The organism is Laspinema palackyanum D2c (assembly GCF_025370875.1).
Classification (GTDB): domain Bacteria; phylum Cyanobacteriota; class Cyanobacteriia; order Cyanobacteriales; family Laspinemataceae; genus Laspinema; species Laspinema palackyanum.
Genome location: NZ_JAMXFD010000009.1, coordinates 57,672 through 115,342, shown reverse-complemented (window position 1 = coordinate 115,342; position 57,671 = coordinate 57,672). Strand labels below are relative to the sequence as shown.

The window sequence follows — 57,671 nt, the reverse complement described above, 5'->3', positions numbered from 1 at the left end:
GCAAATCGCATATCAGCAGGGGATAGAGGAGGGTTACAGGGCGGGGTTAAACGGAAGATTGGGAATACAAAATATTAGTAATTCATCCCACAGGTAGATGATTTGTAGGTGGGTATTAGATACAAATGATATAAGTCTTTTACAGCGACAATTCTTATTATTGCCTGCTACAAGTCGTGTCCCATCCCTTTTTCCTCTCTCTCCTTTACCCCTCTGGAAAGGGGTCATCCGGATCATCCATTAGGAGTAGATAAGCGAGGAGAGAGAATAGCAGAATTGGTCGATCGCCCATCGGAAAATTTTCACTCTTGCCGACAATCACCACTCCTAGATCGTCTGCTTCTTAACGGAAAATCCTTCCTAGGGGTAACTTTATATATTGCCCAAAGGGAACTAGACTTGCCAATCCTTACACTTCTTTGGTTAATCCGAGAAAAAGAATGAATCAGCAAACTCAACCCTTTGTTTCTACAATCATTCCCGTGTTGAATGATCCAAAACGACTTCAAATCTGTTTGGAGGCATTAGAAAACCAGACCTATCCCAAACATCTTTATGAAGTTTTGGTGATTGACAATGGGTCCGATGAAAGTATTGAGCCAATCGTTCGCCAATTTAAGCAAGCGAAAATGCTCCTAGAACCTTCTCCTGGGTCCTATACCGCTCGTAATAAGGGAATTTTACACGCTAAAGGTGAAGTTCTGGCTTTTACGGATGCCGATTGTATTCCCCAGTCCGATTGGTTATTCAAGGGAACGGCTCATTTATTATCGGTTCCCAATTGTGGTTTAGTGGGGGGTAAAGTTCTGTTTTCCTTTAAAAATCCCCACCGTCCAACCGCTGCTGAACTCTACGACCAGTTTTTCTTTTTGCAGCAAGAATATTATCTGGAATATCAACAATTTGCTGCGACGGCCAATGTTTTTACTTATAAACAAGTGTTTGAGCAAGTCGGGTTATTTAACTCGATGCTGAAATCAGGAGGCGATCGCGAATGGGGAAAGCGCGTTTTTGCGGCGGGTTACACCCAAAGTTTTGCTGCTGATGCTGCTATCTGTCATCCCGCCCGAGATTCGGTGCAAAAACTCCAGAGAAAGGTGACGAGAGTGGCTAGGGCCACCTATGATCTCAACCGCCATCGCCCCAATTTTCCGTTAGTTCTCCTCAAGTTTATCCTCGCAGACCTCAAGCCCCCATTGCGAATTTGGTTTAGAATTGGAAATAACAATAGACCCAATGATCTACCCTACAAACTAGAGTTTATGACTCTTTTAATCTGGATGAAGTGGGTTAAAGCCAGGGAAAAAGTTAAGCTATTGTTCACGGATTTCCTACCTAATCAACCGGGACTTAAATTACCGAGGCCCGTGAATGCTGAAATCAGCAAACGGAGAAAAATGGAGAAGTCCAACCGCTCAATTTAGAATGAATTTTTCCAGATATTGAGATAAGTGGCGAGTGAAATTATTTTTAAATCCGATAAAAAACTCTGCCAAAACACCAAATTTTATAAATCAGGGATACGCATCAAAATTCGGGAAAAATCTAACTGCACCATCACGGGATGAGAAACAGCGATGAGAATAGCTTTGATTGTCAGACACTTTCCAGTATTATCCCAAACTTTCATTTTGAATCAGATTACGGGCTTGATTGATCGCAATCATGAAGTAGATATTTATCCCCTAGAAGGTATCCCCGCCCAAAATTTGGAAAAAGTGCATCCGGATGTAGAGAAATATCACCTCCTCGATCGCACCTATCCCTTACCGGAAATTAGCTCAAATTATGCCATTCGTTGGCTGAATGGGTTGAAATTATTTGCCGCGAATTTCTCCAAAAATCCCGGAACGGTGTTGCGATCGCTCAACGTTTTTAAATATGGTACCCCAGCGGCAACCTTCTGGTTACTCCATGTCGCCATCCCCACCCTGGACAAAAAACCTTATGACATCATTCATTGTCAATTTGGGGACCTGGGATTAAGAGGAATTTCTTTTCGGGATATCTGTTTCCCTTCTGCAAAATTAGTTACAACCTTTCGCGGCTTTGATATTAGCCTGTACCTGAGGGAACAGGGCGATCGCGTTTACGAACCCCTATTTGAACAGGGCGACTTTTTCATGACCAACTGCGACTATTTCAAGCGCGAACTGATCCGCATTGGCTGTGACCCCAATCGCCTCGCTGTGGTCCGTTCCGGACTAGAACCTCGGGACTTCACTTTCTCCCCCCCTCGTCCTCCTGCCGATGGAAAAATCCGCATTACCACTACGGGACGACTCAGTGAAAAAAAGGGAATTGAATACGCAATTCGCGCCGTGGCTCAACTGGTCCCCGAATATCCTAATTTAACCTATCAAATTATTGGCGATGGTCCTTTAAAACCGGAATTAGAACAATTAATTGACGAACTGGGCGTCAAAGATTCAGTCCAGTTACTCGGCTGGAAAACTCAGCCAGAAATTCAAGAGATTTTAGCGAACTCTCATCTGTTTATGGCTCCGAGTGTCACCGCTGCCGATGGCGACTGCGATGCGCCGATTAATGTTTTAAAAGAAGCAATGGCGATGGGGTTGCCCGTAATTAGTACCTATCATGGAGGAATTCCAGAATTAGTCCGAGATGGGATTTCCGGCGTTCTCGTTCCGGAACGAGATGCTCAGGGATTAGCTGAGAAAATCAAGGTTCTAATTGAGCATCCGGAACAGTGGGCGCAACTGGGTCAATCTGGGCGCATGGAAGTAGAAACCCATTACAATATTAACCCCCTCAACGATCGCCTCGTGGATATTTATCAGCAGGCACTCAACGCTCCCCCAAAAGCCCAGTCACCCCAACCCTCTCCCTGGATTCCCGTTCAAAATGAATAATCTGCGGGACTTGATTTTTAGCGAATTTACCGAATTTTTAACCAACAGACAGTTTAAGGAGATATTAACCATGCCTGAACCTCAAGTTACTCTTGTTGTTGTTCCTCGGGAACGGTTTAGTTGTACCCGTGAATCCTTAGAAAGCATTTATCAATATACGGATATTCCGTTTAAATTAGTCTATGTAGATGGCAACTCTCCCGATGGAGTGCGCCAATATTTAGAAGAACAAGCCCGCTTGCACGAGTTTAACCTAATTCGAGTTAATCGTTATTTATCCCCGAATAAAAGTCGCAATATTGGCTTGAGTCAGGTTAAAACAAAATATGTCGCGTTCCTAGATAACGATGTCGTTGTCAGTGCCGGATGGTTGGAACGATTGATTGACTGTGCGGAAGAAACCAATGCCACCGTTGTTGGTCCTCTGATGTGCCAAGATAAACCCGTTCATGAAATCGTCCATTTTGCTGGAGGAGAGTCCCATATTTGGACGGACAACAATGGAGAACATCCCCGACGCCGACTGCGGGAAAAAATGTATAAGCAAGGGAAACGGGTGGCTGAAGTGCGCGACGAACTTCAGCGACATGAAACGGAATTGGCTGAGTTTCATTGCGTTTTGGTGCGTCGTTCGATATTTGATCGCCTCGGACCCCTGGATGAAGCGATGCTGAATACAAAAGAACATCTCGACTTCTGTATGAGTGTCCGAGAAGCGGGGGAAACCGTCTATTTTGAGCCTGCATCCCTGGTGACTTATGTTCCCGGTCCTCCCCTAGAATTGACCGATTTACCCTTCTATATGCTGCGATGGAGTGATGCATGGCAGTTGAATAGTTTGCACCGCTTACGGGATAAATGGAATCTGGACGAAGATGCTTATTTTCAAGTGAAGTATAAACGGATGGGATGGCGGCGCAGAAAGTCAATTTTGATGCCGTTAAGTGAACGGTTGACTTTTGGGATTAAAAGTGGCTTTTTTGAACGGCGGATTCTCTGTCCTTTGGACAAGTTGCTCAACCGTTACTTGAGCGATCGCTACGTCAAACAGCAATCTGAACCCATCGAAATTAAACCCGTGATGCCAACAGAAACTCAACCCAAGGAACAGAACAAACCCACTCCCTCACTATCTCAATCTTAAGCTTTCTGCGTAGGGTGGGCAATGCCCACCCTACAATTGCTACAATTGCTGTACTTTCTTAATCTCCAGTCGGTAAACGAAATATGCGACCCGAATACATTTATACTCCCCAGAGCGAACTCCGACATCCGAAACGAATGTTCCGACAAATGTGGCGGGATTTGCTGGCAGCGCGATCGCTCGCATGGCGGCTGATGGTTAGGGATATCAGCGCTCAATATCGCCAGTCCTTTCTAGGAATTGCTTGGGCATTTATTCCCCCGATCGCAATGGCAGTGGGATTTACTCTAGCCGGAAATGCTAGAGCCATTTCCATTGGGGAAACCGACATTCCCTATCCCGCTTATGTCATGTTTAGCACCGCACTTTGGCAAACCTTTGTGGAATCCTTACAAGGTCCCGTTCAAGCCTCAACCGATGCTAAACCCATGTTAGCCCGAGTTAAATTTCCCCGCGAAGCTTTAATTTTAGCAAAATTAGGGGAAGTGGGGTTTAATTTTGGCATCAAAATGATTTTAATTTGCGCCTTATTTCTGATATTTCGAGTCCCCGTCAGTTGGACCATCATTTTAGCGCCAGTTGCCTTAATTCATTTAATTTTACTCGGGACATTTTTCGGTATTTTATTAGCCCCCCTCGGTCTTTTATATAAAGATGTTTCCAAAGGATTAACCATGCTTACGGGATTGTGGTTATTTATCACCCCAGTGGTTTATCCCGTTCCGGAGGAGGGAACCTTTGCAACAATCGTTAAACTAAATCCCGTGACCCCCTTACTCGTCACCACCCGAGAGTTAGCCACCACAGGAATTCTGACCCAGCAGACTGGGTTTTGGGTTGCCAGCTTGTTCACTTTACTGGGATTAGTGGTAACTTGGGTAGGATTCCGAATTGCCTTGCCATTTGCGATCGAAAGAGTGAGTTCCTGATGATAGTCGAAGAATTGAAACAACAAGATTTTACCCCTCCCACTTCCGATGATTCTGATTTGTTGGTTTCGGTGGAAAACCTGTCTAAGAAATTTTGCCGAAATTTAAAGAAATCTTTGCTCTATGGGGTGCGAGATATTGCGGCTGAATTAATTGGAGGGGGGAGAAAAAGCGATGTGCTGCGAGAGGGAGAATTTTGGGCGCTCCGTGATATTGAGTTTGAACTTAGACGGGGGGAGGCCCTGGGATTAGTAGGAGCGAATGGAGCCGGAAAAAGTACCCTTTTAAGGATTATTAGTGGGTTAATCCATCCAGATACTGGCTCGGTGAAAATCCGAGGCCGCGTTGCCCCTTTAATTGCCTTGGGAGCGGGATTTAATCCCATTTTAACCGGGCGAGAAAATATTTATGCCAATATGTCAATTTTGGGGTTACCCACCCGAGAAATTGAGGAACGCTTTGATGAAGTGGTGGAGTTTGCGGAGATTGCCGATGCCATTGATGCGCCGGTTCAAACCTATAGTTCAGGGATGGCGGCGCGATTAGGATTTGCTTGTGCGGCTCATATTAATCCAGATATTCTGTTGATTGATGAGGTGTTAGCTGTCGGAGATGTCAAGTTCAAAATTAAGTGTCATCGCCGCTTGGCTGAATTGCGGGAAACGGGGACCGCTTTTATTCTGGTGTCCCATAATTCCCACAGTTTGCTGAATGTTTGCGATCGCTCGATTTATTTGAAGAAAGGACAACTGATTACCTCCGGGGAAACTGAGTCAGTGATTCGCCACTATGAGGAAGACCTCTGTTTGAGTGGTACCGATAAAGCAACCGGCGCAATGGTCCTCCCGCCAAAATCCCCCGAGGAAAGCATGGGGTTAGATATTACCCAGGTTTGTTTTAAAGATGAAGCAGGAAATATTTTAGAATATGTCAATTCTGGAGAACCGGCTTGTTTATCCGTTGAATGTAAGTCGTCGGGCTATTTTGAGAATGCCAATTTAGGGTTTTTGCTCACGGGATTAGGAGGCGATCGCGAGTATGTGTTATATCTCACGACAGCCAGTGATAATGAGTTATTGGAAATCTCCCCAGGACGAGTGGAAATTCAGATGCACTTGCCGCAGTGCGGTTTAGTTCCCGGTGCATATAGTGCCAAGATTTATATCAGAACCGGGGTGAAATCCTTGGATATTGTAGAATCCTTTAGATTTACTGTGAAATCTAATAAAGTAACCAGCCGCTGTCTGTTTTATCAACCCCGGAGTTGGAAAGTGCTTCATCATCAGGATTAGGGATGATAGAGTGCGTCTGGCGTTTTCTCGTGACGGGGCTTAAGCGCGTCACGCACTCTTGGCGGCTCTGCCGCCGGTACCTTTAATGAGGATTTGAAGCCGTGATAGGTACAATAATAGGCCGCTTAAACCCTTGCTTGCGGACTGGAGGCAGAGCCTCCAGATTGCGTGACGCGGCAGAAGCCCCCTCACGAGGAAGCGAGGAAACACTCTACCTCTAGGTAGAAATCCGGGTTAAAAGTTATCCCGATTGGGGGGTTGACATCAGGTTTGAGCTTTGTTAGGTTTAGTCTATCTAGGACTACATTCAATTGACTCATTAATTCTCATCATCATGTTAAACCGCAGCCCCTTCTTTTATTTTTGGTTTATCTTGGTTCACCGGCAGTGAATCCATTTTGACATGGAAACCGCTGGTGAACCGCAGAAGCAACGCTGCGGTTTTTTGTTGGTTTGAAACACTCTCTCGCAAAGGAAAAAGGCGATCGCCATGACATCCCATCTCCCTAACTGGTTTTTTGGTTTTTATTTTTGGCTCAGAAAGAGTTCTGGGTAGGTTTTGTCATGATGCCAAATCGCCTGAGCCCGGAACTTTAAAAAGGTTCCGGGCTTTTTTATCGTCCATCTTGATTATTTGTACAAAAGGAGTAATTCCATGAAAAATGCCAAACTCGTCAACAAATCTCATCCCACGGAACAAACCGCCATTTCTATCGGCGATCGCACCACGATCGGGGGCCAAGACTTATTAATTATCGGCGGTCCCTGTGCCGTGGAAAGTCTCGAACAAATGGAAACCGTCGCCCGTCACCTCGCCCATGCACCCGTGCAAATGTTACGCGGTGGCGTCTTCAAACCCCGCACCTCCCCTTACTCGTTTCAAGGCATGGGAGATGCGGGGTTAACTATTTTATCTGGGGTGCGTCAGCGCTATGGGATTCCCGTGGTGACGGAGGTAATGTCCGTTCATCAAATTGAAAGCATTGTTGCCCACGCGGATATGTTACAAGTGGGCAGTCGGAATATGCAAAATTTCGACTTGCTCAAAGCATTAGGGGAAGCGGGTAAACCCGTGTTGTTGAAGCGGGGACTGGCAGCGACCCTGGAAGAATTTGTGTTTGCTGCTGAATATATCCTCAGTCATGGGAATCCGGATGTGATTCTCTGTGAACGGGGGATCCGTAGTTTCGATTCCTTCACGCGGAATATTCTGGATTTGGGGGCAGTGGTGGCCCTGAAACAGATTACCCATTTGCCGGTGATGGTGGACCCGTCTCATGCCGCCGGTAAGCGAGAATTAGTGGCAGGATTGGCAAGGGCGGCAGTGGCAGCAGGGGCCGATGGGTTGATTATTGAGTGTCACCCGGAACCGGAACAGTCGGTTTCTGATGCGAGACAGGCTCTTTCGCTTCCCGAGATGGTAGAGTTGGTGCAGAGTTTGGGTCCGGTGGCAGCAGCAGTCGGGCGTCGGGTGCGTGGGGTGGAACCTGTGCGGGAATTATCAGCAGCTTAATAGGTGGGGGAGACTCCGATCAGTTCCGGGTTGTCTGGAAAATTTGAGTCTCCCACTTCTACAGGAAAACGCCAGTTAGAGGGGGTATCTTGTCGCGCTGGATGAGTTGTGGGTACAATAAAAGTATCTGGGTGAATTACAAGGCCGGGGTATCTTCACCCTAAAGGTGGATGATCCCGATGGGTGTCATGGGTCATGGGTCATTGGTCATTTGTTCTTAATCACAAATGCCTTTACCCGAAAGGTTTATGATAGGGATGAGTGAGCGATCGCCCAGGTCCTCCAACCTCCGGAAACTCTCAAACGAACAATCCCTGGATTGAGGAATGGTCCGACTGCAACACCTCACCCATTTGACATCTACAATCTGGCTGATTCCGAGAGAGTAGGGTAATTGTTCAAGAGTCAACAGTTCCGAGTTAGACTGCGATCGCCCCGATTCTGGTGAAAAAATCGTTCCCTGATCTGATCCGTTTCCCGAGTAGATCTGCTGAAAAATCTCCCGGTTGTATGTTTTTGTTGTATTTCAACTGAGTTGCCCATTATAAATTACTGATCTAGCCACTAAAACCCACTTATGACCGAAATATTTGGAGACTTCATTGAGGATTTGCCCTCGGGAACGGAATATTTGATTTTGGGATTTTCTCCCGCTTCGATTCCCCTCAAACAGCGATGGCGAAACAATGGATTATCGGCGGATTTTCTGGCAGACTATTTAACAACGTTTTTTCCAAATAGTGAGGAAACCGCTTCACCTCCGGATAAAAAAGCCGAAATCCAATGTGCAGTCAGCTACATTGCCAATGAACTCCTAGAAAATGCCATGAAGTTTAGTGCACAGGCTCCGGGAGCTCCGATTAGTATTCAACTCCACTTAAATCCTGAAAGAATTGTTTTTGTTACCACTAATAGTATTTGCCGTGAGAAAGTGCGGGAATTTAAGGGATTTTTAAAACTGTTAAGCACTGAGGATCCCCTAGAACTCTACATTAAGCAAGTGGAAAAAAATGCCCAAGAGGGTGGCAGCAGCACCTCGGGAGTGGGTTTTCTGACCATGATCAACGACTATGACGCTAAGATAGGGTGGAAATTTCAAGATATGAACGCGGAGCAAAAAGCGATCGCCGTAACCACAATGGTACAACTCTTATTATAGACTCATTAATATCACGCTCCTCGGACCCCTATCCGTTTCTATCCTGTTGCCGGTGGGACAGGTGCTCCAACAGAGCGCGGCGCAAGTGATCAGAGGTGCTCACGGCTCCCAGGGTCAGTGTTATCAATGAACTGGAGGGGTAATTCTACTGAACACTATCCCGGCATTGTCCCGTACCATGAACTAGGGAGTGATTCGGCGAGCATCGGTCCGAGTGGGTGAGTGCATCGACTAGAACCGGAGAAAAACGAGAGAGGAGGCAATCCAATCTGGGCAAACTACGGTTAGGAGCGGCAATCTGACCCTCTTACTCCTTATAACCTTAACCCGAGATCCCTTATTAACGATTGACTACTGATGATGGAAATTAAGACTGACGATTATCGCCTGTGGTATGAGAATGAAACCTCGACACTAAACTGCCTGGGTTCCCTGCGGTTGAATGGTATGGATGAATATGACCCAATTATCCAACTCCTCGAAAGCGCGATCGACCAAGAACCGGAGACGATGATTCTCAATCTCAAGGGCCTAGAATTTTTAAATAGCTCGGGGATCAACGTGCTTTCCAAGTTTGTGATTAAAGTACGGCAGAAAAAGAATGTGAATCTGATTGTCAAAGGTTCTAAAAAGCTACTGTGGCAGGGAAAATCATTGAAGAACTTACAGCGACTGATGCCGTCTTTAGAACTCGAATGGGAATAGGGAGAGACCCCAGGGGAGGGGGTGGTCATAAGGGGCATAACACCCGTCGCTATCCCGTAGGCGACAGGGGACTGCTTTAACAAGGGTAGCTCAAGGGTCAAAGCGGCTGATTGCCCTCAGTTGAATCCCTGGTCCTCTTTCAAGTCTTCAAAACTACTTTAAAGCGACCTCAACCGGAGCTTTACCGCTAGAACTTTTATAAGGCTTGAACCAGGCGAGTACAACGGGGTAAATGCGGCAAACGTCACGCGATCGCCAAAGGAAGAAATTAAGTCTATGTGGGAAGAGACAGTAACAAGAGAACAGCTCCTTTTGGAGGTCCAGACCCTGCGCCGTGAAGTGGAAATGCTCAAGCAGGAAAAAAATGACCTGGAGATCCTACTGGAGAATACCACGGAACACTGCGATAATATCGAAGCGGAACTGTTAAAAGCCAAAGAGGTGGCAGAAGTGGCCAGCCGTGCTAAAAGCGAATTTTTAGCGAATATGAGCCACGAATTGCGAACCCCTTTAAATGGGATTTTAGGCTATGCCCAACTGATGTTGGAAGAAGAAGAAGACCTCACGGAACAACAACAACTCGACCTGACTAAAATTTATCAATGCGGCGAACATCTCTTAACTTTAATTGCCGATATTCTGGATATTGCTAAAATCGAAGCTTGCCGATTAGAAATCGATGCCCAAGAATTTCATTTTCCCCTCTTCCTTAAGGGAATTTGCGATTTATTTGATATGAGATCTAAACAAAAGGGGATCACGTTTACTTGTGAGCGGGTTACTCCTTTACCCAGTGGCATTTACACGGATCAGAAACGATTACGGCAAATTTTGATTAATTTATTAGGAAATGCGATTAAGTTTACGGATTCCGGTTTAGTTGCTTTTAAAGTGGGCTATGCGGTGAATGGACAGTGGTGCAAGAGCGATCGCCCCCCAGGTTGTTGTTCCCTCCCCAGTAGTAACGGGACCACCGAGGAACTTAAGCCAGAACCGCAAAACATGGGACATCTGTCCCCCCGAAAAATTCGCTTTGAAATTCAAGATACAGGCATCGGCATTCCCGAGGAAATGCTCAACGAAATTTTTCTTCCTTTCCATCAAGTGGGTGATAAAAGCCGCATGGCAGAAGGAACCGGACTGGGACTCGCTATTAGTAAAAAATTAGTAGAAATGATGGGAGGAGAACTCCATGTTATCAGTCGTGTCGGCGAAGGGAGCATCTTTTGGATGGAGTTGGAGTTGCAAGAAATTCCCGAATGGGTAGATAGCAACTCCTTACCCTTAAGAATCGGAAATTAACCCTCAAAACACCGAAGGAAAGGGGAAACCTGATTCCTTTTTTTTAGGCATTTTTTTACCCAAAAACGGCGGGACGACTGCTGGATAAAATGGAATGTAAATTGACCACCTGGCCAATCACGGCGATCGCAGGGGCCTCAAATCCACTCTCTTCAACCCGCTGGACAATGGTTTCTAAGGTGCCAATCAGTTCTTCTTGATCCGGGCGGGTCCCCCATCTAATTAAGGCGATCGGGGTCTCAGGACTCAGCCCTGCATTCAGCAATTCCCGGGTAATATAGGGTAAATTATGCACCCCCATATAGACGGCGATGGTTTCTGAACCTTGGGCGATCGCCTGCCAATTCACCTGGGGTCGATATTTCCCCACCGTCTCATGTCCCGTGACAAACGTCACCGAAGAACTATATCCCCGATGGGTTAGGGGAATTCCCGCATAAGCAGGGGCCGCAATTCCTGAAGTCACTCCCGGGACCACCTCCACCGCCACCCCAGCGGCAATTAAATCCTCCATCTCTTCCCCACCGCGCCCAAATACAAAGGGATCCCCGCCTTTTAACCGCACCACAACGGCATGAACCTGCGCCTGTTCAATTAAAATTTGAGTCGTCTCATCTTGCTTCAACGAATGCCGTCCCCGGCGTTTTCCGGCATTAATTTGTTCAGCATGAGGATTAATCAGGGCGAGAATTTGCGGACTGACTAAGGCATCATAAATCACCACATCCGCACATTCTAAGAGGGTTTTGCCCTTAATCGTCAGCAAACCCGGGTCTCCTGGTCCTGCGCCGACTAAATACACTTTGCCCAATGTCTTGGCCTTTGGTCCGCTTGAGTTTGAAGATTGTACTACCATATTGACTCAACTTTAATCCTTGACTTTAGTTGCTCTGAATCGGTCCGATTGACCTGGGTTTATCGCGTTAAAATGTATCAATAATATCGAAAAAAGATTTGGATCAGGGAATTCCCGACCGCTCTGTTATTTATAGTTTAGGCTATTTGTAATCTGGATGACAATTCGTATCATTGATTACCAGAATCGGTTATCCATGAAAGGATTGCATTTAGATTATCCGATTTTTGCATGGGTGGGAAGGGAACCACGGATTTCACGGATTTTCACGGAGTTGGAGGGGGGGAAGGAATGGATTTTGAGGCATTGTTTACGGTGCACTGCAATCTGCCGAGAGAGGGGCCCGGAAGTGATGAGGCGACGCGGGAGGCACTTCGCCGGTTGCCTCCGTTGCCGCGATCGCATCACGATTCGGCAAGCAGATCTGGGGGCCTTAGAGGACCCTCCAGGTAGTTTTGACCTGATTGGGTCAGAAGGGGCCATCTATCTCTTGGGGTTTGCTAACGGATTGCGCTTGTGGCATCCCCTCTTGCCGGAACGTTTGTAGTAACCCCTTTAGGGGTTAAATCAAGATGACTCAATCAAGGAGTCACTACGAACGTTCCCTAATCATCGAACTTGTAAAGTTCGCAACCGATTCAGGGCCGCCGCGAGTTCCAGAGGACGAAACCGCACTAAATCCCCTTCCGGAAACCGAGTTAACACATCTAATCCTTGTTCATCAATATCCGCCATCACCCGATCGAGAATCTCCCGTAGCGATCGCCTGCCATCCATGTAGCGGTCCTTCCCATACACCATTGCCGCCGCGATCGCCCGTAATTGTCCCGGGTCCACAATTTGCTCAACGGCAGTTAAATCAATGTCTTCTACGCCAAACCGCACTTCATCCACATCTCGCACTTTCAGACGCACATCCCGTTTCCCAGAACTGGGATCAAGACTGTTGGGAATGGGGATGCGGTTGGGAATACTCCCGAACTCTTGTCCCCCTTCCGATTGCCGACCCGTGGCATATTCTGCGGCAACTGCTTTGGCGCGATCGGTGACATCATAAGCTACAAAATTATCCATTGCCACGGCGCGATCGGCCACATCAAAATAATCACCGCTGCCTCCCATGACTAAAATGGTCGAAACGCCTAGAGTAGTCAGGGATTTAATTTTATCAATAAACGGTGTAATGGGTTCTTTTTCTTTCGCAATTAACGCTTGCATTCGGCGATCGCGAATCATAAAATTAGTCGCTGCCGTATCTTCATCCACCAATAATACTGTTGTGCCTGCTTCCAATGCTTCCATAATATTAGCAGATTGTGAGGTGCTGCCGCTGGCATTTGCCGTGGAAAACTGTTGGGTAGAACGACCTTGGGGTAAATGATTGATAAAGGGTGAAATATCCACTCCGACGACGCTACGACCATCTTCTGCCCGGATTTTCATCGCCCCTGGATCGGTGATGACAAATTCTCGACCATCGCCGGGAATGTGATTATAAACCCCGACTTCGATCGCCCGGAGTAAGGTAGATTTGCCATGATAACCGCCTCCGACAATGAGGGTAATTCCCGAGGGAATTCCCATGCCGATAATGTTGCCGCGATTGGGACAGTTAAATTCTACTTGGAATGACTCCGGAGAGACGAAGGGAATTGCTTCCGTGGCAATTAATGGGCGATCGTCTACGCCACTGCGGCGAGGTAGAATGGCACCATTGGCAATAAAGGCGATTAGATTCTGTTCTGGGAGGCGATCGCGCAACCAGTCGGCATCTTCAATGGTTTCCACCTGAGTGCGAATTTTCGACTGATTCAGATTGCGGTAAAACAGCGCCTTTTCTACAATTTTGGGGATATCATCGCAGAGCATTTCCCCGGCGAGATGGCCCAAAATTCGCCGTCCTTGGGCGGGAAGTCCGACGTTGAAGCGAATTTCCACCCAATCGGAATTGATGGTAGCACAACTGCGTTCTAGGACCTCTTGAGTTACCTTGGCGATCGCAATTTGACCACTTTTCCCCGTTCCCCGTCGGGTGGAAACCTGCCTCGCCGCCTGAGAAAATTCCCGCGTGAGATAATCTCCCAACGCAATATTTCGACTCCGAGACTGATATAATTCCTCGGGAAAACCCGCTACCGATTGAGGTACTCGCACGGAAAGTTTACTCGGTGATGCAAACGGGTCTCCCTGAACATAATCGATAGACAGGGTAAAATCCGAGAATTTGTAGCGACCCTGGATATCTTTATACGCCTTATAACTTCGGCCATCCAATTGATTTAATTGCTGTCGTAACTGTTGATATTGCATGAGTGTCTACAGAAAGATAACCCCGAGTTAGAACGATGAATTTCGGCTATCCCGAAGTTCAGTCCTCAGTCCCAATTATCCCACACTATGAACCATTAATTCAAAATCCAGCTCAACCTCACGACTTGAGTCGTTTTCTCCAATGTTCGTAGTAACGACTTCAGTCGTTCTCTCCAATGTTCGTAGTAACGACTTCAGTCGTTCTCTCCAATGTTCGTAGTAACGACTTCAGTCGTTCCCCCAGTCATTACCAAATCGAAAGGGCGCATAACTTGCGCCCCCAATCATTCAAGAATTTATGATTCGTAATATCCTCAAAAACGTCGAACTGATGTGACCCTATCCTGAGTTGAGAAAAACCGATCGCTTACCCTCTCAGTCGGGTCATGATGGGGGGATAAATAACAAAATCCGATGAATTACGCCACCTCTTGATGACCGATCGCCCGGTCGATAAAACGCTTCCCCGCAGCGATCGCCACCTCGGGAGTGGGATAGGGTTTCGTATCGCTGAGGACCTCCGTTTCTGAGGCAAGGCACAAGGGACGGTATCCATCAGTTCCGGGAAAGACCAAAATGGTCCAATCCCGATAGTTGACCTGATGGGGTTTTGCCGTTTGCAAGTCCCGATTGGGGTTCATGATTGCCCTTCCTTTTTAATAAACCGTCTTAACATACAGGACATTCCCCCGCGATTCCGTCACCGCGCAAACAACTGGACCCCGGGAGTCCTTCTTGTCCCCTCCCCTTGCCAAGGGGAGGGGACCGGAGAATCACCCTCAACCTAAAAAACCTACTCTTGTAAGACCCTTGCGAATGTAAGGGGTTTCTCCCCCAGGAATTTCCAGGAAATGGGGAAATTGGACAGGGTTCTGAATCGGAGCGTATAGTGATGATATGCTGTCTCATTCTGATGCTCTATGCCCAGACGCATCACTATTCAAGCTCATTTGAGTGTAGTAGAACTGGAAACTCGCTATCGCCACTCCAAAGACCCGGTAGAACGCACCCATTATCAAATCATCTGGCTGTTGGCAAAAGGCTTTGCCACGGAACAGGTGGCGGAGGTGACGGGGTATTGTCGGGATTGGATCCGGCAGGTGGCGCGTCGTTATAATAAGGAAGGCAGCGCCGGACTGGGCGATCGCCGTCATGAGAACCCGGGTGCCGAACCGTTGCTGTCTCCCCAACAGGAAACCGAATTATGGGAAGCACTCCAAGGCCCCCCTCCCAATGGCGGATTGTGGAATAGTCGCACCGTTGCAGAGTGGATATCGGAACGGATTGCCCGTCCGGTGGCACTGCAACGGGGATGGGACTACCTCCAACAGATCAAAGCAAGACTCGCGACTGAAGGGACTCTCAACGGATAAGACTGCCTCATGGAGGTTGTTACACTCCCAAATCCAACTCCCACAGGACTGACACTTATTTTGAGAATCCACCCTAAATCCTGTAGGGGCGATTCGTGAATCGCCTCTACAGATTTAGGAAGAATGCTGTCCAATTCCGAGTAGAATTTGTCCGGGGTTAGGGGTCAGGAGACTGGCAATTTTAATCAATTGTTGTGCCAAACTCTCCGGGTCCTGCGCTGCCACTCTCCCCCTCTCATCACCTTGATTACACTCATGTCTGCAAATTCTTCTAGGCAAAATACGCCGGTCCCTTGGCATACATTCGACATCGATACCACCCTGGAAAAACTCCAGGTTGATCCCGCGACGGGATTAAGCACTGCGGAGGTATCGGAACGCTTGCAGAAGTACGGCCCTAATGAACTGCAAGAAACTGCCGGTCGCAGTCCGTGGATTATTTTACTGGATCAGTTCAAAAACATTATGTTATTGATGCTGATCGGGGTTGCTTTTATTTCAGGATTTTTGGCTATTCAGCAGCGAGAGTTTCCCAAGGATGCGGTGGCGATTATGCTAATCGTGATTCTGAATGGGGTATTGGGCTATCTTCAGGAAACCAGGGCGGAAAAAGCCCTCGCTGCGTTGAAAAGTTTGGCCTCTCCTCTGGTCCGAGTTCTGCGGGATGGAAAACTGCTGGAAGTCGCCTCAACGGACGTGGTCCCGGGAGATTTGATGTTTTTGGAAGCGGGGGTGCAGGTGGCAGCCGATGCCAAACTCCTAGAAGAGTCTAATTTGCAAATCCGCGAGTCTGCTTTGACGGGGGAGGCGCATTCGGTAGAAAAAGATGCGCTGATCCAGTTGCCGGAGAATACATCCCTGGGCGATCGCCTGAATATGGTCTTTTGTGGCACGGAAGTGGTCAAGGGACGGGCTAAGGCGATCGTGACTGGCACCGGAATGCGTACGGAATTGGGTAAAATTGCCACTTTGATTCAGGGGGTGGAAAGTGAAGATACTCCCCTGCAACAACGGATGACTCAACTCGGGAATGTGTTGGTCACGGGGTCCTTAATTCTGGTGGCGATCGTGGTCATTGGGGGCACCCTGGTTGAGGGAATGTCAGCATTTAATCATCTGTTAGAAATTTCCCTGAGTATGGCGGTGGCGATCGTCCCCGAGGGGTTACCGGCAGTGATTACCGTGACTCTGGCCCTGGGGACCCAGCGCATGGTTAAGCGTCATGCCTTAATTCGCAAATTGCCTGCGGTGGAAACTTTGGGGAGTGTTACCACAATTTGCTCGGATAAAACCGGCACGTTAACTCAAAATAAAATGGTGGTCCAAGGGGTGGAAACTCCGAGTCACAGCTTCACGGTGACGGGAGAAGGATATCAACCCACGGGAGATTTTTTAGGTGAAAATGGGACAAAAATTGGGGTGGGTAAGTTAGGGGAGTATCCCGAACTGGAAACCCTGCTGTTGAGTTGTGTGCAGTGCAATGATGCAGTGTTGCAGTACGAGAATAATGACTGGGCAATTGTGGGGGACCCGACGGAAGGGGCGTTACTGGTGTTAGCGGGTAAGTTGGAATTCACTGGCGATCGCCTCTCTCCCCAACTGCCTCGAATCAGTGAGTTTCCTTTCTCCTCGGAACGCAAACGGATGAGTGTCATCTCTCAAGTTTCTAATCCTGAATTTGCGGTTCTGAGTCAGGATTCAACGCCCTTCGTGATGTTTACCAAAGGGTCTCCTGAGTTAACCTTAGACTGTTGTACTCAAATTCTGATGGGTAACCAGATTCAACCCCTTTCGGAGGTGCAACGACAGCAGGTTTTAGACCGGAATAACGATTTAGCAGCTAGGGGGTTGCGGGTTCTCGGATTTGCTTATAAACCGTTAACGCAAGAACCGCCAGAGAGTTCAGAAGACCAGACGGAACGGGAGTTAGTTTGGTTGGGAATGGTGGGAATGTTAGATGCACCCCGACCAGAAGTGCGTGAGGCGGTGGTGAAATGTCGCAGGGCGGGGATTCGACCGATTATGATTACGGGAGATCATCAACTCACCGCGATCGCCATTGCCCAGGATTTGGGAATTGCTCAAGAGGGCGATCGGGTCCTCATCGGTCAAGAGTTGGAAGAAATGCCCCAAGAGGAGTTAGAACGGGAGGTGGATCACGTTAGTGTATATGCCCGAGTCTCTCCGGAACATAAGCTCAGAATTGTCCAAGCGTTGCAGAAACGGGGTAAATTTGTCGCGATGACCGGGGACGGGGTAAACGATGCACCAGCCCTCAAACAAGCGGATATCGGGATTGCAATGGGGATTACGGGAACCGATGTGAGTAAAGAAGCCAGCGACATGGTACTTCTGGATGATAATTTTGCTACCATTGTTGCTGCGACGGAAGAAGGGCGAGTAGTTTATACGAATATTCGCCGGTTTATTAAATACATTCTCGGGTCTAATATTGGGGAATTGCTGACGATCGCCGCTGCACCTTTGTTAGGATTACCCGGTGTTCCCCTCACGCCGTTACAAATTCTCTGGATGAATCTGGTGACGGATGGGTTTCCCGCGTTAGCATTGGCCGTTGAACCGCCAGAACCGGATGTCATGAATCGGCCTCCTTTTAGTCCTCGGGAGAATATTTTTGCCCGGGGTTTGGGGTTGTATATGGTGCGCATTGGGATTGTGTTTGCGATTATTTCTATTGCCTTAATGATGTGGGCATATTCTTACACACACACGGTTCTAGGGGAGGGATTGTCTCCGGACCGCTGGAAAACGATGGTATTTACGACTTTGTGTATTGCTCAGATGGGTCATGCGATCGCGGTTCGGTCCAATACTCAGTTAACGATTCAGTTAAATCCGTTGTCGAATCCGTTTGTATTTGGGGCGGTGATTATTACCACGATTCTTCAACTTATGTTGATTTATGTGCAACCGTTACGGGCATTTTTTGGAACCCATTGGTTGACGCCAACTGAGTTGGCAGTTTGTTTAGGATTTAGTTCGTTGTTGTTCGTTTGGGTGGAGATGGAGAAGGTATTTTTCCGGGTATTTTATGGGAAGAAAAAGACACCGACGGGGGTTAAAACCCCCGTCTAACAGCTAAAGTCGGTTAAAACCGACTGCTCATTTTATCGAGTGGTGTTTTTAGTCGGATTTATCCGACTTTAGCTATTAGCAGGGGGTTTTAACCCCCTGCGGTTGTCGCTACTACTTTAGATTTTTTATCGGGATTAGGGGTTGATTTTATTTTAATAAATTCGATTTAATTATGTTTGTAAGCCATCTGCATTTGAGACAATTTAGGAATTATCGGGAACAGCAGATTGAGTTAAATGCCCCGAAGACTATTTTAGTGGGGGATAATGCTCAAGGCAAAACCAATGTCTTGGAAGCGTTGGGGTTACTTTCGACGTTGAAGAGTTCTCGGGTTTCTCGCGATCGCGATTTAGTTCGGGAGGGAGAACCCCAGGGACAAATTACCGGCATCGTGTCTCGGGAATATCGGTCAGTTAAATTGGGTGTGGTTTTGCGTCGGAGTGGACGGCGAACTGTATCTGTCGATGAAGAATCCTGTCGGCGAAATGTGGATTTTTTGGGGTTGTTAAATGTGGTGCAGTTTTCGAGTTTAGATTTGGAGTTGGTTCGGTCCGGTCCGGAAACTAGGCGCAATTGGTTAGATGGTTTGTTGGTCCAGCTAGAGCCAATTTATGCTCATATTTTACAGCAATATAATAAGATTTTAAAACAAAGAAATGCCTTATTAAAGGAAATGAGAAGTGCAGAGTCTCGGGGAGAAAAATCCTATCTTGGTCCGGAACATCAGGCGCAATTGGGGTTATGGGATGCCCAATTGGCGACCATTGGAGTCCGGGTAATGCAGCGGCGATCGCGGGCGTTAGACCGATTGGTTCCCATTGCTGAAACTTGGCACGCGGCGATTAGTGGGCGACTGGAATCTTTATGTATTCATTATGCTCCAAATGTGGAAGGAATGCAAGATAAATCGTTGCGAGATTATCCACAACAGGCAATGCAGGCATTTTTAGAAAAACTCCAATCTCGGGCGATCGCAGAATCATTTCAAGGGACAACTCTGGTCGGTCCTCACCGTGATGATATCGAGTTCACCCTCAATGAACTTCCGGTGAAACAATTCGCCTCCCAAGGACAACAACGCACCCTCGTTTTAGCTTTAAAATTGGCAGAATTGAAACTGATTGAAGAAATCGTTGGAGAACCCCCAGTGTTACTCCTTGATGATGTGCTTGCGGAGTTAGACCCCAAGCGACAAAACCAACTTTTGGAAGCGATTCAAGACCGATTTCAAACGGTGATTGCAACGACTCATTTAGGCGGATTTGAACATGATTGGATCAATTCTGCTCAAATTCTCACGGTGAAAGCGGGGGAAATTTTTCCCTCACCCTAAATCCCTCTCCCATCTTGGGAGAGGGACTTTGATGAGGTGGTGGGGGTTTTTTTGACCATCCCCTCCCCGTTGTGGGCCTTCTTAGGCTATGCTCTATAAAAATAACCGGGTAATGACCCTCTCGGTATGCAAGGGGAATGAATTCGTGCTATCTAAACGCAAAAAATCCAACTCAAAACGCGCTCAACTTGGTCGAAAACCCGCTGATTCAGTTAACTTCCCTGATTTTATCTCGTCCCCAACCCCTCGCCATCCCCTCGATGTGGTTTATGAACAGTTTAGCAAACCGCAACTGACTTTAATTTTAAAAAAAGATGAACCCTCGATTTATATTCGTCATACTGAGGGACAAAGGGTCCGAGGAAACTATCAAGTTGAAAGGGTTTTTGAGGATAAAATTACGGGATTTTACGCGGAGGGTCGCGTTCCTTTAGCGGGTAATGCACCGCCGGTTTTAGTGATTCGCGGATATGGATCTTGGTATCCGTTGGATGGAGTTTTGCAAGATACTCCAGAGGTATTTATTGCTCATCTCGATTGGCAATCGAAAGCGGCGGAAACGGAAGGTGCAGTCGCTTGGATTACGGAAAAATGCCAACAAGGCGATCGCCCGGATGTGATCGGCGAAAGTCTCGGCGGCAAAATTGCCCAACAACTGGCGGTTAAATACCCCGATCGCATTCGGTCCGTCATCACCTTTAATCCATTAGGAATTGGCCGAAAGTTAGCCCAATCTAGCCCTCATCCCTTGGTGTTTCATTACTTTACCCTCGGAGAACGTTACGCATTTTGGGCCAATCAAGGAGACTTCATTCCCGGGACAATTTTGCAAATCTCTAAACGGGGAACTCGGTGCTGGAAATACCGACTCACCGAATGGTTGATTCATCGGACTCCCTCCCCGCTGGAACACTTTAAAAGTCGTCATTGTTTCGGTCGAATCATCGAGATTCTTGAGCGTCTGGTTGTGCAATTGATTCTCGTTTATCGCCATAATGGGTTGATTTTTACCCATCCGCGTCCCGTGGTTCGGGTTGTTGAGTTAAAAGAATTGCTCCCCTGAGCTAAAATAAACTTATCCCCTAAAGCATGGGGCTACTCTAACCCAGTCTACCTCGGCGGGGTTAGATTAAAATTTCACCGGATGAGTTGCGGTTTTAGTAAAAATAATTATTATGTCAATCATTGTTGCCGAACACCTCAGTAAAGTTTATCCCGTTGCCATCAAAGAACCGGGACTCAAAGGGACTTTAAATCACTTTTTTCACCGGACCTATCGGAATATTGAAGCGGTGAAAGATGTTTCATTTCAAATTAAGCCCGGGGAAGTGGTGGGATTTTTAGGACCCAATGGTGCCGGAAAAACGACAACTTTAAAAATGTTAACCGGGCTAATTCATCCCTCTAGTGGACTTGTGAAAGTGGCGGGTCATGTTCCTTTTAAACGCCAAGAAGCGTTTCTAAAAAAAATCACTTTAGTTATGGGACAAAAGCAACAGTTACTCTGGGATTTGCCCGCCTTAGATTCCTTGCGAATTAATGGGGTGGTGTATGGGATTCCGGAGAAAGAATGTCGGGAACGGATTGGTCAATTAACGGAAATGCTTTCTCTGCAAGGGAAACTGAATCAACCTGTGCGAAAGCTGTCCCTCGGGGAACGGATGAAAGCGGAATTGATGGCGGCTTTATTGCACAATCCAGATGTGCTATTTTTGGATGAACCGACCCTGGGATTAGATGTGAATGGACAAGCATCAGTCCGGGATTTTTTACGCGAATATAATCAGCGAACTGGGGCGACAATTTTGTTAACCAGTCATTATATGGCGGATATTACTGCCCTTTGCGATCGCGTGATTTTGATTTATGCCGGTCAACTGATTTATGATGGCAGTTTAGATGGTTTAGTCGAACGATTTGCGCCCTATCGTGAGGTTCAGTTAGAGTTAACGGATCCGGTTTCTGACCCGGAAAAATTGCGGCAACAAATCTCGAAGTATGGCGAAGTCGAAGAAATTGCAGGTCAGTCGGTGCGATTACTGGTGCGTCGGGATACGCTAACGGCTACGGTGAGTCAGATTTTAATCGATTTTGAAATCATAGATTTGACGGTGACTGAACCCCCGATTGAAGAAGTGATTGGACGAGTCTTTACGGCTGGGGCGATCGGCTAAATACCCCTTTCCCTGGACCACAAACCCGGTTTCTCAACCCTTTCCCTGGACCAATACCCTAATCTGTTAACCCCTAAAATTCATGAGACGTTTTTTCAGAATTGCTCCCACTTTGTTCTCCGTTCATTATGCTCATATGTTGGAATACCGCGCCGAAATTGTGTTGTGGGCGCTCTCGGGTACTTTGCCGTTCATTTTAATGGGACTCTGGTTAGAAGCTTCTCAAAACGGAGGTTTTGCTTTAAACCCGGTGGAGTTTGCTCGGTATTTTTTAGCGGCATTTATTGTCCGACAATTCAATGTTGTTTGGGTGGTTTGGGAGTTTGAAAAAGAAGTGGTGGAAGGAAAACTCTCCATGAGGTTATTACAACCGTTGGACCCGGTGTGGCATCATGTGGCCGCTCATGTGGCGGAACGGGGTGCTCGCCTCCCTTTTATTGGCATCTTAATTTTAGTCTTTTTTGCCTTATATCCCGATGCGTTTTGGCTGCCCGATTTAGGACGGTTTTTGCTCTGGATTGGGGTAGTTATATTAGGATTTGTCCTGCGTTTTGTGATTCAATATACGTTTTCCCTCCTGTGTTTTTGGATAGAACGGGCGAATGCGATCGAGCAATTTTGGTTTTTATTTTATCTGTTTTTCTCCGGCATGGTTGCTCCCTTAGAGGTGTTCCCGGAATCAGTGCGCCAAGTGGTGTTATGGACACCGTTTCCTTATATGATTCACTTTCCAGCGGCATTATTGGTGGGATTACCTGTGAATGTGAGTCCCAGTCTTGCCATCATGTGCGGTTGGGTGGCAATCTTTTTGATCATCAATCGCTGGTTGTGGCGTCGCGGGTTGCGCCAATATTCCGGGATGGGGGCTTGATTTGAACTCAAATCATGGATTTCAGATTTAAGGCGGTTTCGTTGAGTTTTTGAATCCCGGTTTTGACGTGAGTCATACTCGTTGCCGTTTCTGCTGCTTCATGGGTGAGATCGTTCATCGCCGTCATCACCTGTTCGATCGCCAGGGATTGTTGTTGTGCAGTCAGAGCAATTTGCTGGGTATGTTCCACAATTTGTTCCATACCACTGGCAATATCTGTAAACACTTCTGCGGTATTTTGAGCAATTTTTACCCCGGTTTCTACATTGGTTTGGCCCTCATGAGCAGCCAGGGCCATTGAATTAACCGCCCGTTCAATATCTTGAACTAAGGTTGAAATATTCTGGGTCGATTGTTTACTGCGATCGGCCAGTTTTCTAATTTCCGAGGCAACTACGCCGAACCCTTTTCCCTGATCTCCTGCACGAACTGCTTCTACGGCTGCATTCAACGCCAACAGGTTGGTTTCGGTGGCTAAATTGCTGACTAAATTGGAGATGGTGCTAATTTTATTCGTCTGCTCATTTAAACTGAAACTCCGGGAGGCGATCGCCTCTACTTTTTCTTTCAAAGTTTCCATTTCCTCAAAGGTTTGGGAAACCGCTTTGCTCCCTTCTGCCACTCTAACTAAGGCGTGTTTTCCCCCAATAGCGGCATTTTGCGCTTGTCGCGCTGAGTCTGCGGAAGCAGCATTAATCCGATCAATCGCTACGGTTGTTTCTTGCACCGATGCCGACTGCTGCACCGTCATTCGTTCTTGCTGTTCAATGGTTGCTAACAGTTCTATGGAAAAGGAGGAAACCACTCCAGTAATGTCTCGAATAGAACCCAGCAAATTCTTTAAAATCATACTCCCGATTTGCAGGACAACCACCAAGGCAAACCCAGTAATCAGAATGGCAACCGTGCTTAAGTTATTAATCGGCGCAAAAACTACGTCTTTCGGCGCGGCATAGACGAGAACAAAACCATGTTTCTGATTTTGAGTATTGGGAAAAATTGGATTATAGCTGATTACCCAATCAATTCCTTCAGAAATAAACCCCGTTTGAAATGACAATAATTTTTGACTAATTTCTTCAGGATAGTCCTGGACTACAGTCTCCTGTTTATTTAAGTCAAAGCCCCACTCTTTGCTTTCATTTCGGTGATAAATGTAGTAGCCCTCTGGGTTGATAATAAAGGCTTCATTGGACTGTTCCCCCGTTTTCACATCCACCATTTCTAAAAAGCTATCGGCAAATACATTGGCAATAACAATTCCCTTTTTTTCTCCCGATGCACTATAAATTGGGGTGCTGTAGCGAATCACTGGGATATGAGGAACTTCTATTTCTCCATTTTCCCGATTCAAGTTAACCTGAGAAACAAAAATTTCACCGGAACTTAATTTCATCGTTTCGATGAAATAGTCATCAGTGGCCTTATTCTGAAGTTGAGAATCCGGTACAGTTTGAATTGTTCCATTTTTTGAATTCATCCGGACTAACTCATTGCCATTTTCATCTAAATAGCGCAGTTGATAATAATAAGGTTTAGAGTCGAGGAAAGAATTAAAAATGATTTCTAATCGACTTTTCCAGTCTTGATATGAGGATTTGTCTTGGGGGTCGATTCCTTTATTGGCTCGGGATCTCACTATCCCTTGAACTGGAGGAGTTTGGCTGAGGTATAAAATATCAGCTTTAACATTTTTTAGAAAAGAACTAATTTTTGATTCACTATCTGTCCCTTGACGCACCATTTGGTTATAGAGTAACTCGGTTAAAACCTTTCGGTAGGACAGGGTACTATATCCGCCGACGATCGCCACCGGAATTAATGTACTCAAGAAAAGTAAAACCAAGAGCTTATTTTGAAATTTGCTGAATAGTTGAGTAATCATTGGAATCTCCAAATTCACCGAAAAGCACTAACTTGTTCTAAATGCAGTTGAAATTTCAAAAAACCCATTAATGACCGAAGAGGAGTCGCATCGACACCCTGAATAAATAGAGAATTCTCTATGCTTCTGTCACTTTTCTTCTTTAAGACTAGGGTGGTTAACCCCCAACGTTTACCCGTTTCGGTCTGGTTACCAGAGTTATGGATTTACTTCTTATTTTATAGGAAAAGATACCTATCAGACATCCGCTTTTTTGCTGAACTTTAGGGACTGCTGATCCTGGGTTGGGATTTAGGTTGATAAAAATAAAAATAAGTTGATGATTTTAGCACAATACGCATAAATTGTCAAGACCAAAGACCCCGGAATTGTGGGACCTGGATCAAGAAAACTGACTGTGGTTTGAAGTCTAGGGAACAGAGGGGACCCGAACGGTTTCTAACGGAGGGAAACAATGCTTCCGGAGGTTAAGAGGACTGAATTTGCAGGGGTAAAGTTACTGTAAAGGTAGAACCGACATTCACTTCTGAAAACACCTGGATATTGCCTTGCAACAACTTCACCAACCGCGAGACGATCGCCAGCCCCAATCCTGTACTATTGGGAAGAAACGTCTGATTGTCTCTAGTTACCCGAAAATATGGATTAAAAATCTCCGCTTGGTCTTTTTCATCAATCCCAACTCCCGTATCGCTAATGGCGATTTTCCACTCCTGTTCAGAAATAATTCGGCATTCAATTCGGACGGTTCCATCGTCGGTATAGCGAAGTGCATTACTGAGCAAATTAGTCACCACTTGCTGTAACCGTAACGGGTCCGTCACGATGCTCTCCGGAGCGTGATCACAATCCACCTCTAGCTTAATTTGTTTCTCTCGGGCCGTCGGTTCTAGCATTTCTACGGTTGTAAAAATTAAATTTTTAACCGGAGTCTCTATGAAATGTAAAGACATTTTACCCGCTTCATGACGGGAAATTTCTAAAGCATTATTAATTAATTGAAGCAAAAGTCTTCCGCTGTGGAGTACCTTTTCAATATGCTCCATATTGGCTGGAGAGTTTTCTCCTTCATTAAACTGTTTGCGCTGTTGTCGTAAAAATAAATCAGAGTAGCCAATAATCGAATTTAATGGTGTTTTTAATTCGTGGGCCAGGTAGACCAAATTTTCTTTATTGGACCGGACTAATCGGGTGAGTTCTTGATTGGTGAGATGAATCTGAGTTTGCAACTCCTCTAACTCCCTCACTCTTTCTTCTGTATAACTGCGGAAACAGCGTCCGAGGACTTTAGCCATTGCCTGATCAATTAGGCGGAAGACCCGAATAATTTCCTGGGGTTTGGCTCGTTCTAGTTCCTCCTCCATCGCGGAAATCATCATCTCTCGGGCTAACCCATATTCTCGGGCAATTTCTTCAGGTTCGTAGCCCTGTTGCGCTCTAAGATAGCCATGTTCCAAAGCCGATTGTAACAGCTCTGCCTCCTCGCATTCTTCCTGGGAGTCGAGGAGAGAAGCGATCGCATCAATGATGTTAGGCAGAGTATCGCGAATCGCCAAATAGGGGAGTGTATCTGCTGTCGTAATACTTTCATCGCCCCGAACCACTGCAACCCATTGTTCAACAATCGTGGCTTTTTTATCTCGTAATATTTTTGTAAACTGGTTCATCATTTCTTTTATGCCCTCAATGGGTGATCGACTTATTTCCTTAGCTTACCTTAACTCCAGTTCAATTGAGAGCGGTTACTGAATCAAGGTCCCTGAATTCTTCCTCATTTCCTCAATGGGCGATCGGTGCGCTACTGTAATAAAAACCCGACTAATTTTGACCGGTCCCAATTGCTTCTCTCAAATCCCCACTTGAAATGAAACGATATTTATCCACACTCGCCCTATTTTGGAAAACTGCGATCGCCGCTGAGCTCGAATATCGGGTCAACTTTGCGATCGCCTCGTTCAGCAGCCTCGGAAACCTCGCCGGGAGTTGGTTTGCCCTCTCCCTATTTTACGGCACTGACTACAATTTCGCCGGATGGCAATGGGAAGAAGCCCTCGTGGTTTTAGGAGTATTTACCATTCTCCAAGGCTTTTCCTCCACCTTCCTCGCCCCTAATCTAAATACTATTGTCAAACAAGTCCAAGAAGGCACTCTCGACTTTGTGCTGCTTAAACCCATCAGTTCTCAATTTTGGCTATCGGGACGGACGATTTCACTATGGGGGCTGCCGGATATTATTTTGGGCTTACTCCTGATTTTTTATGCAGGCAGTACCCTGAATTTAGACCCGGTTAACTACCTGATCAGTTTAATTCCCCTCCTCTTTGGGGCCATCAGTCTCTATAGCTTATGGTTTATGCTAGGTGCGCTGAGTATTTGGTTTGTAAAAATTTATAATGTGACTCAGGTGCTCAGAGGATTACTGGAAGCGGGTCGATTTCCAATGGTGGCTTATCCCACTGCTTATCGCTTTTTCTTCACCTTTATTGTCCCCGTCGCCTTTCTCACTACTGTACCGGCAGAGTCGGTTTTGGGACGGGTCGAAGTCAGTTGGATTGCCGGGGCCGCTCTCTTGGCGATCGTCCTTTTTTTGGCTTCGATGGCATTTTGGCGGTTTGCCCTCCGGTTTTATACCAGTGCCTCCAGTTAGCTGCAAACGAGGGTAGAGAGGGAAAAAACCCGCCTCTACCCGGATGACGCCTGCTGATTGACACTTTCAGTTGTTATAACGGGAGACAGCAGGGAAGCACAATACAGCCGAAACTAGATTTCGAGGTTCCTTTTAACGCTTGGTGCGCGTTAGCACAAGCGCGGAACCGTTCCCCAGAGTGGGCAACGGCAGCCAGAAAATTCTCACTACTAAACATCCGGTAAATATAATCCGAGCAAGACTCGTCTTGATGTAACATCCGATGAGCGCAGGCAAAACCTTTTCTGGGAGAAAGGTGGATTTTATAGGAAGCGATCGCCTCTAAAGCTAGTCCTCGGGCGATCCCATCAACGCGGGTTAGTTGCATAGCTAATTTTGGGGTTGAGATTCAGAGTTCCTTTTTACTACAATCCCTCCTATTGTTCTCTCTATCAAAAGGATGAAACCTTAAAAACTATACTCTTTCTCCCTGAATAAGAAATATTCTAAAATTTCCTGCCCTGCTATTCTTTCCCTCATAAACTGGGTTAATTTTTGATTAAATTACAGATTTCCCAGTCCGATAGCAATTCATCGGTGATGTTGATGAATTGCCATCAGGTTTAGCCTGAAACTTTCTCACTTTTCTGGGGGAAAATTAAGTGAGATTTTTTACGTGATCGCCTCCTTCATTCCAATAAATCCGGCTGCTGACAAACGATCATCTCATAAAGCGACTGAAAGCTAAACCACCCCATGTAATGACTTCCCACCTGAGTATAAGTCAATTGGGCAATTTCTGGCGCAATAGCGATGGGTGTTCCTGCTGCCTCTGCCATCAGTTGACTTTGACAGGACCGATCCATTGTGATAAACCACCAGATTGCCTCATCCACGGAATGACCCACGGTGAGTAATCCATGATTGCGAAGGATAATCGCCTTGGCATTTCCCAAGGTCCGCGCTAATCGTTCGCCCTCACTCATCTCTAACACCACGCCTGTATAGTCATCAAATAAGGCATGATCCCCATAAAAAGCACAGGCATCTTGAGTGAGAGGGTCAAGAAGTCGTCCCAGGGTGGACCAGGTTTTGCCATAGAGGGAATGAGCGTGTACTGCCGCAATCACATCGGGACGTGCTTGATGGATTTGGGAATGAATGGCAAATCCAGCGGCATTAATCGGGCGATCGCCTTGCTTAATTTCTCCTTGATGGTTGACTAATACCAGGTCCGAGACGCGAATCTGACCAAAATACATTCCAAAGGGATTGACCCAGAATTGGTGAGGAAATTCCGGGTCCCGGACTGTAATATGACCCGCTACGCCTTCATCAAATCCAAAGTGAGCGAATAGGCGAAATGCGGCTGCCAAGCGTTGTTTGCGATATAATCTTTCATCGCTGAGGCGATCGAATGTGGGGGGTTGAGGGAGTCCGGGTTTGATTAAGCGTTCATCCATAATTGTGCGGGGTCGGTTGGGGGAAAGATAACGACTGAAGTCGTTACTACGAACGGGGGAAAGATAACGACTGAAGTCGTTACTACGAACGGGGGAAAGATAACGACTGAAGGCGTTACTACGAACGGGGGAAAGATAACGACTGAAGTCGTTACTACGAAGGGGGAAATGATAACGCCTGAAGGCGTTACTACGAACGGGGGAGAGGGGGTTTGGTTTGGATTTGAGTGTTTATGAAGTTTAATTGGGCGTAAAGCATGGCTATTTTGGGGACGGGGATTTGTTTGGCGATCGCCGCTTGCAGAGGATTACCAACAATGGATTCTACTTCTAGGGGTCGGCGGTGTTCATAATCCAATTTCATGCTGGTAATATAGGGTTTCATTTGGGCCGTATGATCCAGCATTTTTTGAATAAAACTTTCGGGAATTTTCCGATTATAGGCAGCGGCAATCGCTGCGACTTCGCGCATTAACTGTTCAGATAAAAGGCGCGTGTATTCATTCCCCATGATTTCATCTGTGCGGGCATTCAGCACCACTGACAAGCCATTATAAGGAATATTCCAAATCAATTTTTTCCACCGGGCGAGGAGTAAATCTTCGGCAAATTGAGTGGGAATTCCGGCAGTTTCAAAATCTGTGGCAATGTCTTGGAGAGTAGGGGTAATTCCCAAGGGTTGATAATCCGGTGCATATTCCCCGAGGGTAATCGCGCCATAATCTAGGTGGTGAATATGACCTTTTCCGACTTTATTAGAGCAAATAAAGCATAATCCGCCCAGGATATGAGCAGGAGCAACAATCGGGGCGATCGCCTCTTCGTTACCCAGACCATTTTGTAACATTAATACCGCCCCGGATTCTTTCAAAACTGGCGGCAACAGAGTGGTTAGTAAAGAATTGCGGGTGGTTTTTAGAGCAACAATGACCACATCACAAGGCGGCATTTGGTGGACCTCGTTATAAACATTCAGGGAGTCGAGGGTAAAGTCACCCCAAACCGAATCCACCCTTAATCCGCGCTGCTGCACAAACTGATAATCGCTATGCAGCAAAAAATGCACCTCAAACCCCGCTTGCTGGAGTTTTGCGCCATAAAATCCGCCAATCGCCCCGGTGCCAATAATGGCATAACTCCGATTCCTCGGAGACTGCAACGCTGTACCCATTCTCCCATGACTTTCAACTTGCTACTCTATCCATTTTACGGGGAAGTGGCATCAACAACATACTCGGTTATCACCGCATCTGGGTCAGAAACCCGGTTTCGGGTCCCCCCAAGTACCCACCTCCTAGATTATGATAAGGAGAGTTTACTAAACTTAATAATAGAGACCGTGACCACACAACAGCTTAGACTACCGACTGCGATCGCCAAGGAAACCTGGATTTGGAACGGCCATAAAGTTCAGTATGCCGTCCAAGGGGTCGGTCGTCCCCTCCTCCTGATTCATGGATTTGGGGCCTCCATCGGCCATTGGCGCAAGAACCTTCCCGCCCTTGCCGAAGGGGGATATCGCGTGTTTGCCTTAGATTTGCTGGGGTTTGGCGGTTCGGATAAAGCCCCCCTGAATTACACCCTGGAATTGTGGGAAGAACTGATTACGGATTTCTGGACAGAACATATCCAGGAACCGACGGTATTTATAGGCAATTCCATTGGTGCATTGCTGAGTCTGATGCTGGTTGCCAATCACCCCGAAAAGTCAGCAGGGGGTGTTTTAATCAATTGTGCCGGGGGGTTAAATCATCGCCCAGAAGAACTCAATCCACCCTTGCGGTTGGTGATGGGTACGTTTAGCAAATTAGTGAGTTCTCCCACGGTGGGCACCTTCCTATTTAACCGAATTCGCCAAAAACACCGGATTCGCAATACCTTACGCCAAGTGTATCGCAACCGGGAGGCGATTACCGATGAGTTGGTCGATTTGCTCTACGAACCGTCCTGTGATGTGGGCGCGCAAAAAGTGTTTGCTTCCATTTTGACCGCACCTCCGGGAAGACCTCCCTCGGAAATTTTACCCCATGTTACCCATCCGTTATTGGTGTTGTGGGGGGAAGATGACCCTTGGACACCGATCGCCGGAAGTCGGATTTTCCAACAATCTCACCCAGACCGGACCATTACCTTTAAGTCCATTCCCAATACCGGACACTGTCCCCATGATGAACGTCCAGAGGTGGTGAATCCCTTGATTTTAGACTGGTTAGAAACCAGTGCGTCAGGGAACTCCAACGCCTAATATTTTCTGATTCATCGGAGGAACAAGCGCTTGTTCCTCCGATGACCAAGGGCGCACCGTCTTTTTGAGGTAAACTCCTCACTTATAACCGAATGTTATGTTTTATCAATGAATTGAACTGTGTCTTATCACTATATTTTGTTCCACAAACCCTATAATGTTCTGTGCCAATTTAGCGATCGCGACGGCAAGAATGCAGGCATTCAACGCCCTACCTTAAAAGATTACATTGATATCCCCGACATTTATGCCGTCGGTCGCCTAGATTTAGACAGTGAGGGACTGTTGCTGTTAACGAATCATGGGGCCATCCAACATCGCCTCTCCTCTCCTAAATATGCCCATCCCCGGACCTATTGGGTACAGGTTGAACGCATCCCCGACGAACCGGCCCTCGACCTTCTCCGCAACGGCGTCCAGATTCAGGATTATCGCACCCGACCCGCAACGGTGCAACTCTTACCCACGGAACCCGAACTCCCTCCTCGCGATCCCCCAGTGCGCTTTCGCAAAACCGTCCCCACCGCCTGGTTAGAAATCACCCTCACAGAAGGGAAAAACCGCCAAGTCCGACGCATGACTGCTGCGGTTGGGTTTCCCACCCTGCGCCTGGTGCGATCGGGCATCGGCAACCTCTCCCTAGCGGGGTTACCACCGGGACAATGGCGAGATTTGACTCGCGAGGAGGTGAAATCTGTCTTGAAACAGTTGCGATCGTAGGGAGATTGGGATTCATGTTTGTAGTAACGACTTCAGTCGTTATCCGCGTTACTTGGCGGATGCCAAGTAACGCACCCATCTATCTGCGGACCCTCCAGTTCCTTCCCAGGCACTTAATCCGCTCATAGCGCGTATCATGGCGGATGCCATGACACGCGAGCAACGACTGAAGTCGTTACTACAAACAAGTACAAACAATCTTCCCCATCTCCTACAATAAAAACAGCCCCTAGCGATTTTCCACCATGAATGATTTTCCCGACTTTAGCGCGAACGGCTATAAAATTATCCGAGAGCTCGGCCATAATCGTGCCGGGGGTCGGGTGACTTATTTGGCGCTGAATCAGCAGCGACAAGAATCGGTAGCAATTAAACAATTTCAATTTGCCACCAGTGGTTCCGACTGGTCCGCTTATCGGGCGGTGGAACGGGAAATTGAGGTGTTGCAACAGTTAAATCACCCCGGGATTCCTAAATATTTGGATTCGTTTGAGACTGCCGATGGGTTTTGTATGGTCCAGGAGTATAAAAATGCTCAATCCCTGGCGGTGCCGCGCAGTTTTGAGGCGGATGAGGTCAAGGTACTGGCGATCGCGGCTTTAAACATCTTAGTTTATCTACAAAATCGGACCCCGTTGGTGATTCATCGGGATATTAAACCGGAAAATATCCTAGTCAGCGATCGCCTCACGTTATATCTCGTTGATTTTGGCTTTGCTAAACTCGGTTCCGACGATGTGGCAATGAGCAGTATGGTTAAAGGGACAATGGGATTTATGCCCCCTGAACAACTGCTGAACCGTCAACTGTCTGCTGCGTCTGACCTGTACGGATTGGGTGCGACTTTGATTTGTTTACTGACGGGAACTCGATCGGTTGCGATCGCCGAGTTGGTCGATGATGATTATCGCATCCAATTCAACCATCTCACTCCTAAAGTGAGCTTGCGCTGGATTGAATGGTTGGAAACAATGGTCGAACCCAATCCGAGCAGTCGCTTCCCCGATGCAGCAACGGCCTTGGCCGCATTGGAGCCGATTTATGTCGTCCGCACACCGGAAGTCCATCTGAGCAAAACTCACATTACAGCAACCGCCTCAACCCTCGGAGAACAAATCACCCAAATCCTCTCGATTAAAAACCCGGTTCCCGACACCCGACTCCGAGGAAAATGGCAGGTTGCCCCCCATCCCCAGGACCCGCCTCATCGTCCCGATGCTCATGCTTGGATTTCCTTTTCTCCTGCTCATTTTAAGAAGAATCGTTTGGATGCTCAAGTTATTATTGATACCTGTCAATTACGCGCTAATGAGACCTATCAAAGAGAAGTTTTATTAGAACATAATGGCATACCCAATCCGATTAGAATTTCCCTAGAAATCACCACTGCTCCCATGCCGATTTCAACTCACAAATTACCCTACAGTTCATTAGGATTGTTATTTTTAGCCGCTGGTGCCGGAGGAATGTTAGCGCTTCATTCGATCGCCACCCCGATTGCGATCGCCCTGAGTGGATTTCTAGCTTGGGCGGGGCTTGCTAAACTGACGGGAAAGCAGGGATTTGTAGTAAAATTCATGCTCACTGCCGTAGCTACAACCCTGATGGCAGCGCTCGCCGGATTTACCCTAGGAATGGCTGCCGGTGCCAGTCTAATCGGGTCCTGGGCCACCGCTGGCAGCTTAGCCGCTACAGCAGTTACCGGGGTTGCCTTAATCTTAGCCGCCTCGGGGATTACCAAGGAATTTGGACTACAAATCGCCACTGCTCTCTCCCTACTAACTGCTGCCTCTGGCATCAGTTGTGGCATTGCTTTACAATTAGGATTCTGGACCCCATTGCTCATCGCTGCTGCGGCGATCACCGGCATTCCCGTGATTGGAGTCATGGTCTGGCTTCCCATCAAGCGATCGCGTCTCAAAGCTCAATATCGCCGTTCTGAGCAGCATTTAATCGCTCCTTAAAGCCGATTTATTAACATTATAAATTGGCAAATATGATAGCAAAAAAGACAAGGCACTGCCTTGTCCTTTCCAGCATTTTTTTTAGAAAACTGCTAATGAGACTGCAACCAAGTCACTAAATCCGTGACTTCTGTCAAATCGAATAAGGCTTCATTCAAATCTTCCAATTGAGCCGTTGTCAGTGCATCAATGCGGTCTCGGATATCGGGGTCCAGGGAACCAAACCGTCGGGTAATCGGACGCATAATCATGGCGATCGCCTCCTGCTTTTTCCCTTGATTCAGTCCCTTTTGAAGAATGTCTTGATAAATCACGGATTCCTGCATAATTTCCTCCCGAAAAAAGTTAGCAATCAAATCTTTGCTAAACCGTAAACCCGCTAGAACCTGAGTACAAGCGGCGATTTCTTGGCGCAGTTCAGTTTCTTCTATTTTAGCCACTTCCTGAGCAACTTGAGCCAAGAGTTGGTTCGGTTCTTGAGTGGCGGATAACACCGCCAAGGGGAGTAATGCTGGGTCTTGTAAAAACAGTTCGGGAGATTCCTCCCATATCCGCACAACCTCATATCCATGTCGGGTTGATTGGAACGGGAATTCTGTCTCAAAAACTGCTGGATTGCTGGTGGGTTGCAGCCAAATAATCACCTATCTCACTGGCAGTCCATATTGCCAATAGAGCCGCACCCAGTAATTTAACATCCGCAAAGGCATCGGTCTATCCGTAGGGACTTTGACCTGAAATTCTAAATGCAGAATTTCCTCGTCTGTCCGTAAAAAAATCACCGAATCAGCCCGCACGGGTTCTAGGGTTAATTCGGTTTTTAACACCTCCACGGGTGAGGTAATGATTCTTCGCAATATCCAAGAAGCAAAGCGTTGTGGATATTTCGTAACTAGGTACTTACATAAGTTGTCAATCGGCATAATCCTGGAGGTTAATTGCCATGTTTCAAGTTTAAGTTTAGGATAAAAAGGTCCATGATAATTCCCAGAGTTTACATTAATTTACCGGCACCGGAATCTGCTCGCCTGATAGACTCCGGGAGTCCGTTCGGATTGCCGTACTCGGACTGGGTGTGGATAATGGGGAAAATTTCCCTCATAATAGAAGTAGCAAACTGTGACAAAGGAGTGTTACTTTGGTTCAAACCCCTAAATCCCCGGCGATCGCTCAATTGGAAAATCCCCAGGAGTGGGACTTATCAGACCTTTATCAAGGGTTTGATGACCCGCAGATTGAGCATGATTTAGAAGTCCTTCAGCATCGTGCTGCGGGGTTTCGTCGCACTTATCGCGGCAATGTTGCTGCACTCACCCCGGAACAAATCGCCGATTGTTTACAAGAATTGGAAGAAATCGGTCAAGTCTCCGGTTATGTCTATGCCTATCCTTCTCTAACTTTTTCCGCAGATACGCGCAATACGGAAGCGAAGCAACTGCTGGATCAGGTGATGGAATCTCTAACGGCAATTGAAAATCAATTGCTGTTTTTTGACCTAGAATTACAGCAGATTTCTGAAGAGAATTTCAATCAATTACTCACTGCTGCGGAACTAGCAAGTTATACCCATTATCTCCATCGCATTGCGGAGTTTCGTCCTCACACCCTGTCCGAAGAAATCGAACAAACGCGCAATCAAGACAGTCTCACGGGTCGGCAAGCGTTTATCCAATTGCGATCGGTGCATTTGGGAGAACAAGAATATGAACCCGTAACCACCCCCGATGGCAAAAGTGCAAGTAATGAGGCCGAATTAAGTGCCTTGTTGTTTCATCCCTCCCCGGAAGTGCGGTACAATACCTATCTCTCCGTCCGAAATGTCCTCAAACAGCACAACTCCCTCTATGGGTTCATTCTGAATACCGTCACACAGGATCATCGCATCGAAAGTCAGATGCGCCAGTATTCCTCTACTTTGCATAAGCAATTGTTGGCGGATGAGGTTTCTGAACCTGTTTTTCGTGCCATTATGGACGGGACAGCGAGTCGGTTTGAACTGTTTGAGCGCTACTATCAACTCAAAGGAAAGGCACTCGGTCAAACAATCCGCATTTGTGACCTTTATGCACCTTGGACGACTGAAGATGAGGAACCCTTACCCCCGTTAACATATCAAACCGGGGTAGAAACCTTACTCAATGCCTTACAAGAGTTTGATGTTAATTATGCGCGGCGTGCAGAAGAGTTTTTCCTGAAAAATTGGATTGATGCCAAGGTCCGTCCGGGCAAACGGGGTGGGGCATTTTGTGCCTACTCTCACGGTAAACATAGTTATTTATTGCTCTCTTACACGGACGATTACAATTCTTTGTTTACCCTAGCTCATGAAATGGGTCATGGGTTGCATTTTGCTTGGATTGATGATGCTCAGTCCTATTATAATAGCAATCCGCCTTTGGTTTTAGCAGAGATTGCTTCGACCTTTAATGAGCTGCTGTTGCTGGATTACCTGCTGAAAACTTCGGCAGACAATAAGGCGCTGATGAAGTCGTTGCTGACTCGGCAGTTAGAAGACCAGTTTAATTTGCTATTCCGGCAAAGTACGATTAGCCGTTTGGAATTGGCGATTCACGATCGCGCCAAAGAAGGCAGCTTTGATGCCAAGTTCGTCAATGAAAAGTGGATGGAATTGTATCGCAATCTTTGTGGAAATTCCGTGGAATTATTACCGGAACACCAGTATGATTGGGCGCGGATTGGGCATATTTACTTTAAGCCTTTTTATTGCTATCAGTACGCTGCTTCTAACATTGTGAGTTTAGCCTGTTATCAGAAGTATCTCGAAACAGGTAAAGATTTTATTCCCGGGTATCTGAAGTTGTTGGCTGCCGGTGGGAGTATGAATCAGGTGGAGGCGTTGCGGAAGTATGTGGATGTGGATATCGAAAATCCCCAGACGATCGCCAGTGCCTTAGATTATATCGAGGGCTTATTAGATAAGTTGCAGGCGAGTTTATAATTGCGCATAATCACACCTAGGGGCGACAAAATTTTTCGCCCCTAAACACTCCGGAAGGGTCTAAAAAAAAAGGAAACCCGGAGGCTTCCTTTTTCTAGGAGACTGTTGAAACTGATGCCCTAGTCAGAGTTAGGCGTTTTTGGCCGATTTGCGCTTGGCGGTGGCAAATAGACCGCCTACTGCCATTAAAGCAAGCATCGTAGAGGGTTCGGGAACGGAGGTGACTACTGGGGGGACGCCTGCTAGTTTAACTTCATAGTTTCCATTGTGAGATATCCCATCTGCACCCACGCCGTGGCCGTTGATTTGGCCCGAAGCAGTGGCAGCAAAGCTATACAGATATTTAGCGGGGCCATTGTCATAAACCACTTTAACCAGTTCGCTGGCTTGTAGGCTGGCGGGTATATAGGTGGCTAAAAAGGGATTGTTTGGGATCAGCGCATCTTTCAACAAATTGGAAACATTGAAGTGTCCTGCTAGTCCAATACTGATTTCCCCTGTGGTATCATTTTGATTGACATAGGAAATATTAGGGTCACTGAAGCGCTGCCTTCCATTAAGGTTGGTAAAAGCAACTTCAACCACTGGTTTTAAGATAGCGGGGATATTGACGTTGTTGGCGAGAAAGGCATCGTCTAACCATTGAGACAGTAAGGTTTTGCCATTACCCAGAACGGTCATCCAGTCGGATTGGGTTAAGCTGCTGATGACGATATCTTTGCCGCCGATTGTCCCGGTTAAAGTCGTGTTTTTGGTAAAATCAAACCCAGCTTGTTCGCTGCTGGCTGCTAGTTCGATGTTGCCACCAGGGCTGCTGCTATTGCCGGAGAGGATGGTGGATAAGGAATCTGTGCAGGTGGGCCCGGCGAAGGTGCTACTACCATTGGAGCAGTACAATAAGACGTCGGTGTCAACCGTTCCTCCAAATTGGGGGTTGGTTAAAGTGCCTGCAAAGGCTGAGGTGCTACCGATCGCGGTCATACCCAAGGCAATAGAAGTGGCGAGTGCGAGTTTGTTCACGAATCCAGTCATGGTTGGGGTCTCCTGAGTGTTGTTCTAAAGAAGGGTGGGTTGCGTAATCCGGTTAGGTGTTAGAGATGCTGCCCTGTTTCCATTAAACTTGTGCTTTCTGAATGAGGCGGCGATCGCCATCACCTCAAGTTGCGATCGTCCCGAGTTTCCTCTGCGTGCCACCGTCTGATTTTAAAAGTGGCTGACCTTAAATGTTGAGGTATCACAACTGATTTGTTATTTCTTCCTCTTATCCTATCCGCAAATCCTATCACTGCCCATAAAGTTATGAAAGATTTCGGTAAAGTTTCTGTAAAGAGTTTTTCAACCTGGATCTTACTCAGTATTTTCTCGTAAACCCTTTGCTCTATCTAGGATTGAGCTGATGTAAAAACACCTGATTTATTTGGAAAAAGGTCGATTTCTTGCTAAGAAACCTCAGTAAAAACACGCAATTTTGGCTTCGCTTGCATCAGTCCTTTAGCCCTTTGTGACATATTTCTTTACATCCCCCAAATCCCTGGCTCCAACCCTGATGAATAATCGCCAAATATGAGCTATCTTGGAAAAATCAAAACTCTCTATAAAATCCGGTGGCCCAAAGTTAATGCAGGAGAGGCAGGGTTCCTGTAGCTACACCCTTCAGGATGTCCTTATTTTGTCTGGAGCCAGCCTCAGCCTGCGAAATATCAAACCAGTCTTTCCCAATCCGATTGAGTATAAAAGGGAGAAATAAAAGAAGAGGTTCAGGAATAAAAAAAGGAAGCCTCTAGGCTTCCTGGGTCTGTCAAGACCGTGCAATCCCTGAATTAGGGAAACTTATGCCTTGGTTGCAGACTTGCGCTTCTGGACAGCAACCAGACCACTGATTGCCATCAGACCCAACATCGTGGAGGGTTCGGGAACTGATGTCACCGGGAGGGTACCAGCTAGGCTGACCTGATAGTTTCCATTGCGAGCAGAGTCTTCTGTACCCGCTTGCGTAGCAACAAAGCTATACAAGTATTGTGCAGGTCCATTATTATAGATAACTTTAACCAGTTCGCTGGCTTGTACTTGGCTGGGGATGAAGTCAGCGAGTTTAAACCCCTGAATGGTGGTGTCTCCCAAAGCAGCTTTTAGGGTCTCGGAAGCGTTGAAATGTCCAGCTAGTCCGATACTGATTTCGCCGGTGGTGTCATCTTGATTGACGTAGGAAATTTTGGGGTCACTGAACCGCTGCCTTCCGCCATTAGCAATCAAGGCATTCTCAACTGCCGGTTTCAGGAAAGGGGGCATATAGACGTTGTGGGCGAGAAATACATCGTCTAACCATTGACTGAGCAGGGACTTCCCGTTGCCCATATCGGTCTTCCAGTCACTTTCGGTCAAGCTGCTGATCACGATTTCTTGGCCGCCGATGGTACCCGTTAAAGTGGTATTTTGGGTAAAGTCAAACCCGGCTTGTTCGCTGCTTTTGGCTAATTCTATATAGCCGCCTGGGTTGCTGCTATTGCCGGACAGGATAGTTTCTAAGGAATCGGTACAATTACTCCCGGTGAAAGTGCTGGTGCCATTAGAGCAGTATCGGGAATAGTCGCTGGCGTCAGTCCCTCCAAACAGGGGGTTCATTAAAGTACCTGCAAGGGCGGGGGCGCTACCGATCGCCGCAATACTAACAGCAAGGGAAGTCGTGATGGAGAGCTTTTGGAAGAGTTCTGTCATAGTCGCGGTATCCTCAAAGTTGTGCAAGTCAGAGTAGGGGGGTTCATCCAGCTAGGTTCTAGGAAGGCGGTACTTTAGTGTTGTGATTAAACGGCTGCCTTTGAATCAGGCTCCTGTCTCCATCACCTCAATCCGCACGGGTTTGGAAGTTGTCAGAAACGACACTGACAAAGACTTCTACCTCGGTGCCACAGTCTGAACTTCAGAGTGGCTAAACCTCAGCGTTCCTTAGAAAAATAGGAGTAAATACTAGCTGGAATGATCGTATCCGTGAATTCTCTGACTTCTAATAAAGTTATGATGGATTTCCGTAAAGTTTCTGTAAAGAATACTCACAGGACAGTGTGAGGATATTAACGACCGAATGAGGCTGATCATCGCTTTGAGTCGGTCAAGCATTCCAGGAAAACTCAACGGGTTGTGAATGGGTCGCTAAAATTATCCAGACTGTTGTGTAAAGAATTCCTAAACCCAGACAGTTTGCCCTCCCTATTTTTGCGGTTTTCCCCTTCCAGTTTGGCGATTCAAACAAAAGAACCGATGAGACAGTCTCATCAGTTCTTTTGGGGGAATGGTGGTGAAGGTAAAATTAAGAGTTTAAAAACTGGGCAATTCGTTCCACCGCTTCTTCTAAGACCGGGGGGTCCCAAACTAAGGCAAACCGCACATACCCTTCACCCATTTTGCCAAAACCGGAACCAGGAGAGGCTGCGATGCCAGTTTTTTCGACCATTTGAGTACAAAAGCCGATGGAATTGTTGGCCCACTGTTCGGGGAGTTTGGCCCAGACATACATGGTAGACTCGGGCATCGGTACTTGCCAGCCGATGCGATGGAGGGCGTTGACGAAAGCATCCCGACGGTTGCGGAAGATGCTGGTCATTTCGCCTACGGTGTCTTGGGGACCTGTGAGGGCGGCGATCGCCCCGTTAAGAATCCCCTGATATTGGTTGAAATCCACTGCCGCCTTGACTTGCCGCAGGGCTTTAATTAGTTCGGGATTGCCAATGGCATACCCAATCCGCAATCCGCCCATATTATAGGATTTGGACAAGGTAAAAAACTCGATAGAAACGGTTTTTTCGGGGTCCGCTTGCAGGACGGAGGGAACGGAAATCTGAGCATCAAATACTAAGTCCGCGTAGGGAAAGTCGTGAACCAGAACTAACTGATGCTGCTGACAAAAGGCAACCGCTTCTTGAAAAAACGACAAAGGAGCGATCGCGGTAGTGGGGTTGTGTGGATAGCTGAGAACCATCATCCGCGCTTGGTTTAGAACCCCTTGGGGAATTTCCTCAAAGACGGGGAGAAATCCGTTTTCTTCCCGCAGGGGCATCCCATAAATTTGACCACTGGCTAAGTACACTCCACCGGCATGGGAGGGATAGCCCGGATCCATGAGGAGGGCAAAATCTCCAGGATTTAAAACCGCTAAGGGTAAATGAGCAGTGCCTTCTTGGGAGCCAATTAACGCTAGGACTTCAGTTTGGGGGTCTACGGCAATGCCATAGCGCTGGTGGTACCACCGGGCAGCGGCTTCGCGAAAGGCTTGGGTGCGGTGAAAGAGGACATAGCCGTGAGAGTTGCGATCGGGTAAAGATGAGGCGATCGCCTCCACGATATGGGGGGCCGGGGGCAGGTCTGAGGACCCCAAGGATAAATCAATGACCTTCAATCCTGCGGCTTTAGCCTTAGCTTTAGCGTTATCCATATCTGCAAAGACATTGGAACGCAGGGGTTCTAAACGGTTAGCAAACTGCATGATGGTTAACGGGTGAGAAGCTGATGGAGTGCAACGGATACGGAATCCGGTTTACCTGGGTCTGCTAAACCCGCACCCTCAAGGGTGGGGCTATACTAACAAAGCCTGCCTACGCAGGCTCTCATCATAAAACAGGGTTCCAGGGGTGAGTCCGGTTAGGGAATGCCCATGAGTTTTTAGAGATGGGCTTCGATCAGGGTAGCTAGTGCCTGTTTGGTAATGGCTCCCTCAAAGGATTCCACGATCGCCCCTTCTTTAAAGATGCGGATTGCCGGTACGCCTTCAACACCGCACTTTTTCACTGATTCAGGATTGGGATCGACTTCTAGCTTAAGGACTTTGAGGCGATCGCCATATTCTGATGCGGCCCAGTCTATATAAGGGGAGACCAATCGGCAAGGCCCACACCAACTCGCCCAAAAATAGGCCAAGACTGGGGTTGTTGCTTGTTCTACTTCCGTTCCAAACTCAGTATCTGTGACTTTGATAATGCTACTCATGCCCACCGCTTTCAAATATCAGGTACGAGGCGATCGTCCCGGAGTGGCGATCGCTCAATGTTATTAAACTGTGATTATTTTACAGCAGGGGAGGCAATGGGAGATGAGGGAGATGGGTGAGATGGGGGAGGGGTTATTGGTCATTGGTCTTATGTCATTTGTCATGGGTCTTATGTCATTTGTCCTTAAGGGATGGGGGGATTGGGGGGATTGGGGATTTATAAAAAAAACCACAACTCCCTGAGTAGAGGAAGTCTCAGTCAGAACTAAAGACAAGCTCATCAACATCAGGGAGTTGTGGAGAATTCGGGGATTAGTTAACTGTCATTGAGTTGCGATCGCAACTGTTCCAATTCATCATCCACAGCGGTTTTGGGCGCGCTGCTGTTTCCGGCGCTGGGGAGTTGACTTTGAGCCGGAGATGCGCCGGTGAGTTGAGCTTTCATGGCCGAAAGTTCATCATCCACATCACTTCCCGCCTCCAATTGCGCGAACTGATTTTCCAGATTCGTGCCGCCAATTTCATAAGCCGCTTGAGAACGGGCCTCCATTTGCAGAACCTTTTCTTCCATCCGCTCAAAGGCTGCCATTGAGCCACCCGTATTGAGCGAACCGAGGGTATTTTGAAGCTGTTCGTTCGCCTTGGCCGCCTGCGCCCGAGCTTTGAGCATATTTTTCTTGGTTTTCGCTTCGGAAATCTTGCTTTCCAAACCGATTAAATTACGCTTCAGGGTATCCACCTGAGTCAACTGCCCATCCAGTTGGGTTTTTAACATGGCAGCGGTTTCAGCGTTGGATTTTTTGCGAACCAGGGCTTCCCGGGCGAGATTTTCATCCCCTTTTTGGAGAGCGAGTTGGGCGCGACTTTGCCAGGTATTGGCTTCTGTGTTGGCCTGCTCGTACTGTTTCTGGGTGCGTTTTTGGTTAGCAATGGAGCTGGCAACGGCTTGGCGCAATTGCACCAAGTCTTCTTGCATATCGATAATAGATTGCTCTAGGACTTTTTCTGGGTCTTCTGCTTTGCTGACTAGATCGTTAAGATTGGCTTTGACAACTCGGCTAATGCGATCGAACAATCCCATGATGCTATTTTTCCTTTTGGGGTTTACAAGGTAGGTTTTTATGGACAGGCTGCTGGTCTGAGATCCCCGCTGTTGATTGATTGGGTGGCAACGGTCCTTACCCATTCCATCTACTTTGATGGTACTCGGTGTGCGCCGGAGACAGAAGGTGCCTGCGGCGATCAAATACCAGAGACTCTCTTGATGAATCTAGTGTAAAAACTTCATCCGCTTTCGCGCTACATCCCGATATATTTTTGGGTGGATGGACCGCCTGGAATCGTGACTCCGAAGCCACTGCTTCAAGGGTCCCGGGTTGAGTCAAGGGGAACCGGATAGGGGATGTCAGCGCCTGGGGAGTTTTTCTAAGTGGGTTTAATTCCTAGTTTAAAGGGTAAGGCTTAAAGTTTTGATAGCTCATCAGCGCTTGCCAATTCACAAAATTATCAAATTTGACGCGATGCAACGGAACGGATTTCTGGCAAATTCACCCTAAATTCAGAGAGGAAACGGAGGCTGGCTAGGGGGAGGGGGATCCTTGAGGATAGATGGATAAGAGACTTTCTCTCCAGGGTTACTCGTCCATGCGATCGCGGAGTTTTTGGAGTTCTCCTTCTATTTCCGGATCTCGGGGAGCACAGACGGGCTGAAGTTCAAGACGAGCCGGGTTACTCCCGCTGATTTGCGCTTTCAGTGCCGTTAATTCCTCATCTACGTCTCCCCCGGATTCTAGGGAAGCAAATTTTTTCTCTAGGTCATCGCCACCGAGGGACGCGACTGCCTCCGATCGCGCTTCAAGTTGCATGACTTTTTCTTCCATCCGCTCAAAAGCCGCCATTGCATTCCCCGTCCCGACATTTCCGAGCATCTCATTAAGTCGCTCCGATGCCTGGGCGGACCTTGCACGAGCGATATAGAGGTCTTTTTTTGTCCTCGCTTCGACGATTTTACCTTCTAAAGCCCGCATATTTTGCTTGAGCTGTTCCACCAATCCGGTTTGTTGGTTGATCTGTGCTTTCATGGTCGTCGCGGTATCTTGGTAGGATTTACGACGGGTCAGGGCTTCTCGGGCCAGGTTGTCATCCCCTTTTTGCAAGGCCAACTGCGCCCGTCGATACCATTCGTCAGCGGTAGACTGGGCTTGGCTGTACTGACGCTCGGTGCGTTTTTGGGTGGCGATCGCCTGAGCCACGGCTTGTCGCAGTTGGGTCAAATCCTCCTGCATCTCAATCATCGTCTGTTCGAGAATCTTTTCGGGGTCTTCGGCTTTATTAATTAGGCTATTAATATTGGCGCGAATCACCCTCATGATTCGGTCAAACAATCCCATAACGGACTCCATATAAGTTGGGTAGTGCCTCCAAGGTCGCCCCGGGTCCCCGGCTCAAATATGAGGATTTTAAAACAAGGCGATCGCCAGAGGCTATCGCGTTCTATCGCGTTACCGAGGGCTGGCAATTTTTTTAAACCACCTTCCCCCAAGGGGCGATCGCCTAGACTCTACTGCTCACATCCTGCCTGTTGCGGACCGGGTACAAACCCTAATCCTATGCTATCGCAGTCTCATAAAGGCTGTGGAGTCTATCCCTTAAGGCTTATAAATTTGCCCCGTTATCCCTTGCTGCTTCATTTGTTCTAGCATTGCTTGAGCTGAGGCTTGATCTTCAAAGGCTGCGACCTGAATCTTAACCCCGATGGGATATTCGCGCAGGTAGGCATCCGGTACGACTTCTCGCGCCTTCCATAGGCTCTCATCATTCTGATAATCCATCACCACATAGTAAAACCCAGGGAATGACGCCGGACTCACCCCTGTAGTCGGGGCCGGTGTTCCCCCCGTTGCTGCCGGTGTTCCCGTTGCTGCCGGTGCTCCCGGTGCTGCCGGTGCTCCCGTTGCTGCCGGTGTTCCCGTTGCTGCCGGTGCTCCCGTCCCCGCATTCGGAGCAACGGTCGGAGCGGTGCCCGTGGCCGGTTGAGTCACCACAGGCTGTCCGGATCCAGCCAGATAATCCGTGGTCAGATTCCTCAACCCGGGGGAAGTTGGGGCCGGAGTGACCGGGGCGGAGTTGGGAGTGACCTGTGGGGCGATCGCCACCGTCTGTGGAGGGACAGACCCTTGGGCACTGGGGGCCGGAACTGCAACCGGCGGTTTTTCCTCCAGGGTTCCGAGATTGCCTAAATCCAAGGGTTTAAACTGGGAATTGGTTAAATCTGGGGTAATTTGGGATGCTTCATTCGTTGAGCTAGGCTCCGAGACTTGACTATTGGCATTTGTTCCTCCATTGGCTTGTTGCCGAGTGCCTGGGGCTTCACCCTCTCCCATCTGAGTCACGACATAAACTAAGGTGGCACTGGCTGCGACAAATAACAGCATTGACCCAATTCCCACGGGACTCAGGAAGCTATTTTGGGAGCGAGTTTTTCGTCTAGCTCGCAGTTCGGCCAGTTTTTTGGCGTTTTCTCGATCTAAACTACTGACTAATTTTTCTGAAGAGTCGAGATACTCATTGGGATCTTTGGGATCAGTTCCCTGAATTGCTCCCACGATCGCACCGGGGCTTTCGGTAGATAAGCCGATGCCATTGGCAGTTCCTGGATTGTCTGCGGATGGGGGGTTGCTGTTGTCCCCAAAGGTGGCGATCGCCGGAATACCCAAGGGCTGATTCTGACTCCCATTAACCTCAGCACTCGGCGTTTTGGGCGCGTCCGGTCCGGGCATCGGTTTGAGAGATTCAAATTTCAACGTCTGAGCGCTGGGCAGTTCTAAGGCGGGAGACTGCTGGGGTGCCGTGCTACTTGGGGAGAGGGTAATTAAATCCACTGCGGTTTTTTGAGGGGGGGTCAACCCATTCCCGGAGTAGGACGGTTGCACGGCATCACCCCGTTTTTGTCGTCGATATCGGGTTAATTCTGACTCTAGCTTGACATCTAAACTCTCTAGTACCGACTGCAATACTGGTTTTAATCCCTGCTCTGGGGAAACTGGGGCGGGACTCGCCTTGGGGGACCGTTCGCTCATGCCGTCTCTCCTGTGTGATTTCGTGATGATTTCGCCTTGGGGGTTGCTCCCTGAAGATGGGGAGTTTGACTGATTCTGGCCGATGCCCATTCTTATAATAAAAGGCATGGCAAGTCACAGACTGTACTGTTGCACCACATTTTAAATGTTTCAGTTCAATTCAGTTTAATGTTGAGTTTGACTCGATGGCTTTTAACTCTCTGGATCATATTTTAGGTGCCCTGGCGGCTCAGACCCTGGGACAAAAGCAACGGGAATATCAGCAGTTGGTGGAGTCTTGGGCGATCGCCGTGGGGCCGAAGATTAATCAACATACTCGTCCCTTGGCGGTGGAACGGGGGGTGCTGCGGGTGGCGACTTCTAGTTCGGCTTGGGCCCAAAACCTGATGTTTGAGCGGCGACGGATTTTGCAACGGTTGAATGTGGGACGCTCCGAGGCGATCGCGGATATTCGATTTTCTCCCAAGGATTGGTCTAAATCTGATGTTAAATGTCCAGATTTGGCGGAGCAAGAAATACTGTGGCAGGATCATCCTTCTCGGTTGGCTGAGTTAAGTGCTGATGCCGGAACTCCGAAGGGTTCTAAGGTTGAGAATGCTCAAGGGACTTTTGAGCGCTGGGCACAGCGGGTGCAGGCGCAGTCCCTGGGGTTGCCCCTTTGTCCCGATTGTGGATGTCCCACGCCTCCCGGGGAACTCGATCGCTGGGCGGTTTGCGCCCTCTGTGCGCCGAAACAGTGGTCAGGGTAGGGGCGATCGCGACTCTTTCCGGAAGGCAATTCAAATTTTCCATTCGGGCTGATTCAGAGATCTAGCACCCGTTGCACCAACCGACGGGGGTTTCGGAACTACCCATACCCCCACATCCATTGGCAACATCTCCCTCAAATTTCGGTCTTGAGTGCCTTGACTTATTTCCAATTTGGACCACCAACTGCTGAGTTACAAGGTAAACTCTAGGTCTTTATGGAGGCGATCTTCCCTGAAATCTCCCCTTGTCAGTGAGGCGCACGACTGGCTAAAATGTTGATCCCCATATTTTTTTAGCTTGAACTCATCCAGTTACGAGGGGTCGAGATGAGTTGGTACTTAACTGAATTGTTGCTATTTCTTACAAAATAATAAAGAAATTATTAAGGTAAATTTTTATTGGGGATCGCTTAAAGCTATACAGGATAAAGCCTTGATGCCTTTCTTGCGTAAAATTACCTTACAGCATAATAGAAGCATCATTTGATTGTCCCCCAAGCACCCATAATGAAGACCTCAAATTGCCAATCATCATCCTGTCGCCATTGTCGGTTCTATACCCCGGAAGGCCGCAGGGGTGGAAACTGCCAACAACTCGGTGTACTGGTTCGTGGAGGCTGGAAAGCTTGTTCGTTAGCTTTACCTCCCTTTGCACCTTCTTGGGAAGAGATTAAACCCGAAATGATCATTTTGGAAGACCAACGCCTCCGGGTGGAGGGGACTCTATCCCTAGAAAGGGCATTCTACCAACCCTCAGCAGAGCGATACAATGGTCAACCTGACTCGGTAGTTGTCGCGACAAACCTCAATAAGCCGGAGATACGGTGAGCATTTTCTCTCAGTAAGCTAACGCTACAACAGATTTGACATTCACGTTCATTTCCTAAAAGTTAAACGACCGCATGATTGGGTGGAATCGCTCAGTAGAATTACTCAGCAACTCGCGCTTCTAGGGTTAAACTTCAGAAGCGATCGCGATCGCTTCTTTTAAACATCAGGGGTAAAACCCGGTTTGGAAATCCAACCGGGTTGCATGATTCAAAGGCAGTGAATGATCTAGGCAATTAAAGCATTATGGCAACCAGGGATACTGACGAAAATCTGGTTGCCGTTTTTCTAAAAACGCTTGTTTTCCTTCCGCCCCTTCCTCAGTCATGTAGTACAGCATCGTGGCATTTCCCGCCAGTTCCTGTAACCCCGCTTGACCATCGCAATCGGCATTAAAGGCAGCTTTCAGACAGCGAATGGCGATCGGGCTTTTCTCTAAAATTTCATTCGCCCAGGTGACCCCCTCCGCCTCCAGTTGTTCCACCGGCACCACCGCATTCACCAACCCCATCTCCAACGCTTGAGTCGCGTTATATTGCCGACAAAGAAACCAGATTTCTCGCGCTTTCTTTTGACCGACGATTCGCGCCATATAACTGGCCCCAAACCCTCCATCAAAACTCCCCACTTTCGGTCCCGTTTGCCCAAAAATGGCATTCTCTGCCGCTAGGGTTAAATCACAAATCAGGTGTAAAACATGACCCCCTCCGACTGCATATCCGGCAACTAAGGCAATCACCACTTTCGGCATCGACCGAATTAACCGCTGCAAGTCCAGGACATTTAAACGGGGAACTCCCGCCTCATCAATATATCCCGCTTCCCCTCGCACACTTTGGTCCCCACCGGAACAGAACGCATATTTGCCATCGGTATGAGGTCCCGCCCCGGTGAATAACACTACCCCAATCCGACTATCTTCCCGCGCATTAGAAAAGGCATCATACAGTTCAAATACCGTTTTCGGACGGAAGGCATTCCGCTTGTGGGGCCGGTTGATAGTAATTTTGGCAATCCCATCGGTTTTCTCATAGAGAATATCTTCGTAAGTTTTGGCGGTTTGCCAGTTGATTTGCATTTCATCCAGTAGCTGCGCGACGTCAAATTGTGCATTGTACCTTGCCTGGGGTGTTTGCGCTTCATACGGCCCCTAATGGCCCTCGTTGAAGCCCTATCCCCGCTGCCCTATCCTGGTAATTGGGCGGATTTTTTCCAATTAATCTCGGGTGAAATTCCTGAATTATCCAGATTAATTTTACGCAATTGTAGGGTGGGCATTGCCCAGCGTACTCCTTGAACTGCAAAAAATAAACTATTACAAACCTTTTAAAAATAGGGGTGGAGAACGCCTGAAGGCGTTACTACGAACGAAGAAGAATGACAGAAGGCATGATCCAAAATTGAGGGAAGGGGATGGATTGCAAAAGCGGCAGAGATTAAGTCTGCCGCTTTTGTGGTGAGTGTTATTGCAAAATGGTTTTGGAGACGATGCGGGTTTTTTTGCGATCGGCTTCGGAAAGTTCTTGTCCCTCTTGGAGGCGGGTGGCACTGGTTTGGAGGACGGTTGCTGCGCCTTTATCGCCCATTTGTAAGGCGGTTTTGGCGGCAGTTTGTAACATGGTGGCGGCACCTGCCCGATCGCCTTGTTGGATTTTCTGTTCGGCAATTTGGGTTTGCCGATATTTCGCTAAGGCTAAGGTATGCTGCTGTACCGTGGGGTCGATCGCCGGGTGATAGGCACTCAGGACGTTGGCATCGATCAGGAACGGATCACTGAGAATCTGTTTCCGTCCTGCAGAAGGGTCATCGTAGCGAATTTGCAATTCCGCGAGGGTTTGTTTACCTTCGGCAAATTTGCCAATATATAGGTTCGCCAAAATCACCCGTTCTGTGGTCATAATATCCCCTAAGCGCACTTCAAACAGTCCATTTTTGGCTTCTACGGGGAGTTCGATGGTTTCCGGTGAGACTTGGGCGACGGGTTTGAGTTCGGCAAGGCGAACTTTTGGCATTAGCTTCAGTTGCAGGTAAGCATTGGTTAAGGCAACGGATTGAATCCGACTGAATAAGCGGCTAAACTCTTCGACGGCTTGTTCCGGGCGTTCGATATGAGAGAGTGCACCTCGGGCGGCAGTGGCAATGGATTCGAGGACATCAAGGTTCCAGTGATCGCCGAATCCGAGGGTGTTGAGGGTGAGGTTGGCATCTGCCGCTTCGGAGGCTAATTTCAGACAGCGATCGTTGCTACCATGTTCGTTTTCGCCATCGGTGAGGATGAAAGCTTGGGAGACGGTGCCGGTTGCGCCTTTTTTGAGTTCTTCCATGCCTTTTTTCATGCCTTCATCGATCGCAGTCCCGCCATCGGCTTTGAGTTTGTCGATCTGTTTTTTGATGCGATCGGTATCTTCGATCGCCTGATTGGAGATGATCACTTTGGCGCGATGATCGAAGGCGACAATGCTGAGGCGATCGCCGGGTTTGAGTCGGTCAATCAGTCGATAGGCTGCCTCTTTGACGGTGGTTAACGGACGTCCGGTCATGGATCCGCTATGGTCCAAAATCAGGCAGAGGTTGAGGGGAACTGAGGTTTCTAAACCTGCGGCGATCGCGGAAATAGATAGGGACAGTTGACGCTGAGAACTGGGTTGACCCGCGTCTATATTGGCATCACTTAGGGCTGGATGGATAGCAACTTTCATTAAAATTTCTCCTGGCAAACAAAAAAGCGGTCCCGATGGGTTGTCCTGAATCCGGGTCTTGAACTATCTGGATTTTGGCACATCCGCTATCGACACCGCTAATGTTGCCGGGAGAATCCCTCGGATGAATGGAGAAACCTGGGAGTTAGCTTCCTTACAAGAGGAGGTTTTGTATGGGTAACTGCTTCTGATGGTCTCCTCCCCTTGCCAAGGGGAGGGGACCGGAGGTGTAGTTAATCTTGGGCAAATCCCCCCTGAACGTAAAAAACTTCCCCTTGTAAGGGGTCAGGGTCTCCTGGTTAGAGTTCTCCGCTAAAGGATTGGTAAACTACTTGGGACATTTGCCGGATTAACTCTTCTGCTGCGGGGTCATTGTGGGGACGTTTGACGATCGCCGCCATTAAATAACGCTTCCCATTCGGCATATCCACTAATCCCGCATCAGAAATGGCAGTCCCAATATCTCCAGTTTTGTGGGCGATCGCTGCGCCGGAACCCAATCCTTGGGGGAGTAGGGAATTATTCACCGTACCCTGCATAATCTTGAACAGGCGATCGCGACTTCTCAAAGACAGCACCTGTCCCCGTTCCACCAGTCCCATCACCTGCACCAAATCTTGGGGACTGGTGGTGTTGGTTCCCTCTAAATCCGGGAGAGGGTTGGCGATCGTGGTGTTGCTCAATCCCCAGGATGCAAAGCGCTGATTTAGGGCCGCTGCACCCCCTAACCGCTCAATTAACATATTGGTCGCGGTATTATCGCTAATCTCGCTCATTTTAGTCGCCGTCTCTAGGGCGCTGTACTTCGTCCCCGGTTCGGTGAACTGCATATCCCCGGATCCTTCGGCAATATGCTCCTGTTTCATGGTCAGCATTTCATCCAGGGTGATTTTTCCCTCATCCACGTCCTGAAAAAATGCAATTAAAATTGGCACTTTAATCGTACTGGCAGCGGAAAATCTCTGGGACCCATTCAAGTCCAGATAGGCCCCTGTATCCAATTCAATGGCATAAACTCCTGGGGTCAATTCCGGATGTTCTGCCGCCATTGCCTGCAATTTTTCTTTCAGGGTCGTGATTTCCTGGCTGATAGGCAGGGCCTGAAGATTGTAGGCAGCCGTGACCTGTTCCTGCTGTTCTTCTTGGGTTTCAGCATTTCCAGCCGCCCCGACGGTGTGGTTATCCGCAGGATTCCAGATGGATAAGAGGGTGCCCGCGAGTACCCCGAGTCCAACCCCAAGAATCAGCAACCGCGCCCCATAAATCAGGGGCGAGATTTTGGTGTTTTTCGGTTTCTTCTCGGTAGTTTTCCGGGTTCTAGTTTTGGGGAGGCTCGTTTTGGAGGCAGTCCCGGCAGTGCGTTTAGATTGCCCTTTGGGAGTCCGCTTGCGGGGGGGTTTATTCCCAGAATCTGGGGGTCTTCGCCCGGGCACTCGTTCCCGGGGAGAGTCGGCTCCTTCCTGGGCCATCTGACGACTTAAGGAGGTAGAACGAGTCGAGGTAGAGGGTCTTTGTTCGGCAAGGCGATCGCGAGATTTTGACCCACGGGGAGGACGGGGATTCTCCGAACTGGCATAATCCGGTTGGTTCCGGGAACGAGGGACCCGGCCCATTCGCAATTGTTCAGCTAACTGTTGAGACTGTTGCTGTTGTTGGGCCTGATCCGATCGAGATTGTGCCGGTTGTGCCGGTTCGCCATCACCCAAGGTCGGGATGGGGGATCCTGTTTTTCTGGGGTTCCGGGGTGGCGCTTCCAAAGGGCGATCGCCACGGGTCCCGGGGGCAGATTTGCGGGAAGCGGATTTAGTTGCTTTTTTCCCCGATGTCTTGGTTTTAGTTTTTTTTACCCGCTTTGTCGGTTCGCCAGACTCCGTTTTTTCCGAAGGCACCACCGACAAAAATGACCGAATTGGAGACCTTTGAGCCACACCACACTCCTGTTATTTCATTCTTGCTACTTATTCGGCGAACCGACTCCCTAAGTGCCATTTCTTAGGCTCAGTTTTACCCGCAGCACCGTCAATCGTAACCCCTTGAGGCACTGTTTTAGCGATCGTTTGGACAACCTTGGGCCGAAATTTTGGGGCAGAACCCGGGTTGCTTGAGAATTTCTCTATCCAAGGGTTCTAACGCCTATAGCCTATCACCAACCTCCGAGCCTTGGGACAATGCCCACTCCATTTGTGTCAAGATTCCCCGCAGCATGGCGACTTCTTGAGTGGATAATTGAGCACGATTGTACAACCGTCGGAATTTTTCCAGTCTCCGGGGGGCAGTATGAGGATAAAGATACCCAATTTCCAAGAGCAATCGTTCTAAGTGTTGATAATATCCCTCTAATTCCTCCAAAGAGGCGGTGGGAATGCTAGAACTGGCGCTGATGAAGGGGGACGGGATGCTGGTTTTGTCTTCTGCCAGTCCAGTCGCCTGTTGGTACAGTTCGGTGGCGCAAACGGCGACAGATTGGGCCAAGTTTAAGGAAGGATACTCGGGACTGGCGGGAATTTGCACGAATCGCTGGGCGTAGTTCAGTTCATCGTTGCTCAATCCTCGGTCTTCCCGACCAAAAATTAAGGCGGAGGGGGTTTCTAATAGCCAGGGGAGGGCGACTCGGGGGGTTTCTAAGTCCGTGGGTAAGGACCGCGATCGCCCGGTGGTTGCGATCGCCCGTTGACATCCCACGAGGGCCTCTGGCAGTTCGTTGACAATTTGGGCCGCTTCTAAAATATCTGCCCCATGTACGGCCATTTTAATCGCCCATTCATCCTGGCGATCGCACTGGGGATTCACCAAGACTAACTGAGACAACCCCATATTTTTCATCACTCGGGCCACTGAACCCACGTTCAAGGGGCCAGCCGGTTCTACGAGCACGATCCGAATTCTGGCTAATGCGCTTTCATTCATGGTGGGAATTCTCAGGGTGGGGGGGATGCTGCTTAGGCTACACTTACCCACAGGCTGAAGCCTGGGGCTACACAGACGAAGCCTGCCTTCGCAGGCTACTAGAAAAAACTAACTTTTGACAACCGGATCGGGTATAACAAGACTCTTCAGCCCGCGCAGGCGGGCCCTTCGACGGAGCTCAGGACAGGCTTTGTCCGTGTAGCCCCAGGCTTCAGCCTGCGGGTTTTTTGGATCATAGAAGAATCGGGGACCCAACGCAACTCCCAGCAATCCCGATCGCCTCCCCCCATAACCCATGCCAGATTTCAGTAAGTTTTTAGAACATCGGGGATGGCAGCAGTTTATCATCTATAAAAAGCCGAACGGCTTACCCTCTGTTTGGATTCTGGATAAACCCATGAGCGATCGTCCCTCTGCATCTACCCCGACTGATATGACTGGGATTAAAACCACCCAGACCCATATTACCAATGCTGACTATCGAGAACTCGATCGCGATCGCCTCTCGGCGATGTATCGGCATTATGCGGAGATCAAGGATCAATATCCCCATTCCCTGCTGTTGTATCGCGTGGGGGATTTCTTTGAAACCTTTTTCCAGGATGCGATCGTCGTGGCGCGAGAATTGGAATTAGTCCTCACCAGTAAACAAGGGGGAGATGTGGGACGAGTCCCCATGACGGGTGTCCCTCATCATGCCTTAGAACGCTATGCCATGCAATTGGTAGAAAAAGGCTACTCCGTCGCCGTGTGCGATCAAGTGGAAGATGCAGCAGAAGCGAAAGGATTAGTCCGCCGCGAAGTGACTCGGGTGATTACCCCGGGTACACTGCTAGAAGATGGAATGCTCAAAGCGCGCACCAATAACTTTTTAGCGGCAGTCGTCATGGCCGGAAATCAGTGGGGATTGGCCTATACAGATATTTCCACGGGGGAATTTTTCACCACCCAAGCGGAAGATTTAGAGCATCTCGCACAAGAGTTAATGCGCCTGCAACCATCGGAAGTGCTAGTTCCGACCAATGCACCGGATATTGGTACATTGTTGCGTCCGGGGGAAAAGTCTCAACATCTCTCCCAGTATCTCCCTTCCTGCTTTTGCTATTCTCTGCGATCGCAAAAACCTTTTACCCTGGTAGAAGCGCGGCAGCGGATTTTCCAGTATTTCAAACTCCGTAGTTTGGAGGGGGTGGGATGTGAAAATCTCCCCTTAGCCGTGCGTGCAGCAGGGGGATTATTGGAATATCTGGAAGCAACTCAAAAGGAAAATCGGATTCCTCTGCAATTGGTTCGCAGTTATACGTTAGCGGATTATTTAATTGTTGATGCTCAAACTCGCCGCAATTTAGAAATTACCCAAACGGTCCGCGATGGCACATTTTATGGATCGTTGTTATGGGCGATTGATCGCACCAAAACTGCAATGGGTGGCAGAGCATTACGGCGTTGGATTTTGCAACCTTTGCTGAAGATTAAAGGCATTCAAGCGCGACAGGATACGGTGGAGGAATTAGTCCAAAAAACGGAACTGCGTGAAGAAATTCAAAGGTTGTTATCAGAAATCTATGACCTAGAACGCCTCACCGTTCGGGCGGGTTCGGGTACGGCAAATGCCCGGGATTTAATCGCATTGGCCGATTCTTTGGCAAAATTGCCGGAACTCTCCACCTTGGCACAACAAGGGAATTCTCCCTATTTGAAACCCTTACAACAGGTGTCATCAGAACTAGAGGCATTAGCAGTTCGCTTGAAACGGGCGATTGTGGAATCACCGCCGCTACATTTAAGCGATGGGGGGTTAATTCGTCCGAATGTGTATGAGGCGTTGGATGAGATGCGATCGCTCGTTGAAGGCGATCAGCAATGGTTGGCCAATTTGGAAGTGCGAGAACGGGAACGCACGGGAATTTCTACCTTGAAAGTGGGATATAATAAGACTTTTGGATATTATATTAGTATTTCGCGGTCAAAAAGTGAACAAGCACCATCGGATTATGTGCGACGGCAAACTTTGACCAATGAAGAACGGTATATTACGCCTGAGTTGAAAGAACGAGAATCACGGATTCTGACCGCACAGGAGGATTTGAATAAATTAGAATATGAGTTCTTCGTCCAGTTGCGATCGCAGGTGGGAGAATATGCGGCAATGATTCGCAATGTTGCCAAAGCAGTCGCGGCGATCGATGTGTTAGCGGGGTTAGCAGAAATTGCGATCGACCGGGGATATTGCCGTCCTGAAATGGTGGAAAATCGAACCCTGAGAATTACTAATGGTCGTCATCCCGTGGTAGAATATTCGATTCCAGCGGGATTATTTGTGCCGAATTCCACCCGACTAGGGAATGCCGAAGATCCGGGCAAATCTGAAAGCGATCATCGCCTTGCGCCGGATTTAATTATTTTAACTGGACCCAATGCTAGTGGCAAGAGTTGCTATTTACGGCAGGTGGGATTAATTCAGTTATTGGCGCAGACGGGGAGTTTTATTCCAGCAAGTTCGGCCACTTTAGGAATCTGCGATCGCATCTTCACCCGAGTTGGCGCAGTAGATGACTTAGCAACAGGTCAATCTACCTTTATGGTTGAAATGAATGAAACCGCCAATATTCTCAATCATGCCTCGCCTAAATCCCTAGTTTTACTCGATGAAATTGGCCGAGGAACCGCCACCTTTGATGGATTATCCATTGCTTGGTCCGTTGCCGAATATTTAGCCACAGAAATTCGCTCTCGCACGATTTTCGCCACCCATTATCATGAAATGAATGAACTGGCCTCCATCCTTTCTAATGTGGCCAACTATCAAGTAACGGTCCGGGAATTAGCTGATGAAATCGTGTTTTTACATCAAGTCCAACCCGGAGGCGCGGACCGTTCTTATGGCATTGAAGCAGGACGGTTAGCGGGGTTACCCCCAGTGGTGATTCAACGAGCAAAAGAGGTGATGAGTCAGATTGAAAAGCATAGTAAAATTGCTGTCGGACTCCGCAAAGGGGCGAAGAAAGAGGGAGTGAATTCCTCGGAATCGACGGAACAATTAGATATGTTTGATTTTTAAATGGGGTTGGGATGTTAGAGGAAGAACCCCACCCTAACCCTCCCTTTGCTAAGGTCCGGGTTAGGGTGGGGTTCCCCATTTATGCCAGATTTATACTCGTTTTCAATTCCCCTCCGGTACCCTCCCCTTAGCAAGGTCCGGGTTAGGGTGGGGTTCCCCATTTATGCCAGATTTATACTCGTTTTAAACAAAGACAGTTCCCCACTCTCTTCGCGATATCCCCCAAACAAATCAAAGCAGACTTCCATCCCTCCCATTTCCTCTTCCGTAACTCGAAGAATCCCAAAATTATTATAACGACAGACCGCCAAATTTTCAAAATGATAGGGGATATTTTCCGGGCGATCGCCTAAATTTCCTTCCGGTTTAACTAACATTTCCAAAATCCGCCGTTCCATTTCCTTCAAATGGGCATAAGCAATTCCACTGGAGGTCACCTGAAAAACCTTGGCCCCAGGAAAATCGGGGTGAGATAGTTTAAATGCTGCCCCAATATGAACATCCCCACTAATAAAAATTACCCGTCTGTGCATTTTTTGAGAAAAATCAAAGACCAACTTTAACAATTGATTCCGTTCATCCCAATTGCTTTGATGTTCCCAATGGTCCCGTTGGTCATCTTGATATCCAAACAAACTTAAGTCAATTTGGTTAATCACAAAACTACTTAAATGAACCACTGGAACAGGAGAGACAATAAATAAAACCTCGGCATCCGATTGATATTGACGGGCCATCCATTCTTCAAATCGACGCCCCTGTTTTAGTCCTAATGACCGATGATGTTCGCGATTGTAATTGCGATTTCCGCGCATATCTAAGACATAAAACCCACAGCGCCCGCAATCAAATCCATAGTCGAACTGATTATTGATAAAATCCGTCTCCGGATTATGAGAATGTTCATATTCCCAATACACCTGTCGCGCCGCCTCAAACATTTCCTCAGCAAACTGTAATTGTTGCGACTTATTTCGCAGTTGCCAGGAGTTATCTAGCAATCCCGCTAGTTCATCGGGAGTATAAGAGCCCCATCCATCGACAATTTCATGATCATCCCAGATCATATACATCGGAAAGCGCCGATAAATCTGCTGCACTTCGGGAATTCCCCAATATCCCCGATAAATATCCCGATACCAAGTAATCATATCCTCCCGAGTCGGATTCTGGGATTTGACCTTCCGCAACCATTCCCAGATACTCAACTCAGGGTTGCCATCCACATAGACTTGATCTCCCGTTGCTAACACAAATCGCGCATTCACCTGGGAGAGTTCCTGATTAAATCGATTCCACATTTCCACATTGGCAAGTTGCCGCCCTTCGTAAGGCATATGACAACTATAGATGCCAAAATTGATGGTTTTGGGATGTTCCGGAAAGGTCTGAAACCACAGAAGTTCTTCATGTCCCAACTCCCAGGGAGAGTCCCGATTGGGGTCAAATAATGCATAGTAATAGCGAGTATCCGGCGTGAGGTTCATCAGTTCCATCACCCCGGTGAGGTCGGTTGCCGGTGTGAGTGAGACGGGGAGAACGATTTCCGGGAAAAATTCTTCCGTCTGAGTCGGAGTG

The 57,671-nt window shown here is 48.0% G+C and carries 48 protein-coding genes (1 of these 48 only partly in view); 26 read left to right on the top strand and 22 right to left on the bottom strand.

Features of this window, described 5'->3' with window-relative positions; all coding sequences use genetic code 11:
• Window positions 1–440 precede the first annotated feature (440 nt).
• The 9 genes from NG795_RS13235 to NG795_RS13195 all read left to right on the top strand — a co-directional run bounded on the left by NG795_RS13235 (window position 441) and on the right by NG795_RS13195 (window position 10,917).
• Window positions 441–1,424 (top strand): glycosyltransferase family 2 protein, encoded by a 984-nt coding sequence (locus tag NG795_RS13235; RefSeq protein WP_367289129.1) that lies wholly within the window; start codon window positions 441–443, stop codon window positions 1,422–1,424.
• 153 nt (window positions 1,425–1,577) lie between these two features.
• Window positions 1,578–2,873, top strand: a complete 1,296-nt coding sequence (locus NG795_RS13230) for a glycosyltransferase (protein WP_367289128.1) — start codon at window positions 1,578–1,580, stop codon at window positions 2,871–2,873.
• Window positions 2,874–2,943: 70 nt separating this feature from the next.
• Window positions 2,944–4,017, top strand: a complete 1,074-nt coding sequence (locus NG795_RS13225; protein WP_367289127.1) for a glycosyltransferase family 2 protein — start codon at window positions 2,944–2,946, stop codon at window positions 4,015–4,017.
• Window positions 4,018–4,100: 83 nt separating this feature from the next.
• A complete protein-coding gene (locus NG795_RS13220; protein ID WP_367289126.1) occupies window positions 4,101–4,946 on the top strand; it encodes an ABC transporter permease in 846 nt (281 codons plus the stop codon).
• Window positions 4,946–6,238: an ABC transporter ATP-binding protein gene (locus NG795_RS13215; protein ID WP_367289125.1), complete on the top strand. Its 1,293-nt coding sequence runs from the start codon at window positions 4,946–4,948 to the stop codon at window positions 6,236–6,238. Before NG795_RS13220 ends, NG795_RS13215 begins: the two co-directional genes overlap by 1 nt.
• A gap of 655 nt (window positions 6,239–6,893) precedes the next feature.
• Entirely contained in the window at window positions 6,894–7,751 is an 858-nt protein-coding gene (gene aroF / locus NG795_RS13210) for a 3-deoxy-7-phosphoheptulonate synthase (RefSeq protein ID WP_367289124.1), read from the top strand.
• Window positions 7,752–8,328: 577 nt separating this feature from the next.
• A complete protein-coding gene (locus NG795_RS13205; RefSeq protein ID WP_367289123.1) occupies window positions 8,329–8,910 on the top strand; it encodes a slr1658 family protein in 582 nt (193 codons plus the stop codon).
• A 360-nt stretch (window positions 8,911–9,270) separates the two neighbouring features.
• The gene (locus tag NG795_RS13200) at window positions 9,271–9,615 is read left to right on the top strand and encodes a slr1659 superfamily regulator (RefSeq protein ID WP_367289228.1); all 345 of its coding nucleotides are present in this window, start codon (window positions 9,271–9,273) and stop codon (window positions 9,613–9,615) included.
• 276 nt (window positions 9,616–9,891) lie between these two features.
• Window positions 9,892–10,917 (top strand): sensor histidine kinase, encoded by a 1,026-nt coding sequence (locus NG795_RS13195; RefSeq protein ID WP_367289122.1) that lies wholly within the window; start codon window positions 9,892–9,894, stop codon window positions 10,915–10,917.
• A 55-nt stretch (window positions 10,918–10,972) separates the two neighbouring features.
• Here the strand turns inward: NG795_RS13195 and cobA are convergent, their stop codons facing one another.
• Window positions 10,973–11,773 carry a uroporphyrinogen-III C-methyltransferase gene (gene cobA / locus NG795_RS13190; protein ID WP_367289121.1) on the bottom strand — a complete coding sequence of 267 codons (801 nt, stop codon included), beginning with the start codon at window positions 11,771–11,773 and terminating at the stop codon, window positions 10,973–10,975.
• A 349-nt stretch (window positions 11,774–12,122) separates the two neighbouring features.
• Between cobA and NG795_RS13185 the strand changes: the two genes are divergently transcribed.
• Window positions 12,123–12,320, top strand: coding sequence for a hypothetical protein (locus NG795_RS13185; RefSeq protein ID WP_367289120.1), 198 nt, complete (start codon window positions 12,123–12,125; stop codon window positions 12,318–12,320).
• Window positions 12,321–12,382: 62 nt separating this feature from the next.
• Here the strand turns inward: NG795_RS13185 and NG795_RS13180 are convergent, their stop codons facing one another.
• Both NG795_RS13180 and NG795_RS13175 read right to left on the bottom strand, forming a co-directional pair.
• Entirely contained in the window at window positions 12,383–14,083 is a 1,701-nt protein-coding gene (locus NG795_RS13180) for an ABC-ATPase domain-containing protein (protein WP_367289119.1), read from the bottom strand.
• Window positions 14,084–14,502: 419 nt separating this feature from the next.
• The gene (locus tag NG795_RS13175; RefSeq protein WP_261197783.1) at window positions 14,503–14,724 is read right to left on the bottom strand and encodes a hypothetical protein; all 222 of its coding nucleotides are present in this window, start codon (window positions 14,722–14,724) and stop codon (window positions 14,503–14,505) included.
• Between the two features lie 279 nt (window positions 14,725–15,003).
• Here NG795_RS13175 and NG795_RS13170 point away from each other — a divergent pair, with 279 nt between their 5' ends.
• From NG795_RS13170 to NG795_RS13145, 6 genes are all read left to right on the top strand, one after another.
• Window positions 15,004–15,456, top strand: coding sequence for a helix-turn-helix domain-containing protein (locus tag NG795_RS13170; RefSeq protein WP_367289118.1), 453 nt, complete (start codon window positions 15,004–15,006; stop codon window positions 15,454–15,456).
• A gap of 255 nt (window positions 15,457–15,711) precedes the next feature.
• Window positions 15,712–18,552, top strand: a complete 2,841-nt coding sequence (locus NG795_RS13165) for a cation-translocating P-type ATPase (RefSeq protein WP_367289117.1) — start codon at window positions 15,712–15,714, stop codon at window positions 18,550–18,552.
• A 172-nt stretch (window positions 18,553–18,724) separates the two neighbouring features.
• Window positions 18,725–19,885 carry a DNA replication/repair protein RecF gene (recF, locus tag NG795_RS13160; RefSeq protein ID WP_367289116.1) on the top strand — a complete coding sequence of 387 codons (1,161 nt, stop codon included), beginning with the start codon at window positions 18,725–18,727 and terminating at the stop codon, window positions 19,883–19,885.
• A gap of 145 nt (window positions 19,886–20,030) precedes the next feature.
• On the top strand, window positions 20,031–20,948 hold the full coding sequence (locus NG795_RS13155) for an alpha/beta fold hydrolase (RefSeq protein ID WP_367289115.1): 918 nt from the start codon (window positions 20,031–20,033) through the stop codon (window positions 20,946–20,948).
• 112 nt (window positions 20,949–21,060) lie between these two features.
• A complete protein-coding gene (locus NG795_RS13150) occupies window positions 21,061–22,059 on the top strand; it encodes an ABC transporter ATP-binding protein (RefSeq protein WP_367289114.1) in 999 nt (332 codons plus the stop codon).
• Between the two features lie 82 nt (window positions 22,060–22,141).
• Window positions 22,142–22,930, top strand: coding sequence for an ABC transporter permease (locus NG795_RS13145; RefSeq protein WP_367289113.1), 789 nt, complete (start codon window positions 22,142–22,144; stop codon window positions 22,928–22,930).
• Between the two features lie 7 nt (window positions 22,931–22,937).
• Here the strand turns inward: NG795_RS13145 and NG795_RS13140 are convergent, their stop codons facing one another.
• Entirely contained in the window at window positions 22,938–24,815 is a 1,878-nt protein-coding gene (locus NG795_RS13140; protein ID WP_367289112.1) for a methyl-accepting chemotaxis protein, read from the bottom strand.
• 467 nt (window positions 24,816–25,282) lie between these two features.
• Window positions 25,283–26,485 carry a sensor histidine kinase gene (locus tag NG795_RS13135; protein WP_367289111.1) on the bottom strand — a complete coding sequence of 401 codons (1,203 nt, stop codon included), beginning with the start codon at window positions 26,483–26,485 and terminating at the stop codon, window positions 25,283–25,285.
• 194 nt (window positions 26,486–26,679) lie between these two features.
• Here NG795_RS13135 and NG795_RS13130 point away from each other — a divergent pair, with 194 nt between their 5' ends.
• Window positions 26,680–27,462 (top strand): ABC transporter permease, encoded by a 783-nt coding sequence (locus NG795_RS13130; protein WP_367289110.1) that lies wholly within the window; start codon window positions 26,680–26,682, stop codon window positions 27,460–27,462.
• A 73-nt stretch (window positions 27,463–27,535) separates the two neighbouring features.
• On the opposite strand, the gene yidD is transcribed toward NG795_RS13130, so the two are convergent.
• The 3 genes from yidD to NG795_RS13115 form a co-directional block, all read right to left on the bottom strand.
• Window positions 27,536–27,829 carry a membrane protein insertion efficiency factor YidD gene (gene yidD, locus NG795_RS13125; protein WP_367289109.1) on the bottom strand — a complete coding sequence of 98 codons (294 nt, stop codon included), beginning with the start codon at window positions 27,827–27,829 and terminating at the stop codon, window positions 27,536–27,538.
• A 301-nt stretch (window positions 27,830–28,130) separates the two neighbouring features.
• Window positions 28,131–28,904 carry a class II aldolase/adducin family protein gene (locus NG795_RS13120; protein ID WP_367289108.1) on the bottom strand — a complete coding sequence of 258 codons (774 nt, stop codon included), beginning with the start codon at window positions 28,902–28,904 and terminating at the stop codon, window positions 28,131–28,133.
• Window positions 28,905–29,094: 190 nt separating this feature from the next.
• The gene (locus NG795_RS13115; protein ID WP_367289107.1) at window positions 29,095–30,075 is read right to left on the bottom strand and encodes a putative 2-dehydropantoate 2-reductase; all 981 of its coding nucleotides are present in this window, start codon (window positions 30,073–30,075) and stop codon (window positions 29,095–29,097) included.
• 168 nt (window positions 30,076–30,243) lie between these two features.
• Here NG795_RS13115 and NG795_RS13110 point away from each other — a divergent pair, with 168 nt between their 5' ends.
• The 3 genes from NG795_RS13110 to NG795_RS13100 all read left to right on the top strand — a co-directional run bounded on the left by NG795_RS13110 (window position 30,244) and on the right by NG795_RS13100 (window position 33,833).
• On the top strand, window positions 30,244–31,149 hold the full coding sequence (locus tag NG795_RS13110; RefSeq protein WP_367289106.1) for an alpha/beta fold hydrolase: 906 nt from the start codon (window positions 30,244–30,246) through the stop codon (window positions 31,147–31,149).
• 120 nt (window positions 31,150–31,269) lie between these two features.
• On the top strand, window positions 31,270–31,869 hold the full coding sequence (locus tag NG795_RS13105) for a pseudouridine synthase (protein WP_367289105.1): 600 nt from the start codon (window positions 31,270–31,272) through the stop codon (window positions 31,867–31,869).
• A gap of 245 nt (window positions 31,870–32,114) precedes the next feature.
• Window positions 32,115–33,833, top strand: a complete 1,719-nt coding sequence (locus tag NG795_RS13100; RefSeq protein ID WP_367289104.1) for a protein kinase domain-containing protein — start codon at window positions 32,115–32,117, stop codon at window positions 33,831–33,833.
• A gap of 92 nt (window positions 33,834–33,925) precedes the next feature.
• Here NG795_RS13100 and NG795_RS13095 read toward each other — a convergent pair whose 3' ends face one another.
• The gene (locus NG795_RS13095; protein WP_367289103.1) at window positions 33,926–34,477 is read right to left on the bottom strand and encodes a DUF4351 domain-containing protein; all 552 of its coding nucleotides are present in this window, start codon (window positions 34,475–34,477) and stop codon (window positions 33,926–33,928) included.
• The gene (locus tag NG795_RS13090; protein ID WP_367289102.1) at window positions 34,478–34,756 is read right to left on the bottom strand and encodes an RpnC/YadD family protein; all 279 of its coding nucleotides are present in this window, start codon (window positions 34,754–34,756) and stop codon (window positions 34,478–34,480) included.
• Between the two features lie 215 nt (window positions 34,757–34,971).
• Here NG795_RS13090 and NG795_RS13085 point away from each other — a divergent pair, with 215 nt between their 5' ends.
• Window positions 34,972–36,792 carry a M3 family oligoendopeptidase gene (locus tag NG795_RS13085; RefSeq protein ID WP_367289101.1) on the top strand — a complete coding sequence of 607 codons (1,821 nt, stop codon included), beginning with the start codon at window positions 34,972–34,974 and terminating at the stop codon, window positions 36,790–36,792.
• Window positions 36,793–36,921: 129 nt separating this feature from the next.
• Here the strand turns inward: NG795_RS13085 and NG795_RS13080 are convergent, their stop codons facing one another.
• On the bottom strand, window positions 36,922–37,824 hold the full coding sequence (locus NG795_RS13080; RefSeq protein ID WP_367289100.1) for an NF038130 family PEP-CTERM protein: 903 nt from the start codon (window positions 37,822–37,824) through the stop codon (window positions 36,922–36,924).
• A 34-nt stretch (window positions 37,825–37,858) separates the two neighbouring features.
• On the opposite strand from NG795_RS13080, the gene NG795_RS13075 reads away from it, so the two are divergent.
• Window positions 37,859–37,993, top strand: coding sequence for a hypothetical protein (locus NG795_RS13075; protein ID WP_367289099.1), 135 nt, complete (start codon window positions 37,859–37,861; stop codon window positions 37,991–37,993).
• Between the two features lie 629 nt (window positions 37,994–38,622).
• Here the strand turns inward: NG795_RS13075 and NG795_RS13070 are convergent.
• The 6 genes from NG795_RS13070 to NG795_RS13045 all read right to left on the bottom strand — a co-directional run bounded on the left by NG795_RS13070 (window position 38,623) and on the right by NG795_RS13045 (window position 45,849).
• Window positions 38,623–39,507, bottom strand: a complete 885-nt coding sequence (locus NG795_RS13070) for an NF038130 family PEP-CTERM protein (RefSeq protein ID WP_367289098.1) — start codon at window positions 39,505–39,507, stop codon at window positions 38,623–38,625.
• A 589-nt stretch (window positions 39,508–40,096) separates the two neighbouring features.
• Window positions 40,097–41,269 carry an LL-diaminopimelate aminotransferase gene (locus tag NG795_RS13065; RefSeq protein ID WP_367289097.1) on the bottom strand — a complete coding sequence of 391 codons (1,173 nt, stop codon included), beginning with the start codon at window positions 41,267–41,269 and terminating at the stop codon, window positions 40,097–40,099.
• A 176-nt stretch (window positions 41,270–41,445) separates the two neighbouring features.
• The gene (locus NG795_RS13060; protein WP_367289096.1) at window positions 41,446–41,769 is read right to left on the bottom strand and encodes a thioredoxin family protein; all 324 of its coding nucleotides are present in this window, start codon (window positions 41,767–41,769) and stop codon (window positions 41,446–41,448) included.
• 317 nt (window positions 41,770–42,086) lie between these two features.
• Complete coding sequence (locus tag NG795_RS13055) at window positions 42,087–42,851, bottom strand: PspA/IM30 family protein (RefSeq protein ID WP_367289095.1); 765 nt, start codon at window positions 42,849–42,851, stop codon at window positions 42,087–42,089.
• Between the two features lie 553 nt (window positions 42,852–43,404).
• Window positions 43,405–44,160, bottom strand: a complete 756-nt coding sequence (locus NG795_RS13050; protein WP_367289227.1) for a PspA/IM30 family protein — start codon at window positions 44,158–44,160, stop codon at window positions 43,405–43,407.
• Between the two features lie 258 nt (window positions 44,161–44,418).
• Complete coding sequence (locus NG795_RS13045) at window positions 44,419–45,849, bottom strand: SPOR domain-containing protein (RefSeq protein WP_367289094.1); 1,431 nt, start codon at window positions 45,847–45,849, stop codon at window positions 44,419–44,421.
• A 185-nt stretch (window positions 45,850–46,034) separates the two neighbouring features.
• Between NG795_RS13045 and NG795_RS13040 the strand changes: the two genes are divergently transcribed.
• Together NG795_RS13040 and NG795_RS13035 are read left to right on the top strand one after the other, a co-directional pair.
• Complete coding sequence (locus tag NG795_RS13040) at window positions 46,035–46,598, top strand: DciA family protein (RefSeq protein WP_367289093.1); 564 nt, start codon at window positions 46,035–46,037, stop codon at window positions 46,596–46,598.
• Window positions 46,599–47,105: 507 nt separating this feature from the next.
• Window positions 47,106–47,426, top strand: a complete 321-nt coding sequence (locus tag NG795_RS13035; RefSeq protein ID WP_367289092.1) for a hypothetical protein — start codon at window positions 47,106–47,108, stop codon at window positions 47,424–47,426.
• Between the two features lie 244 nt (window positions 47,427–47,670).
• Here NG795_RS13035 and menB read toward each other — a convergent pair whose 3' ends face one another.
• The 3 genes from menB to NG795_RS13020 form a co-directional block, all read right to left on the bottom strand.
• Window positions 47,671–48,504 carry a 1,4-dihydroxy-2-naphthoyl-CoA synthase gene (gene menB, locus NG795_RS13030; RefSeq protein WP_367289091.1) on the bottom strand — a complete coding sequence of 278 codons (834 nt, stop codon included), beginning with the start codon at window positions 48,502–48,504 and terminating at the stop codon, window positions 47,671–47,673.
• Window positions 48,505–48,889: 385 nt separating this feature from the next.
• Window positions 48,890–50,125 carry a vWA domain-containing protein gene (locus tag NG795_RS13025; protein WP_367289090.1) on the bottom strand — a complete coding sequence of 412 codons (1,236 nt, stop codon included), beginning with the start codon at window positions 50,123–50,125 and terminating at the stop codon, window positions 48,890–48,892.
• 299 nt (window positions 50,126–50,424) lie between these two features.
• A complete protein-coding gene (locus NG795_RS13020; protein WP_367289089.1) occupies window positions 50,425–51,831 on the bottom strand; it encodes a serine hydrolase in 1,407 nt (468 codons plus the stop codon).
• Between the two features lie 7 nt (window positions 51,832–51,838).
• On the opposite strand from NG795_RS13020, the gene NG795_RS13015 reads away from it, so the two are divergent.
• Window positions 51,839–52,048: a hypothetical protein gene (locus NG795_RS13015; protein ID WP_367289088.1), complete on the top strand. Its 210-nt coding sequence runs from the start codon at window positions 51,839–51,841 to the stop codon at window positions 52,046–52,048.
• A 210-nt stretch (window positions 52,049–52,258) separates the two neighbouring features.
• Here the strand turns inward: NG795_RS13015 and NG795_RS13010 are convergent, their stop codons facing one another.
• The gene (locus tag NG795_RS13010) at window positions 52,259–53,032 is read right to left on the bottom strand and encodes an RNA methyltransferase (RefSeq protein WP_367289087.1); all 774 of its coding nucleotides are present in this window, start codon (window positions 53,030–53,032) and stop codon (window positions 52,259–52,261) included.
• A 433-nt stretch (window positions 53,033–53,465) separates the two neighbouring features.
• On the opposite strand from NG795_RS13010, the gene mutS reads away from it, so the two are divergent.
• Window positions 53,466–56,093: a DNA mismatch repair protein MutS gene (gene mutS, locus NG795_RS13005; RefSeq protein WP_367289226.1), complete on the top strand. Its 2,628-nt coding sequence runs from the start codon at window positions 53,466–53,468 to the stop codon at window positions 56,091–56,093.
• Window positions 56,094–56,254: 161 nt separating this feature from the next.
• On the opposite strand, the gene NG795_RS13000 is transcribed toward mutS, so the two are convergent.
• Window positions 56,255–57,671, bottom strand: the 3' portion of a protein-coding gene (locus tag NG795_RS13000; protein WP_367289086.1) for an alkaline phosphatase D family protein. It continues 227 nt past the right edge of the window; 1,417 of the gene's 1,644 nt are visible here — the last part of the coding sequence; the start codon falls outside the window, past its right edge — the gene reads right to left on this strand; its stop codon occupies window positions 56,255–56,257.

Bases quoted from the DNA above. Each gene is read 5' to 3' on its own strand.
- NG795_RS13135 (WP_367289111.1), bottom strand. From the start codon at position 26,485: ATGATGAACCAGTTTACAAAAATATTACGAGATAAAAAAGCCACGATT.
- NG795_RS13060 (WP_367289096.1), bottom strand. From the start codon at position 41,769: ATGAGTAGCATTATCAAAGTCACAGATACTGAGTTTGGAACGGAAGTA.
- NG795_RS13055 (WP_367289095.1), bottom strand. From the start codon at position 42,851: ATGGGATTGTTCGATCGCATTAGCCGAGTTGTCAAAGCCAATCTTAAC.
- NG795_RS13165 (WP_367289117.1), top strand. From the start codon at position 15,712: ATGTCTGCAAATTCTTCTAGGCAAAATACGCCGGTCCCTTGGCATACA.
- NG795_RS13215 (WP_367289125.1), top strand. From the start codon at position 4,946: ATGATAGTCGAAGAATTGAAACAACAAGATTTTACCCCTCCCACTTCC.
- yidD (WP_367289109.1), bottom strand. From the start codon at position 27,829: ATGCAACTAACCCGCGTTGATGGGATCGCCCGAGGACTAGCTTTAGAG.
- NG795_RS13115 (WP_367289107.1), bottom strand. From the start codon at position 30,075: ATGGGTACAGCGTTGCAGTCTCCGAGGAATCGGAGTTATGCCATTATT.
- cobA (WP_367289121.1), bottom strand. From the start codon at position 11,773: ATGGTAGTACAATCTTCAAACTCAAGCGGACCAAAGGCCAAGACATTG.
- NG795_RS13070 (WP_367289098.1), bottom strand. From the start codon at position 39,507: ATGACAGAACTCTTCCAAAAGCTCTCCATCACGACTTCCCTTGCTGTT.
- NG795_RS13010 (WP_367289087.1), bottom strand. From the start codon at position 53,032: ATGAATGAAAGCGCATTAGCCAGAATTCGGATCGTGCTCGTAGAACCG.
- mutS (WP_367289226.1), top strand. From the start codon at position 53,466: ATGACTGGGATTAAAACCACCCAGACCCATATTACCAATGCTGACTAT.
- NG795_RS13065 (WP_367289097.1), bottom strand. From the start codon at position 41,269: ATGCAGTTTGCTAACCGTTTAGAACCCCTGCGTTCCAATGTCTTTGCA.
- recF (WP_367289116.1), top strand. From the start codon at position 18,725: ATGTTTGTAAGCCATCTGCATTTGAGACAATTTAGGAATTATCGGGAA.
- NG795_RS13145 (WP_367289113.1), top strand. From the start codon at position 22,142: ATGAGACGTTTTTTCAGAATTGCTCCCACTTTGTTCTCCGTTCATTAT.
- NG795_RS13180 (WP_367289119.1), bottom strand. From the start codon at position 14,083: ATGCAATATCAACAGTTACGACAGCAATTAAATCAATTGGATGGCCGA.
- NG795_RS13200 (WP_367289228.1), top strand. From the start codon at position 9,271: ATGGAAATTAAGACTGACGATTATCGCCTGTGGTATGAGAATGAAACC.
- NG795_RS13040 (WP_367289093.1), top strand. From the start codon at position 46,035: ATGGCTTTTAACTCTCTGGATCATATTTTAGGTGCCCTGGCGGCTCAG.
- NG795_RS13230 (WP_367289128.1), top strand. From the start codon at position 1,578: ATGAGAATAGCTTTGATTGTCAGACACTTTCCAGTATTATCCCAAACT.
- menB (WP_367289091.1), bottom strand. From the start codon at position 48,504: ATGCAAATCAACTGGCAAACCGCCAAAACTTACGAAGATATTCTCTAT.
- NG795_RS13225 (WP_367289127.1), top strand. From the start codon at position 2,944: ATGCCTGAACCTCAAGTTACTCTTGTTGTTGTTCCTCGGGAACGGTTT.
- NG795_RS13205 (WP_367289123.1), top strand. From the start codon at position 8,329: ATGACCGAAATATTTGGAGACTTCATTGAGGATTTGCCCTCGGGAACG.
- NG795_RS13080 (WP_367289100.1), bottom strand. From the start codon at position 37,824: ATGACTGGATTCGTGAACAAACTCGCACTCGCCACTTCTATTGCCTTG.
- NG795_RS13175 (WP_261197783.1), bottom strand. From the start codon at position 14,724: ATGAACCCCAATCGGGACTTGCAAACGGCAAAACCCCATCAGGTCAAC.
- NG795_RS13050 (WP_367289227.1), bottom strand. From the start codon at position 44,160: ATGGGATTGTTTGACCGAATCATGAGGGTGATTCGCGCCAATATTAAT.
- NG795_RS13045 (WP_367289094.1), bottom strand. From the start codon at position 45,849: ATGAGCGAACGGTCCCCCAAGGCGAGTCCCGCCCCAGTTTCCCCAGAG.
- NG795_RS13100 (WP_367289104.1), top strand. From the start codon at position 32,115: ATGAATGATTTTCCCGACTTTAGCGCGAACGGCTATAAAATTATCCGA.
- NG795_RS13120 (WP_367289108.1), bottom strand. From the start codon at position 28,904: ATGGATGAACGCTTAATCAAACCCGGACTCCCTCAACCCCCCACATTC.
- NG795_RS13035 (WP_367289092.1), top strand. From the start codon at position 47,106: ATGAAGACCTCAAATTGCCAATCATCATCCTGTCGCCATTGTCGGTTC.
- NG795_RS13140 (WP_367289112.1), bottom strand. From the start codon at position 24,815: ATGATTACTCAACTATTCAGCAAATTTCAAAATAAGCTCTTGGTTTTA.
- NG795_RS13235 (WP_367289129.1), top strand. From the start codon at position 441: ATGAATCAGCAAACTCAACCCTTTGTTTCTACAATCATTCCCGTGTTG.
- NG795_RS13015 (WP_367289088.1), top strand. From the start codon at position 51,839: ATGGGGGATCCTGTTTTTCTGGGGTTCCGGGGTGGCGCTTCCAAAGGG.
- NG795_RS13130 (WP_367289110.1), top strand. From the start codon at position 26,680: ATGAAACGATATTTATCCACACTCGCCCTATTTTGGAAAACTGCGATC.
- NG795_RS13220 (WP_367289126.1), top strand. From the start codon at position 4,101: ATGCGACCCGAATACATTTATACTCCCCAGAGCGAACTCCGACATCCG.
- aroF (WP_367289124.1), top strand. From the start codon at position 6,894: ATGAAAAATGCCAAACTCGTCAACAAATCTCATCCCACGGAACAAACC.
- NG795_RS13090 (WP_367289102.1), bottom strand. From the start codon at position 34,756: ATGCCGATTGACAACTTATGTAAGTACCTAGTTACGAAATATCCACAA.
- NG795_RS13195 (WP_367289122.1), top strand. From the start codon at position 9,892: ATGTGGGAAGAGACAGTAACAAGAGAACAGCTCCTTTTGGAGGTCCAG.
- NG795_RS13150 (WP_367289114.1), top strand. From the start codon at position 21,061: ATGTCAATCATTGTTGCCGAACACCTCAGTAAAGTTTATCCCGTTGCC.
- NG795_RS13170 (WP_367289118.1), top strand. From the start codon at position 15,004: ATGCCCAGACGCATCACTATTCAAGCTCATTTGAGTGTAGTAGAACTG.
- NG795_RS13025 (WP_367289090.1), bottom strand. From the start codon at position 50,125: ATGAAAGTTGCTATCCATCCAGCCCTAAGTGATGCCAATATAGACGCG.